The sequence below is a fragment of the Pseudomonas sp. HOU2 genome (assembly GCF_040729435.1).
GTDB lineage: Bacteria > Pseudomonadota > Gammaproteobacteria > Pseudomonadales > Pseudomonadaceae > Aquipseudomonas.
Genome location: NZ_CP160398.1, coordinates 288,196 through 345,866 on the forward strand (window position 1 = coordinate 288,196; position 57,671 = coordinate 345,866).

At 60.5% G+C, this 57,671-nt stretch carries 50 protein-coding genes and 1 pseudogene (1 of these 51 running past the window's edge); 33 read left to right on the forward strand and 18 right to left on the reverse strand.

Annotated elements, in window-relative coordinates; genetic code table 11:
* From arnA to ABV589_RS01345, 12 genes and pseudogenes are all read left to right on the forward strand, one after another.
* On the forward strand, positions 1 to 546 hold the 3' portion of the coding sequence (arnA, locus tag ABV589_RS01290; RefSeq protein WP_247267606.1) for a bifunctional UDP-4-amino-4-deoxy-L-arabinose formyltransferase/UDP-glucuronic acid oxidase ArnA. Its footprint begins 1,446 nt before the window's first position; only the last 546 of its 1,992 coding nucleotides appear in the window; the start codon falls outside the window, past its left edge; its stop codon occupies positions 544 to 546.
* Complete coding sequence (gene arnD / locus ABV589_RS01295) at positions 546 to 1,430, forward strand: 4-deoxy-4-formamido-L-arabinose-phosphoundecaprenol deformylase (RefSeq protein ID WP_367084553.1); 885 nt, start codon at positions 546 to 548, stop codon at positions 1,428 to 1,430. Before arnA ends, arnD begins: the two co-directional genes overlap by 1 nt.
* A complete protein-coding gene (gene arnT / locus ABV589_RS01300; protein ID WP_367084554.1) occupies positions 1,427 to 3,076 on the forward strand; it encodes a lipid IV(A) 4-amino-4-deoxy-L-arabinosyltransferase in 1,650 nt (549 codons plus the stop codon). Before arnD ends, arnT begins: the two co-directional genes overlap by 4 nt.
* On the forward strand, positions 3,073 to 3,417 hold the full coding sequence (gene arnE, locus ABV589_RS01305; RefSeq protein ID WP_097089729.1) for a 4-amino-4-deoxy-L-arabinose-phosphoundecaprenol flippase subunit ArnE: 345 nt from the start codon (positions 3,073 to 3,075) through the stop codon (positions 3,415 to 3,417). The genes arnT and arnE overlap by 4 nt, the downstream gene beginning before the upstream one ends.
* Positions 3,414 to 3,827, forward strand: a complete 414-nt coding sequence (gene arnF, locus ABV589_RS01310) for a 4-amino-4-deoxy-L-arabinose-phosphoundecaprenol flippase subunit ArnF (RefSeq protein ID WP_367084555.1) — start codon at positions 3,414 to 3,416, stop codon at positions 3,825 to 3,827. The genes arnE and arnF overlap by 4 nt, the downstream gene beginning before the upstream one ends.
* Positions 3,824 to 5,184: pseudogene (locus ABV589_RS01315) on the forward strand (UDP-glucose/GDP-mannose dehydrogenase family protein); the annotation flags it as partial. The gene arnF and the pseudogene ABV589_RS01315, both read left to right, overlap by 4 nt.
* Before the next feature lie 15 nt (positions 5,185 to 5,199).
* Positions 5,200 to 6,798 carry a glycosyltransferase family 39 protein gene (locus ABV589_RS01320; RefSeq protein WP_367086240.1) on the forward strand — a complete coding sequence of 533 codons (1,599 nt, stop codon included), beginning with the start codon at positions 5,200 to 5,202 and terminating at the stop codon, positions 6,796 to 6,798.
* A gap of 82 nt (positions 6,799 to 6,880) precedes the next feature.
* Positions 6,881 to 7,399 carry a GNAT family N-acetyltransferase gene (locus ABV589_RS01325; protein WP_367084556.1) on the forward strand — a complete coding sequence of 173 codons (519 nt, stop codon included), beginning with the start codon at positions 6,881 to 6,883 and terminating at the stop codon, positions 7,397 to 7,399.
* A 142-nt stretch (positions 7,400 to 7,541) separates the two neighbouring features.
* Complete coding sequence (locus tag ABV589_RS01330) at positions 7,542 to 8,720, forward strand: MFS transporter (RefSeq protein WP_367084557.1); 1,179 nt, start codon at positions 7,542 to 7,544, stop codon at positions 8,718 to 8,720.
* A gap of 154 nt (positions 8,721 to 8,874) precedes the next feature.
* Positions 8,875 to 9,564, forward strand: a complete 690-nt coding sequence (locus ABV589_RS01335; protein ID WP_367084558.1) for an HPP family protein — start codon at positions 8,875 to 8,877, stop codon at positions 9,562 to 9,564.
* A gap of 254 nt (positions 9,565 to 9,818) precedes the next feature.
* Positions 9,819 to 10,925, forward strand: a complete 1,107-nt coding sequence (locus ABV589_RS01340; protein WP_367084559.1) for an enoyl-CoA hydratase/isomerase family protein — start codon at positions 9,819 to 9,821, stop codon at positions 10,923 to 10,925.
* A gap of 3 nt (positions 10,926 to 10,928) precedes the next feature.
* A complete protein-coding gene (locus tag ABV589_RS01345; protein WP_108589780.1) occupies positions 10,929 to 12,080 on the forward strand; it encodes an acyl-CoA dehydrogenase family protein in 1,152 nt (383 codons plus the stop codon).
* A gap of 131 nt (positions 12,081 to 12,211) precedes the next feature.
* Here the strand turns inward: ABV589_RS01345 and ABV589_RS01350 are convergent, their stop codons facing one another.
* The 6 genes from ABV589_RS01350 to ABV589_RS01375 form a co-directional block, all read right to left on the reverse strand.
* A complete protein-coding gene (locus ABV589_RS01350) occupies positions 12,212 to 12,985 on the reverse strand; it encodes an enoyl-CoA hydratase (RefSeq protein WP_367084560.1) in 774 nt (257 codons plus the stop codon).
* A 15-nt stretch (positions 12,986 to 13,000) separates the two neighbouring features.
* The gene (locus ABV589_RS01355; protein WP_007918873.1) at positions 13,001 to 14,128 is read right to left on the reverse strand and encodes an acyl-CoA dehydrogenase; all 1,128 of its coding nucleotides are present in this window, start codon (positions 14,126 to 14,128) and stop codon (positions 13,001 to 13,003) included.
* 146 nt (positions 14,129 to 14,274) lie between these two features.
* On the reverse strand, positions 14,275 to 15,468 hold the full coding sequence (locus ABV589_RS01360; RefSeq protein WP_367084561.1) for an acetyl-CoA C-acyltransferase: 1,194 nt from the start codon (positions 15,466 to 15,468) through the stop codon (positions 14,275 to 14,277).
* A 12-nt stretch (positions 15,469 to 15,480) separates the two neighbouring features.
* Positions 15,481 to 16,242: an SDR family NAD(P)-dependent oxidoreductase gene (locus ABV589_RS01365; RefSeq protein WP_367084562.1), complete on the reverse strand. Its 762-nt coding sequence runs from the start codon at positions 16,240 to 16,242 to the stop codon at positions 15,481 to 15,483.
* 15 nt (positions 16,243 to 16,257) lie between these two features.
* Entirely contained in the window at positions 16,258 to 17,922 is a 1,665-nt protein-coding gene (locus tag ABV589_RS01370) for an AMP-binding protein (RefSeq protein ID WP_367084563.1), read from the reverse strand.
* 246 nt (positions 17,923 to 18,168) lie between these two features.
* On the reverse strand, positions 18,169 to 19,185 hold the full coding sequence (locus ABV589_RS01375; RefSeq protein ID WP_367084564.1) for an AraC family transcriptional regulator: 1,017 nt from the start codon (positions 19,183 to 19,185) through the stop codon (positions 18,169 to 18,171).
* A 302-nt stretch (positions 19,186 to 19,487) separates the two neighbouring features.
* On the opposite strand from ABV589_RS01375, the gene efeU reads away from it, so the two are divergent.
* From efeU to efeO (ABV589_RS01395), 4 genes are read left to right on the forward strand one after another with little or no spacing between them, the layout of a single operon-like run.
* Positions 19,488 to 20,336 (forward strand): iron uptake transporter permease EfeU, encoded by an 849-nt coding sequence (gene efeU / locus ABV589_RS01380; protein ID WP_367084565.1) that lies wholly within the window; start codon positions 19,488 to 19,490, stop codon positions 20,334 to 20,336.
* An 8-nt stretch (positions 20,337 to 20,344) separates the two neighbouring features.
* Positions 20,345 to 21,544, forward strand: a complete 1,200-nt coding sequence (gene efeO, locus ABV589_RS01385) for an iron uptake system protein EfeO (protein ID WP_367084566.1) — start codon at positions 20,345 to 20,347, stop codon at positions 21,542 to 21,544.
* 17 nt (positions 21,545 to 21,561) lie between these two features.
* Positions 21,562 to 22,860, forward strand: a complete 1,299-nt coding sequence (gene efeB / locus ABV589_RS01390; RefSeq protein WP_367084567.1) for an iron uptake transporter deferrochelatase/peroxidase subunit — start codon at positions 21,562 to 21,564, stop codon at positions 22,858 to 22,860.
* 25 nt (positions 22,861 to 22,885) lie between these two features.
* Positions 22,886 to 23,710, forward strand: coding sequence for an iron uptake system protein EfeO (gene efeO / locus ABV589_RS01395; protein WP_108589789.1), 825 nt, complete (start codon positions 22,886 to 22,888; stop codon positions 23,708 to 23,710).
* 132 nt (positions 23,711 to 23,842) lie between these two features.
* On the opposite strand, the gene pssA is transcribed toward efeO (ABV589_RS01395), so the two are convergent.
* Positions 23,843 to 25,186, reverse strand: a complete 1,344-nt coding sequence (gene pssA / locus ABV589_RS01400; protein WP_367084568.1) for a CDP-diacylglycerol--serine O-phosphatidyltransferase — start codon at positions 25,184 to 25,186, stop codon at positions 23,843 to 23,845.
* 205 nt (positions 25,187 to 25,391) lie between these two features.
* Here pssA and ABV589_RS01405 point away from each other — a divergent pair, with 205 nt between their 5' ends.
* Positions 25,392 to 25,955 (forward strand): TetR family transcriptional regulator, encoded by a 564-nt coding sequence (locus tag ABV589_RS01405; RefSeq protein ID WP_096796073.1) that lies wholly within the window; start codon positions 25,392 to 25,394, stop codon positions 25,953 to 25,955.
* A gap of 56 nt (positions 25,956 to 26,011) precedes the next feature.
* The gene (locus ABV589_RS01410; protein WP_098963977.1) at positions 26,012 to 26,491 is read left to right on the forward strand and encodes a nuclear transport factor 2 family protein; all 480 of its coding nucleotides are present in this window, start codon (positions 26,012 to 26,014) and stop codon (positions 26,489 to 26,491) included.
* 133 nt (positions 26,492 to 26,624) lie between these two features.
* Here the strand turns inward: ABV589_RS01410 and sfnG are convergent, their stop codons facing one another.
* Entirely contained in the window at positions 26,625 to 27,707 is a 1,083-nt protein-coding gene (gene sfnG / locus ABV589_RS01415) for a dimethylsulfone monooxygenase SfnG (RefSeq protein ID WP_367084569.1), read from the reverse strand.
* A 357-nt stretch (positions 27,708 to 28,064) separates the two neighbouring features.
* Between sfnG and ABV589_RS01420 the strand changes: the two genes are divergently transcribed.
* The gene (locus ABV589_RS01420; protein WP_367084570.1) at positions 28,065 to 28,844 is read left to right on the forward strand and encodes a TSUP family transporter; all 780 of its coding nucleotides are present in this window, start codon (positions 28,065 to 28,067) and stop codon (positions 28,842 to 28,844) included.
* On the opposite strand, the gene nudC is transcribed toward ABV589_RS01420, so the two are convergent.
* The 3 genes from nudC to ABV589_RS01435 all read right to left on the reverse strand — a co-directional run bounded on the left by nudC (position 28,812) and on the right by ABV589_RS01435 (position 31,450).
* The gene (gene nudC / locus ABV589_RS01425) at positions 28,812 to 29,642 is read right to left on the reverse strand and encodes an NAD(+) diphosphatase (RefSeq protein ID WP_367084571.1); all 831 of its coding nucleotides are present in this window, start codon (positions 29,640 to 29,642) and stop codon (positions 28,812 to 28,814) included. The genes ABV589_RS01420 and nudC overlap by 33 nt on opposite strands.
* A gap of 6 nt (positions 29,643 to 29,648) precedes the next feature.
* Entirely contained in the window at positions 29,649 to 30,461 is an 813-nt protein-coding gene (locus ABV589_RS01430) for a crotonase/enoyl-CoA hydratase family protein (RefSeq protein WP_367084572.1), read from the reverse strand.
* A 215-nt stretch (positions 30,462 to 30,676) separates the two neighbouring features.
* Entirely contained in the window at positions 30,677 to 31,450 is a 774-nt protein-coding gene (locus ABV589_RS01435; protein ID WP_367084573.1) for a class I SAM-dependent methyltransferase, read from the reverse strand.
* A gap of 175 nt (positions 31,451 to 31,625) precedes the next feature.
* On the opposite strand from ABV589_RS01435, the gene ABV589_RS01440 reads away from it, so the two are divergent.
* The 4 genes from ABV589_RS01440 (at position 31,626) to pncA (ending at position 34,140) form a co-directional block, all read left to right on the forward strand.
* Positions 31,626 to 32,159, forward strand: coding sequence for a tetratricopeptide repeat protein (locus tag ABV589_RS01440; protein WP_367084574.1), 534 nt, complete (start codon positions 31,626 to 31,628; stop codon positions 32,157 to 32,159).
* 90 nt (positions 32,160 to 32,249) lie between these two features.
* Positions 32,250 to 32,708, forward strand: coding sequence for a sigma-70 family RNA polymerase sigma factor (locus ABV589_RS01445; protein ID WP_260688120.1), 459 nt, complete (start codon positions 32,250 to 32,252; stop codon positions 32,706 to 32,708).
* Positions 32,705 to 33,463 (forward strand): transcriptional regulator, encoded by a 759-nt coding sequence (locus ABV589_RS01450; protein ID WP_367084575.1) that lies wholly within the window; start codon positions 32,705 to 32,707, stop codon positions 33,461 to 33,463. Before ABV589_RS01445 ends, ABV589_RS01450 begins: the two co-directional genes overlap by 4 nt.
* 50 nt (positions 33,464 to 33,513) lie before the next feature.
* Complete coding sequence (gene pncA / locus ABV589_RS01455) at positions 33,514 to 34,140, forward strand: bifunctional nicotinamidase/pyrazinamidase (RefSeq protein WP_367084576.1); 627 nt, start codon at positions 33,514 to 33,516, stop codon at positions 34,138 to 34,140.
* A gap of 156 nt (positions 34,141 to 34,296) precedes the next feature.
* Here pncA and ABV589_RS01460 read toward each other — a convergent pair whose 3' ends face one another.
* Entirely contained in the window at positions 34,297 to 35,598 is a 1,302-nt protein-coding gene (locus ABV589_RS01460) for an ATP-binding protein (RefSeq protein ID WP_367084577.1), read from the reverse strand.
* A gap of 4 nt (positions 35,599 to 35,602) precedes the next feature.
* Positions 35,603 to 36,304, reverse strand: a complete 702-nt coding sequence (locus tag ABV589_RS01465; RefSeq protein ID WP_007963407.1) for a response regulator transcription factor — start codon at positions 36,302 to 36,304, stop codon at positions 35,603 to 35,605.
* Between the two features lie 275 nt (positions 36,305 to 36,579).
* On the opposite strand from ABV589_RS01465, the gene ABV589_RS01470 reads away from it, so the two are divergent.
* From ABV589_RS01470 to ABV589_RS01490, 5 genes are all read left to right on the forward strand, one after another.
* A complete protein-coding gene (locus tag ABV589_RS01470) occupies positions 36,580 to 37,737 on the forward strand; it encodes an efflux RND transporter periplasmic adaptor subunit (protein ID WP_367084578.1) in 1,158 nt (385 codons plus the stop codon).
* 15 nt (positions 37,738 to 37,752) lie between these two features.
* Positions 37,753 to 40,851: an efflux RND transporter permease subunit gene (locus ABV589_RS01475; protein WP_367084579.1), complete on the forward strand. Its 3,099-nt coding sequence runs from the start codon at positions 37,753 to 37,755 to the stop codon at positions 40,849 to 40,851.
* A 199-nt stretch (positions 40,852 to 41,050) separates the two neighbouring features.
* The gene (locus tag ABV589_RS01480) at positions 41,051 to 41,890 is read left to right on the forward strand and encodes a hypothetical protein (RefSeq protein ID WP_367084580.1); all 840 of its coding nucleotides are present in this window, start codon (positions 41,051 to 41,053) and stop codon (positions 41,888 to 41,890) included.
* A 310-nt stretch (positions 41,891 to 42,200) separates the two neighbouring features.
* Positions 42,201 to 42,842, forward strand: coding sequence for a DUF1345 domain-containing protein (locus ABV589_RS01485; protein ID WP_102355174.1), 642 nt, complete (start codon positions 42,201 to 42,203; stop codon positions 42,840 to 42,842).
* Positions 42,843 to 43,012: 170 nt separating this feature from the next.
* Positions 43,013 to 43,519 (forward strand): hypothetical protein, encoded by a 507-nt coding sequence (locus ABV589_RS01490; RefSeq protein WP_367084581.1) that lies wholly within the window; start codon positions 43,013 to 43,015, stop codon positions 43,517 to 43,519.
* A gap of 77 nt (positions 43,520 to 43,596) precedes the next feature.
* Here the strand turns inward: ABV589_RS01490 and ABV589_RS01495 are convergent, their stop codons facing one another.
* The 3 genes from ABV589_RS01495 to ABV589_RS01505 form a co-directional block, all read right to left on the reverse strand.
* On the reverse strand, positions 43,597 to 45,888 hold the full coding sequence (locus tag ABV589_RS01495; protein ID WP_367084582.1) for an autotransporter outer membrane beta-barrel domain-containing protein: 2,292 nt from the start codon (positions 45,886 to 45,888) through the stop codon (positions 43,597 to 43,599).
* A gap of 161 nt (positions 45,889 to 46,049) precedes the next feature.
* Positions 46,050 to 48,017 (reverse strand): hypothetical protein, encoded by a 1,968-nt coding sequence (locus tag ABV589_RS01500; RefSeq protein WP_367084583.1) that lies wholly within the window; start codon positions 48,015 to 48,017, stop codon positions 46,050 to 46,052.
* A 90-nt stretch (positions 48,018 to 48,107) separates the two neighbouring features.
* The gene (locus tag ABV589_RS01505) at positions 48,108 to 48,902 is read right to left on the reverse strand and encodes a hypothetical protein (RefSeq protein WP_367084584.1); all 795 of its coding nucleotides are present in this window, start codon (positions 48,900 to 48,902) and stop codon (positions 48,108 to 48,110) included.
* A 201-nt stretch (positions 48,903 to 49,103) separates the two neighbouring features.
* Here ABV589_RS01505 and ABV589_RS01510 point away from each other — a divergent pair, with 201 nt between their 5' ends.
* From ABV589_RS01510 to ABV589_RS01530, 5 genes are all read left to right on the forward strand, one after another.
* Positions 49,104 to 50,132: a LacI family DNA-binding transcriptional regulator gene (locus tag ABV589_RS01510; RefSeq protein WP_367084585.1), complete on the forward strand. Its 1,029-nt coding sequence runs from the start codon at positions 49,104 to 49,106 to the stop codon at positions 50,130 to 50,132.
* Positions 50,133 to 50,310: 178 nt separating this feature from the next.
* Complete coding sequence (locus ABV589_RS01515) at positions 50,311 to 51,093, forward strand: TIM barrel protein (RefSeq protein WP_367084586.1); 783 nt, start codon at positions 50,311 to 50,313, stop codon at positions 51,091 to 51,093.
* Positions 51,086 to 52,144, forward strand: a complete 1,059-nt coding sequence (locus ABV589_RS01520; RefSeq protein WP_367084587.1) for a sugar kinase — start codon at positions 51,086 to 51,088, stop codon at positions 52,142 to 52,144. The genes ABV589_RS01515 and ABV589_RS01520 overlap by 8 nt, the downstream gene beginning before the upstream one ends.
* Positions 52,145 to 52,187: 43 nt before the next feature.
* Complete coding sequence (locus ABV589_RS01525) at positions 52,188 to 53,486, forward strand: MFS transporter (protein ID WP_007963386.1); 1,299 nt, start codon at positions 52,188 to 52,190, stop codon at positions 53,484 to 53,486.
* 15 nt (positions 53,487 to 53,501) lie between these two features.
* Complete coding sequence (locus ABV589_RS01530; RefSeq protein ID WP_367084588.1) at positions 53,502 to 54,479, forward strand: D-glycerate dehydrogenase; 978 nt, start codon at positions 53,502 to 53,504, stop codon at positions 54,477 to 54,479.
* A 142-nt stretch (positions 54,480 to 54,621) separates the two neighbouring features.
* Here the strand turns inward: ABV589_RS01530 and ABV589_RS01535 are convergent, their stop codons facing one another.
* A complete protein-coding gene (locus tag ABV589_RS01535) occupies positions 54,622 to 55,809 on the reverse strand; it encodes an aminotransferase class I/II-fold pyridoxal phosphate-dependent enzyme (RefSeq protein ID WP_367084589.1) in 1,188 nt (395 codons plus the stop codon).
* Between the two features lie 41 nt (positions 55,810 to 55,850).
* The gene (locus ABV589_RS01540) at positions 55,851 to 57,476 is read right to left on the reverse strand and encodes a methyl-accepting chemotaxis protein (protein WP_367084590.1); all 1,626 of its coding nucleotides are present in this window, start codon (positions 57,474 to 57,476) and stop codon (positions 55,851 to 55,853) included.
* Between the last annotated feature and the right edge of the window lie 195 nt (positions 57,477 to 57,671).

Sequence of the window (57,671 nt, forward strand, 5' to 3'; positions counted from 1 at the left end):
AAGGGCCTGAACTTCACCCTGTTCCGTCCGTTCAACTGGATGGGCCCGCGTCTGGACCGTCTGGATTCGGCGCGTATCGGCAGCTCCCGCGCCATCACCCAGTTGATCCTCAACCTGGTGGAAGGCACGCCGATCCGTCTGTTTGACGGTGGCGAGCAGAAGCGTTGCTTCACCGACATCGCTGACGGCGTCGAGGCACTGGCGCGGATCATCGATAACGACAACGACGTGTGCAACGGCCAGATCATCAACATCGGCAACCCGGACAACGAAGCCAGCATCCGTCAACTGGGCGAAGAGCTGCTGCGTCAGTTCGAAGCGCACCCGCTGCGCCACAACTTCCCGCCGTTCGCCGGTTTCCGCGACGTGGAAAGCAAGGCGTTCTACGGTGCCGGTTATCAGGACGTGGAACACCGCAAGCCAAGCATTGCCAACGCCAAGCGCCTGCTGAACTGGGAGCCGACCGTGGAAATGCGCGAGACCATCGGCAACACCCTGGACTTCTTCCTGCGTGAAGCCATGCTCGAAATCGCGGACAAGAAGTAATGCAGGCAGGTCTTCGTATCGATGTCGACACCTACCGTGGCACCCGTGAAGGTGTGCCGCGACTGTTGGAGATGCTCGACGAGGCGCAGGTCAAGGCAACGTTTTTCTTCAGTGTCGGCCCGGACAACATGGGCCGGCATCTGTGGCGCCTGATCCGCCCGCAGTTCCTCTGGAAAATGCTCCGTTCCAACGCAGCCGGCCTCTACGGCTGGGACATTTTGCTGGCCGGCACTGCCTGGCCCGGCAAACCGATTGGCCGTGATCTCGGGCACCTGATGCGTCAGGCCCGGGACGCCGGTCACGAAGTCGGCCTGCACGCCTGGGATCACCATGGCTGGCAGGCCAACGCTGGCCGTTGGAGCGACGCGCAACTGATCGAACAGATCCGGCGCGGCGTCGACACCTTGAGCGACATCCTCGGCGAAAAGATCCAGTGTTCGGCCGCCGCCGGTTGGCGTGCGGACGAGCGCGTGATCGAGGCCAAGCAGACCTTCGGCTTTCGCTATAACAGCGATTGCCGCGGGCAGAGCCTGTTCCGTCCGCTGCTGGCGGACGGTTCGCTGGGGACTCCGCAGATTCCGGTGGACCTGCCGACCTTCGACGAAGTCGTCGGCCCACACGTGGCGGCCAAGGACTTCAACGCCTTCATCCTCGACCGGTTCCAGCCGCAAGCACTCAACGTCTACACCATTCATGCCGAAGTAGAAGGGATTCTGATGGCTCAGGATTTTCGTCAGTTGCTGGCCGATGCACGCCAGCGCCACATTGACTTCAAACCCTTGGGCGACTTGTTGCCCGAGTTTTTCAACACCCTGCCCGTGGGCCGCGTACAACGCGGTGTGCTCGAAGGCCGTGAAGGCTGGCTGGGAGTGCAAGGCGCATGACCAGACGCTGGGCACTGCCACTGTTGGTCGGCCTCTGTCTGCTGGCCTATCTGTTGCCGCTGAGCACCCATGGCCTGTGGATCCCCGACGAAACCCGTTACGCACAGATCAGTCAGGACATGCTGCTCAGTGGCAACTGGGTGTCGCCGCATTTCATGGGCCTGCGGTATTTCGAGAAGCCGATTGCCGGCTACTGGATGATCGCCATCGGCCAGGAATTGTTCGGGCAGAATCTGTTCGGCGTGCGCTTCGCCTCGGCCCTCAGCACGGCGTTGAGTGTGCTGCTGGCCTACCTGGTCGCGCGCAGTTTATGGAACGATCCGCGCAAGAGTTTCGTTTGCGCCCTGCTCTACATGAGCTTTACCGTCGTCGCCGGTCAGGCCGGGTACGCCAACCTCGATCCGCAATTCACCTTCTGGGTCAACCTGAGCCTGGTGGCGCTGTGGTTTGCGCTCGACAGCAAAAGCACCGGGCAACGGCTGGGCGCCTGGGCGCTGCTGGGGCTGGCCTGCGGCATGGGTTTCATGACCAAGGGTTTTCTCGCCTGGTTGCTGCCGGTGCTGATCGCGTTGCCGTGGATGCTTTGGCAGAAACGCTGGCGTGAACTACTGGTGTTCGGTCCGGTGGCGATCGCCATCGCGATCATCGTCAGCTTGCCGTGGGCGCTGGCGGTGCACGCACAGGAACCGGATTACTGGCGCTTCTTCTTCTGGCACGAACACATCCGGCGCTTTGCCGGTGACGACGCGCAGCACGATGCACCGTGGTGGTTCTACTTGCCTCTGCTGGTGGCATTCAGTCTGCCGTGGGTTGGCCTGTTGCCGACCGCGTTCAAGCAGGCCTGGCAAACCCGGGCCCAGCCGAACATGGTCTTCCTGTTGTTGTGGCTGTGGCTGCCGCTGGGCTTTTTCAGCCTGAGCAACGGCAAGCTGCCGACCTACATCCTGCCTTGCCTGCTGCCTTTGGCACTGCTGCTGGGCAATGCGCTGGCTGATCGCCTGCGTCTGGAACAAGGTCGGGCGCTGGGAATCAACGGTCTGCTGAACCTGTTGCTGGGTGTGGTCACACTGATCGCACTGGTTTACCTGCAACTGAACAAACCGGTGTACGACCACGAACTGCACAGCCTGGTGCTGGTGTTCATCGCCCTGATCGGCTGGATCATCGCCAACCTGGCGCAAGCGTTCCTGCCGCTGCAGTGCTGGGCGGCGCCGGCGCTGGGCAGTCTGTTGCTGGCGGGAATCCTGCCGGCGGCGTTGCCCAAGTCGGTGGTGGCCAACAAGACTCCGGATCAGTTCATCCGGCACCACGTCACCGAACTGTCCGGCGCCACGCACCTGCTGAGCAATGATCTGGGTGCGGCGGCAGCGCTGGCCTGGCGCATGAAACAACCAGAGGTCGCGCTGTACAACACGGTCGGCGAACTCAAATACGGTCTGTCCTACCCGGAAGGCGCTGAACGCCGACTCACCAAGGACAACGTTCAACAATGGGTACGTGAAGCGCGCCGCAGCGGCTCGGTCGGCGTGCTGATGCGCGTCAAGGGTCAGGACGAGCTCGAAGAGCTGGACCTGCTGCCCAAGGACGGTACCCGTTACGAATCGGGCAATCTGGTGATCATGGTGCTGCCCAAGGATCCGTCATGAGCTGGTTGCTGTTACTGACGGCGTGTCTGCTGACCTGCCTGGGACAAGTTGCGCAGAAATTCGCGGTGGAGAGCTGGCGCGGCGTTGATTCGTCCTGGGCCGACAAACTGCGTTCGCCGTGGTTGTGGCTGGCGCTGTTTTCACTCGGCAGCGGGCTGCTGGTCTGGCTGCTGGTGCTGCAACGGCTTGAAGTGGGCATCGCTTACCCGATGCTCAGCCTCAACTTCGTGCTGATCACCCTGATCGCCCGCTTCGTCTTTCGCGAGCCCATCGACCGTCAGCATTGGCTGGGCGTGGCGCTGGTGATCGGCGGCGTGGTTTTGCTGGGGCAACAGTCATGAATCAGGCACGCGGTATCGGTTTTGCCCTGGCCAGCGTCGGGCTGGTCAGTGGCGCCCAACTGGGCATGCGCTGGAGCATGACGCGCCTGCCGCAACCGGAACAATGGCTGACGGCGCTGAGCGCCGGCAGTGTCGATCTGTCGGCACTGGCCGTGGTGGTGGCGGCGATTTTCGCCTACGCCCTGTCGATGCTCTGCTGGCTCGCGGCGCTGCGCGATTTGCCGCTGGGCCGGGCTTATTCGCTGCTGAGCATCAGCTATGCGCTGGTGTACCTGCTGGCGGCCAGTCTGCCGCTGTTCAACGAATCCTTCAGTTTTACGAAATCACTGGGCGTGGCACTGGTCATGCTCGGGGTCATCACTATTAACACTCGTCCGTCTCGTGCGCCCGAATTCAGGAGTGCTCCATGAAAATCACAGTATTTGGTAGCGGTTATGTCGGCCTGGTGCAGGCCGCCGTGTTGGCCGAAGTCGGTCACGACGTCGTGTGCATGGACATCGATCAGAAGAAAGTCGAGTTGTTGCGCCAGGGTCACGTCAGCATCTTCGAACCGGGCCTGTCGAGTCTGGTGCGTGAAGGCCTGGACTCCAGCCGCCTGCATTTCACCTCCGATGAAAAACTCGCCGTGCAACATGGTCGCGTCGCGTTCATCGCCGTGGGTACGCCGTCCAGCGATGACGGCTCGGCCGATCTGAAATACGTGCTGTCTGTGGGTGACGCCGTGGCGCGCCACCGTGAGCAGCCACTGATTCTGGTGGAGAAATCCACCGTACCGGTCGGCACCGGCGACACCTTGCGTGCGCACATCCAGGCCGCGCTCGACAAGGCCGGTCGTGAACTGCAGTTCGATATCGTCTCCAACCCGGAATTCCTCAAGGAAGGTTCGGCGGTGTCCGACTGCCGTCGTCCCGACCGCATCGTCATCGGCTGTGAAGGTGACGAAGTGCAAGATGTGATGCGCGACCTGTACTCGCCGTTCAACCGCAACCATGACCGCATCATGTTCATGGACCTGCGCAGCGCCGAGCTGACCAAGTACGCCGCCAACTGCATGCTGGCGACCAAGATCAGCTTCATCAACCAGATCGCCGAACTGGCCGAACACCTGGGTGCCGACATCGAGTCGGTGCGTCAGGGCATCGGCGCCGACACGCGCATCGGTTATCACTTCATCTACCCGGGCTGCGGCTATGGCGGTTCGTGCTTCCCCAAAGACATGCGCGCGCTGATCCACAGTGCCGAACAAGCCCATTGCTCCAGTGACCTGCTGCAAGCGGTCGAAGCGATCAACGAGCGGCAGAAGCACAAGCTGTTCGACCGCATCAACGCCTTCTACAAAGGTGATCTGCGCGGCAAGACCTTCGCCCTGTGGGGCCTGGCGTTCAAGCCGAACACCGACGACATGCGCGACGCGCCAAGCCGCGTGCTGCTCGACTCGCTGTTCGCCGCCGGCGCCAGCGTGCGCGCATTCGACCCAGAAGCCATGCAGGAAACCCAGCACCTGTACCCGAACGAAGAAAAACTGATGCTGATGGGCACCCCGGAATCGGTGCTGGCCGGTTCCGATGCGCTGATCATCTGCACCGAATGGCAGCAGTTCAAGGCGCCGGATTTCGACCTGATCGAGCAACGCCTGAAAGCCCCGGTAATCTTCGACGGCCGCAACCTGTACGACGCCGAGCGTCTGGCACGCAACGGCTTCAAGTACTTCCCGATCGGCCGTGGCGATTCGCGCAAACTGCCGATGCCGCTGCAGCAGTGGCCCAACACTGCGCACGTCGCTTGATCACGTTGTCGCCTGTCATCCGCCGGCAGTCCCTGATCGCAGGGCTGCTGGCGCTGTTGCTGTTCATCGCCGGGGTTTACGGACAGGCTCCCATTGGCTTTGACTCACGCTTCGTACTGTTTGCCCAGGAGATGTTGCGACACGGGCCAACCGTTTTCCCGACCACCTACGGCCAGCCGTACGCCGACTATTCGGCGCTCTCGACGCTGTTCATCTGGCTGTTGTCGCTGCCCTTCGGCGCGGTCAACACCTTGACCGCGTGGCTGCCGAGCGCCATCGCCGGCGGCGTGATCGTGACATTGATGTACCGCTTGCTGGCGGTGCATTCGCAGCGCTGGGCGCTGATCAGCATTGCGTTGCTGATGCTCACCAGCACCTTCGTCACCGAAGTACGCGCAGTGTCGCAAGACCTGATGCTCGCCGCCGTGGCGCTGTCGGTGTTTTATCTGGGTTACGCGCACGACCACTTCGGCTCGCGCCGGCGCTGGCCGCTGATCTTTGTCCTGTTGTTGCTGGGCTTCGGGATTCGCGGGCCTATCGGCCTGGTGGTACCGACCGGCATGCTCTGCAGCTACTACTTGCTGAACCGTGAGTGGAAACGCCTCTTCGTGTTCGGCGTGATCGCTTCTGTGTTACTCGCAGCGTGTGTCGGCCTGCTGCTCTGGCTGGCCAAACACAGCGGTGGCGAAGCCTTCCTGCAGGACGTGATCCGCATGCAATTCATGGGGCGCATGGACGGCAGTGAAGGCGTCAGCGGTTCGCTGTATTACTTCACCAGCTCCCTGGGCAATTACGCACTGGCGTATCCGCTGGCGATATTGGCGTTGGCGGCGACCTGGCTGAGCAAACCGCATCAGCGCGGGCCGGCCTTGCGTCTGGTGCAATATTGCGCGGCGGCGGGGCTGATCGTCATGGTTGGCCTGTCGATTCCGCAGGCGAAGAAGGCGCGTTACCTGCTGCCGATGTTGCCGATGGCGGCGATCATCGCGGCGTACCCGTTCCAGGTCCTGCACGGTCGGGTGTTCCGCGTATTGCGCGGGATGATTCAAGGCATTTGGCTGGTGACGCCGGGACTGTTGATGGTGGCCCTGCTGGTTGCCAAGCGCCGCTTTCCCGAGCAACTCGACGGCATCACTCTGATACTGATCGTACTCGGCGCTCTGCAATTGCTCGCACTGTCGCGCCTGTTGATGCCGCGCTGGCGTGCCGAAGTGCTGGCGCTGTGCTCGGTATTGGCCTTGTGGACGGTGTATGCCGCCGTATTCGAACCGGTGGAGCGACGTCTGTACGACACGCAGGCGTTCAGTCGTGCTGCCTTCGCGCAGGTGCAGCAGAACCCGGCCCCGCTGGTGCTGCACGGCATGGGCAAAGACGCCAAGGCGATCAAGTTCATGGTCAACGTCGAACAGGATCTGCAACCGCAGTTCACCGAGACGGTGCAGCAACTCGAAGCGCTCAAGGGGCCGGCGTGGTTGATGATGGACAGCAAGGACCTGCAATCGCTGCAAGGCACCTCGCTGGCGGGTCTGCAACCGGTGCTGACGGGCAGTTTCGACAAGAACGAATACGTGCTGTTGTATCTGAAGCCCTTGTAGGATCTGACGCGGGCTGCGATCTTGGGCTTCTGAAAAAGCTGAAAGATCGCAGCCTGCGGCAGCTCCTACAGGGATTTTTACCATGAGTTTTGTTGTACGCCGGGCGCAGCAGCGTGATGCCGCCGCCCTCCCCGCCATTGAGCGCTCGGCCGCCGAGCTGTTTCGCACAGATCCAACCCTCGCTTGGCTTGCCGATACCGACGTGGCCAGCGCCGCGCAACACCGCCAAGCCATCGACAATGCCTACGTCTGGGTCGCCGAAAACACCTCGGCGCAACTGGCAGGGTTTATCCGCGCGCTGGATTTCGACAACCAACTGCACATTGAAGAACTGTCGGTCAGCCTGGCGTTTCAGGGTCAAGGCGTGGGCCGTCAACTGGTGTTGACTGCGATCGAACATGCCCGCCATGAGCAATTGCGCGCGGTGACCCTGACCACGTTTCGCGACGTGCCGTGGAATGCGCCGTTTTATCAGCGGATGGGGTTTGTGGAAGTCGCACCCGGTGAGCACGAAGCGCATTTGCTCGACGCTTTGCAGAAAGAAGTCGAGCATGGTTTTGCCGCCGAACGCCGCTGCGCCATGTATCTGAAATTGCCCTGACAGAACAAATGCATTGTCGGAACGAGCCTGCTCGCGATAGCGTCTGGTCAGTCAACTGCGTTGGCGCCTGACACTCGGTATTCGCGAGCAGTCTCGCTCCCACATGGTTGCTCATCATGAAAACAAGGACATTTGCACTGCCGTGGCCACCTACTCCCGCCTGATCCGCCGACTGATGATCACTTCGCTGAGCATCGTCATCAGCCGTGCCCTGATCAGTCCGCTGCTGACCTTGTTTCTCAGCAACAAACTGGGCCTCAACCCACAGGACGTCGGTCTGCTGTTGGGCATCGCCGTGTTCAGTGCCACGCTGTTGTCGCTGTACGGCGGCTACATCATCGATCGACTCGACAAGCGCCAACTGTTGATCCTGACCATGCTCTCCAGCGGTGTCGGCCTGATGCTGCTGACGTTCGCGCAGAATCTGTACCTGGTCACGCTGGTGCTGATCATCAGTGAAACGGCGTCGGCGCTGTTCCTGATCTGTTCCAAAGCGATGCTCAGTGAAAACCTGCCGGTCGGCCAGCGGGTCAAGGCGTTTTCGCTGAACTACACGCTGACCAATATCGGCTACGCCGTCGGCCCGATGATCGGCGTGGTGATTGCCGGGGTTCAGCCTTCAGCGCCATTTATCGTCGCGGGGCTGATTGCCGCTGGCAGCGTTTTTCTGCTGCTGGGCGTCTCTCGTGAGGCCAGTCCGCTGTCGCAGGCGAGCCCGCCGCAGAGTTTCCTGAACACTCTGATCATCCTGAAAAACGACCGCACGATGATCCTGTTCACCCTCGGCTGCCTGCTCAGCACCCTGGTTCACGGGCGCTTCACCCTGTACCTGTCGCAGTATCTGCTGGTGACCCACACGCAGGAGCAGACCCTGGATACCATGGCCGCCCTGCTCGCCTGCAACGCGATCACGGTGATCCTGCTGCAATACCAGATCGGCCGCTTCCTCAAGCGTGAGCACCTGCGGTTCTGGATTGCTGGCGGCACCGCGTTGTTCATCGTCGGTCTGATCGGCTTCAGCATGGCCGACAGTCTGGTTGGCTGGTGCGTAGCGATGTTCATCTTCACCCTCGGCGAGATGATCATCTATCCGGCGGATTTCCTCTTCGTCGACACCCTCGCGCCCGAAGAGCTGCGCGGCAGTTACTACGGCGCACAGAACCTCGCGGCACTGGGCGGCGCGCTGAGTCCGGTGATGTGCGGGTTTCTGCTGATGCACACGCCGGCACCGAGCATGTTCTACGCCTTGAGCGCTCTGGCGGCGCTGGGTGGGTACTTGTGTTTCGTCAGTGGACGCCGCGTGGCGACAACTCAAAAATAATGCACTGAAGCAGCATTTATATGAATTTGTCAGCATCGACTTTGCACGGCACACTGTGCGCGTTCCTCCCCCAATAGTTGGAACGCTTCGAGGACTTTCCGAAACGGACAAGTCCTTTTTTTTGCCCCGAATTTACTGCAAGGATCCGATTCACATGCTTGCTCGCTGGTTGCCCGCCGCCATCAACACCCGCCCCACCGAATGGAGCCGCGCCGCGATCGGCATGGCGCTGGGCACCTTGTTCAGCGTCTGGGCGTGCAGTCAGGTGTTCGGCATCGAGGTCGCGTACCACCTGATCGGGCCGTTGGGGGCTTCAGCGGTGTTGCTGTTTGCCGTGTCTTCCGGCGCCCTCGCCCAGCCATGGTCGATCATCGGCGGGTACCTGTGCGCCAGCGTGGTCGCGCTACTGGTGGCCCACGTCCTCGGCCGAACCCTCGGCAGCGCCTGCCTGGCGGCGGGCATGGCACTGATTCTGATGTGCTGGCTGCGTTGCCTGCATCCACCGGCCGGCGCACTGGCGCTGACGCTGGTACTGGCCGATCCGGCCACCATCGCCATGGACTGGAAAGCCATGGAACCGGTCATGCTCGCCGCCGCGTGCATGCTGCTCAGCGCGCTGGCCTACAACAACCTGACGCGCATCCGCTACCCGAAACGCCCGGCCGAGCCGGTGCCTGTGCTTGCCCCGGTCGACAGTCAGGCAATCACTGCCGAAGACCTGAAACTGGCCTTGGCCGACATGGAAGCGTTCATCGACGTCACCCCCGAAGACCTCGAACAACTGATCCACGCCAGCGAACTGCACGCCAAACGCCGCAGCATCCGCGAAGTTTTCACCCGATAACCACCTGGATCATTGTGGCGAGGGAGTTTGCTCCCGCTCGGCTGCGCAGCAGTCGTAAACCCGCGGTGTCGGGCCGCTTTGCAGCCCGGCGGGAGCAAGCTCCCTCGCCACAAAGGCAACCCTCAACTTGCTGCAAAAACGCAAACTCCCCCTGCACATATCTCGGTTGTACACGGCAAATTTGCACTGTTACGATCCGTCAACGCTCGCGCGCGAGCTTCTCGAATAAAGACAATAAAAGCAGGGAGTTAGTGATGACTGCTCAGGCTTCATCCCCGCGGACCCCGTCCATGGATGCCACGCAAAACGAAGTGCTGGCCGAGGTTCGCAATCACATCGGTCACCTGACCCTCAACCGCCCCGCCGGTCTCAACGCCATCACCCTCGACATGGTTCGTCAGTTGCAGCAGCAACTCGATGCCTGGGCGACTGACGCCAATGTGCGCGCCGTGGTGTTGCGCGGTGCCGGTGAGAAGGCTTTCTGCGCCGGTGGCGATATCCGTTCGCTGTACGACAGTTTCAAAAGCGGCGACACGCTGCACGAAGATTTCTTTGCCGAGGAATACGCCCTCGACCTGACCATTCATCATTACCGCAAACCGGTGCTGGCGTTGATGGACGGTTTCGTCCTCGGCGGTGGCATGGGCCTGGTGCAAGGTGCGGATCTGCGGGTTGTGACCGAGAAAAGCCGCCTGGCGATGCCGGAAGTGGCGATCGGTTATTTCCCCGATGTCGGCGGCAGTTACTTCCTCTCGCGGATTCCCGGTGAGCTGGGGATCTATCTGGGCGTCAGCGGCGTGCAGATTCGTGCGGCCGATGCGTTGTACTGCGGGCTGGCCGACTGGTTTGTCGACAGCAGCAAATTGCCGAGCCTTGACGAACAACTCGATCACCTGGAATGGCGCGACACGCCGCTCAAGGATCTGCAGAACCTGCTCGCCAAAAACGGCGTGCAAACCCTCGCCGATGCACCGCTGAAGCAACTGCGCCCGGCCATCGACCATTTCTTCGCCCTGCCGGACGTACCGAGCGTTGTCGAGCAACTGCGCGCGGTCACCGTCGCCGACAGCCATGAGTGGGCAACCACCACGGCCGATCTGCTGGAAACCCGCTCGCCGCTGGCAATGGCCGTGACCCTGGAGATGCTCCGGCGCGGCCGGCAACTGAGCCTGGAACACTGCTTCGCCCTCGAACTGCATCTGGATCGTCAGTGGTTCGAGCGCGGCGACCTGATCGAGGGTGTGCGCGCCCTGCTGATCGACAAAGACAAGACACCACGCTGGAACCCGCCGACCCTCGCAGCGCTGGACGCCGGGCATGTCGCGAGTTTCTTCCACGGCTTTACTGAGAGCGGGAGCTGAGCCATGCACGATCTCGAACTGACTGAAGAACAAGTGATGATCCGCGACATGGCCCGGGACTTCGCCCGTGGCGAAATCGCGCCACATGCGCAAGCCTGGGAAAAGGCCGGCTGGATCGACGACGCACTGGTGGCGAAGATGGGCGAACTCGGTTTGCTCGGCATGGTGGTGCCCGAGGAATGGGGCGGCACCTACGTCGATTACGTGGCGTACGCGCTGGCGGTGGAAGAAATCTCTGCCGGCGACGGCGCCACCGGCGCGTTCATGAGCATCCACAACTCGGTGGGCTGTGGGCCGGTGATGAATTACGGCAGCCAGGAGCAGAAACAGACCTGGCTGGCAGATCTCGCCAGTGGCCAGACGATTGGCTGCTTCTGCCTCACCGAACCGCAAGCCGGCTCCGAAGCGCACAACCTGCGCACCCGCGCCGAACTGCGCGACGGTCAGTGGGTGATCAACGGCGCCAAGCAATTCGTCAGCAACGGCAAACGGGCGAAACTGGCGATCGTGTTTGCGGTAACCGATCCGGATCTGGGCAAGAAAGGCATTTCCGCGTTCCTCGTACCGACCGATACCCCGGGTTTCATCGTCGATCGCACCGAACACAAAATGGGCATCCGCGCCTCCGACACCTGCGCAGTGACCCTGAACAACTGCAGCATTCCCGAGGCCAACCTGCTCGGCGAGCGCGGCAAAGGCCTGGCGATTGCCCTGTCCAACCTCGAAGGCGGCCGCATCGGCATCGCCGCGCAGGCCTTGGGCATCGCCCGGGCCGCGTTTGAAGCGGCGCTGGTGTATTCCCGCGATCGCATCCAGTTCGGCAAGCCGATCAACGAACACCAGAGCATCGCCAACCTGCTGGCCGACATGCACATGCAGATCAACGCGGCGCGCCTGATGATCCTGCACGCGGCGCGCCTGCGCACGGCGGGCAAACCGTGTCTGTCGGAGGCTTCACAGGCCAAGCTGTTCGCCTCGGAGATGGCGGAAAAGGTCTGCTCCTCAGCGATTCAGATCCATGGCGGGTATGGCTATCTGGAGGACTATCCGGTCGAGAAGTACTACCGCGATGCGCGGATTACCCAGATCTATGAGGGCTCGAGCGAGATTCAGCGGATGGTGATTGCGCGGGAGCTGAAGAACTACCCGCTGTAAAAGCAAAAGATCGCAGCCTTCGGCAGCTCCTACAGGACAACGGTGTAGGAGCTGCCGAAGGCTGCGATCTTTTGATGTTGCCTCAAAAGCTTCGCGAGCAAGCTCGCGAAGACGTCAGCCAGGACGATGCATTACTTACCGGTAAACTCCGGCGCACGTTTAGCCACAAACGCCGCCATCCCTTCCTTCTGATCCTGCGTGGCAAACGCCGCGTGGAACACCCGGCGCTCAAAGCGCACACCTTCAGTCAGATTGACCTCGAACGCGCGATTGACGCTTTCCTTGACCATCATCGCAATCGGCAGCGATTTGCTGGCGATCACTGCCGCCACCTTCAGCGCCTCGTCGAGCAATTCATCGCTCGGCACGATCCGCGCAACGATGCCGCAACGCTCGGCTTCCGCCGCATCGATCATCCGCCCGCTGAGGCACATTTCCATGGCCTTGGCCTTGCCCACGGCGCGGGTCAGGCGCTGGGTGCCGCCCATGCCCGGGAGCACGCCGAGGTTGATTTCCGGTTGACCGAATTTGGCGTTGTCACCGGCCAGGATGAAGTCGCACATCAACGCCAGTTCGCAACCGCCACCAAGGGCGAAACCGTTGACCGCAGCGATGATCGGCTTGCGCCGGTTAGCCACGCGGTCGCTGTCGCTGAACAGATCATCCATGTAGATCTGCGGGTAGGTCAGCTCGGCCATTTCCTTGATGTCGGCGCCGGCAGCGAAGGCTTTTTTCGAACCGGTGATGACGATGCAACCGATGTTCGCATCCGCTTCCAGGCCGTCGAGGGCATGATTCACTTCGCTGACCAGTTGCGCGTTCAGGGCATTCAGCGCCTGTGGGCGGTTGAGGGTGATCAGGCCGACGCGGCCGTGGTTTTCCAGCAGAATCGTTTCGTAAGTCATGGGCAAGATTCCTTGTCAGAGATTGCGCGAAATAACCATGCGCTGAATGTCGCTGGTGCCTTCGTAGATCTGGCAGACGCGCACGTCGCGGTAGATGCGTTCCAGCGGGAAATCGTTGAGGTAACCGTAACCGCCCAGCGTCTGCAACGCCATCGAGCAGACCTTCTCGGCCATTTCCGAGGCGAACAGTTTGGCCATCGAGGCCTCGACCAGCGCCGGCTGACCGCTGTCACGCAGGGCCGCGGCGTAATGCACCATCTGCCGGGCGACGGCGATCTGCGTGGCCATGTCGGCGAGGCGGAAAGCCACGGCCTGGTGCTCGATGATCGGCTTGCCAAAGGTGTCGCGCTCACGTGCATAGTCGCGGGCCGCTTCGAACGCGGCGCGGGCCATGCCCACTGATTGCGAGGCGATGCCGACCCGCCCGCCTTCGAGGTTGGCCAGGGCGATCTTGTAGCCTTCGCCCTCCTCACCCAAGCGGTTGGCGACCGGCACTTTGACGTCTTCAAACAGAATCTGGCAGGTGTCGGAGGCGTGCTGACCGAGCTTGTCCTCGACCCGGGCGACTTTATATCCCGGCGAATCGGTGGGCACGATAAACGCCGTGATGCCGCGCTTGCCGGCACTCGGATCGGTCACCGCAAACACGATCACGATCCCGGCGTTCTGCCCGGAAGTGATGAACTGTTTGCAGCCGTTGAGCACGTAATGATCGCCCTCAAGACGCGCGCGGGTTTTCAGGCTGCTGGCATCGGAACCGGCCTGCGGTTCGGTCAAGGCGAAGGCGCCGAGCATGGCGCCGCTGGCCAGCGGTTTGAGGAAGCGTTCGCGCTGATCGTCGTTGCCGAACTTGAGGATCGGCACGCAGCCGACTGAGTTGTGCACGCTCATGATGGTCGAGCAGGCGCCGTCGCCGGCGGCGATTTCTTCCAGGGCCATGGCGTACGCCAGGTAACCGGTGTCACAACCGCCCCACTGCTCTGGCACCAGCATGCCGAAAAAGCCCAGTTCGGCCATTTCGCCGATGGCTTCCTTGGGGAAACGATGCTCGCGGTCCCACTCGGCGGCGAACGGTTTCAGCCGTTCCTCGGCGAACTGCCGGGCCATGTCGCGGATCTGAGTCTGGTCTTCGTTGGGAATCATGGTGAATCCTTAACTTAAATCCGGGTTACCACACATAACCCTGTGGGAGCTGGCTTGCCAGCGATGGGGCCGTGTCAGTAAACATATTGGCTGTTTGACCCACCGCATCGCGGGCAAGCCCGCTCCCACAGGGTCCGTTGCCAACGTTAATACACGCATTCCACGGCCATCGCCGTGGCTTCACCGCCGCCGATGCAGATCGCCGCGATCCCGCGCTTCAAGTTTTTCTGGCGCAGGGCCGAGAGCAGCGTCACCAGAATCCGCGCGCCCGAGGCGCCGATCGGATGGCCCAGGGCGCAGGCGCCGCCGTGCACGTTGAGTTTGTCGTGGGGGATTTCCAGGTGAGTCATCGCCGCCATCGCCACCACGGCAAACGCTTCGTTGATCTCAAACAGATCGACCTCGTTCAACGCCCAACCAGTCTTCTTCACCAGCTTCTTGATCGCGCCAATCGGCGCCACCGGGAACAGGCCCGGCGTATCGGCAAACGCCGCGTGACCGTGAATCACCGCCAGCGGTTTAAGCCCGAGTTTTTGCGCTTGCGACTGGCGCATCAGCACCAGCGCCGCCGCGCCGTCGGAGATTGAGCTGGAGTTGGCCGCCGTCACCGTGCCGCCTTCGCGGAACGCCGGTTTCAGCGAGGCGACCTTGTCCAGTTTGGCTTTCGGCGGCTGCTCGTCGTTGCTGATGAGCACCTGCTCCTTGCCGACGGTCACGCTCAGCGGCACGATCTCGGCCTTGAAGCTGCCGTCCTTGATCGCCTGCTGGGCGCGGGTGGTCGAAGCGATGGCAAAGGCATCCTGGGCTTCGCGGCTGAAGTCATTGGTTTCGGCGCAGTCCTCGGCGAAGGTGCCCATCAGGCGGCCCTTGTCGTAGGCGTCTTCGAGGCCGTCGAGGAACATCGAGTCGAGCACCCGGCCATGGCCCATGCGGTAACCGGCGCGGGCGCGGTCCAGCAGATACGGCGAGTTGGACATGCTCTCCATGCCGCCGGCGATCACCACATCGGCGCTGCCGGCCAGCAGCATGTCGTGGGCCAGAATGGTGGTTTCCATGCCCGAGCCGCACATCTTGTTGACCGTGGTGCAACGGGTGGATTTATCCAGCCCGGCACCCAGTGCTGCCTGACGCGCCGGTGCCTGACCGAGGCCAGCGGGCAATACGCAACCGAACAGCACTTCATCAACCGCGTCGCTGGCAACGCCGGCGCGTTCAACCGCAGCCTTGATCGCCGCAGCGCCGAGTTGCGGTGCGGTGAGGCTTTTCAGTTCGCCCTGAAAACCGCCCATCGGGGTGCGGACGGCGCTGACGATAACAATCGGATCGTTGGAAATGGTCATGACAAATCCTCCTTACTTGGCGGCCATGCGCAAGGCGCCGTCGAGACGGATCACCTCACCGTTGAGCATGCTGTTTTCGATGATATGCCGAACCAGTGCGGCGTACTCGGCTGGTTTCCCAAGGCGCGGCGGGAACGGTACGCCGGCGGCCAGCGAGTCGCGCACTTCCGGGGTCATGCCGGCCATCATCGGGGTTTCGAAAATGCCCGGGGCGATGGTCATCACGCGGATGCCGAAGCGCGCCAGTTCGCGGGCGGCCGGCAGGGTCAGGCTGGCAATCGCGCCCTTGGAGGCGGAATACGCGGCCTGGCCGATCTGGCCGTCGAACGCCGCCACCGACGCGGTATTGATGATCACGCCGCGCTCGCCGTCGGCATTGGCTTCGCTCTCGGCGATGGCCGCAGCCGCCAGTCGCAGCATGTTGAAGCTGCCGATCAGGTTGACGTTGATCACCTGAGCGAAGCTGGACAGTGCATGCGGGCCGTTCTTGCCGAGGATCTTCTCGCCGCGAACGATGCCGGCGCAATTGACCAGGCCATTGAGACTGCCAAAGGCTTTGAGCGTGGCCTGCACCGCCGCTTCCGCTGCGGCTTCGTTGCTGATATCGGCGACAACACTTTGCGCGCCGAGGCGCTGAGCCTGGGCAGCGACGGCTTCGGCATTCATGTCCACCAGCATCACTTTGGCGCCGACACTGACCAGCAATTCAGCGCTGGCTGCACCGAGGCCGGAGGCGCCGCCGGTGACGATAAAAACCTTGTTCTCGATCTGCATGACTGACTTCCTGATTCAAGCTGAAACGTTGTGCGCCGCGGCCTCTTGAGCCTTGGCGATTTCCTGGTTGCGCAAGATAAAGCGCTGCAATTTGCCGCTTGGGGTTTTCGGCAATTCGCTGACAAATTCAATTTCCCGCGGGTACGAATGCGCGGCCAGACGTTTGCGCACGTGCTGGCGCAGCTCCTCGGCCAACGCCGGTTCGGCGCGGTATTGCGGGTTGAGCACAACGAAGGCCTTGACCAGTTCGGTGCGCTCCAGATCGGGCTTGCCGACCACGGCGGCTTCGACCACCGCCGGGTGCTCGATCAGCGCGCTCTCGACGTCGAACGGGCCGACGCGATAACCGGAGGTGGTGATCACGTCATCACTGCGGCCGACGAAGCTGATGCTGCCGTCCGGGTTCCACTCCACGGTGTCGCCGCTGAGGTAGTAATCGCCGACGAAAGCTTTGGTCGGCACGCCTTGGTAACCGCCGAACCAGCACATCGGCGACTGGGTGCGGTCGATGGCGAGAATGCCCGGCTGGCCGACGCCGAGTTCGTTGTACTGCTCGTCGAGCACCACGATGCGATGCCCCGGCGAGGCGAAGCCGGCGGCACCAAGGTGAATCGGGTGCTGCAGACCGTGGTGGTTGCACAGGACCATGCCCAGTTCGGTCTGGCCGTAATGGTCGTGAATCACCACGCCGAGGTTATCGGCGAACCAGCGGATCACTTCCGGGTTGAGCGGCTCGCCAGCGCTGCTGACAATGCGCAGCTTGCCCTTGATCGACTTGGCGAACTCGTTGCCACCGGCAATCAGCAAGCGGTACGCGGTCGGCGAGCCGGTGAGATTGGTAATGCCGTATTTGTTGATCACCCGGCAAGTGCTTTCGAGGGTGAACGGGCCATCGTAAAAGGTGATCGGATGCCCCATCGACAGCGGGCCGGTGACGCCGAAATAGATGCCGTAGGCCCAGCCCGGATCGGCGACGTTCCAGAACGAATCTTCAGGACGCAGATCCACCGCGTCGCGGGTGTAGCTCTGGAACGCAACGATCGCCTTGAGCGGCACTGACAGCGCTTTCGACGGGCCGGTGGTGCCCGAGGTGAACATCAGCAGGAACGGGTCTTCGCCGCTCAGCAGCACCGGCTCGCAGACATTGGAATAGTTGGCCAGCTCGGCCCAGAAACTGAAATCGCCACGGACGATGCCCTGACCTTTCGCGCCGCCGACGGTGACGATGGTCGGGCAATCGCTGACTTCAGCGAGTTTCGGCCGGTTGACCGCGTCGGTGACCACCACTTTGGCGCCGGAACTGTTCAGGCGATGCTCGATGGCCTTGGGGCCGAACGCGGTGAACAGCGGCTGATACACCGCGCCGATGCGCCAGGTGGCGAATACGGTGATGAGCAATTCGATGTTGCGTGGCAGCAGACCGGCGACCTTGTCGCCCTTCTGCACGCCTTGTTCGAGAAGGAAATTGGCGAAACGCGCGGCTTGGTCTTGCAGCTCGCTGAAGGTGTACGTGGCACTGGCGCCGTCGCGGCCCTCCCAGAACAGCGCAATGCGCCCCGGCAAGGCGTGGCGGTCGCAACATTCGACGCAGGCGTTGAGCGCCTCCAGCGTGCCGCTGAGCGCAGCGTCCACGGTGTGCTGATAGTTGAACTGTTCGGTGGCAGACAAGTAATCGCGCATTGCCAGAATCCCTCTGTGTTTTTATTAGGCTGGGAACCGTAAACAACACAGGGATAGTCGCGCTGCGGCGCTAAGGCGGCAATGGTCAAAGCCATCAAAGTGGCTGACTGGTTTGGCCAAGGTTCAAAAGATGCGTTGTCCTGACTGGCCCTATCGCTGGCAAGCCAGCTCCCACAGTGTTAGCGCAAAATCTGTGGGAGCTGGCTTGCCAGCGATGGCGCCGTGCCAGACGACAGATACTCTGAATCAGACCGCTTCGTTAAGGATCAACGTACGGTAATGCCCAGGATTGGACCCCGACCACTTGCGAAATGCCTTGTAGAACGAACTCGCATCGGCGAACCCCAGCCGCGTGGCGATCTCGACGAAGCTGATCGACGGCTCCGCCAGCCAGGTGATCGCCAGTTCCTTGCGCACGCTGTCCTTGAGGCCTTGATAAGTCTGGCCTTCCTCGGACAAACGCCGGCGCAGGGTCGAGGCGGACATGCAGAGTTGTTGCGCCAAGGCTTCTGTCTCCGGCCACTGTTCGGCGGGCAACTGGCGCAGGTCCTGTTTGATCCGGCTGGCAAGACTTTCCGGGTCGCGGTACTTCACCAGAATGTTCGCCGGCGCATGGGCCAAAAAGCGTTTCAGTTCCTCGGCTGTACGCTTGATCGGCAGATCGAGACAGTCAGCGGCGAAGATCATCCGCGTACGCGGACGCTCGAAACGCAGGTTTTCCGAGAACATCACCCGGTAATCGTCGCAGAAATCCGGCTCGGCGCAGCGCAGTTCGATCGCCAGAATCGGAATCCGCCGCCCCGCCAGCCAGCAGGCCACGCCGTGGACGATCATCCAGTAGGTGAAATAGGTAAAGGCGCGGCGCGGTTCGGGATCGTCTTCGAGCAGGACGATTTCGGCAAGGCTTTGTTGGTGAACCAGTTGCGCGGGCATTTTCTCCAGCATCAGCGAGAGGAAATTCAGCCCCGTGTTCAGCCCGGCGGCCAGGCTGGGTTGCGCCATGGCGCTGCGGCAAAGGAATTCGAGGCTGCCGGACCTGAGTCGGCGCGGATCCATACCGAAAAACTCGTCATCGCCGCGCCGGGCCAGCAATCGCCAGAGTTTCGCGTATTGCGATGCGGGCACCCGCCCCTGTTCGCTGTGCAGAAGGGCCGGAGCAATCCCGACCTTGTTCAAGACTTCATCCGTGGCCACGCCCGGGGCACAACTTTGCAGCAGTGCTTCACGCACCAGTTGCACGGCGATGGTGTCTTTTTCCGACATGGAGCGAGGCAGACCTTGTTGTTTTCGGGTGAGGGGCATCTTAACGCAGGATGCGAATCCAGCACGAATCCCCTGTAGGAGCTGCCGCAGGCTCGGGCCGCGATCGGACGATCTTTTGACTTTGACTTTAAAAAACAAGATCAAAAGATCGCAGCCTTCGGCAGCTCCTACAGGGGTTATGTGTGGGGCGAAAAACATGCCGTTCAGCGAATGTTCAGGTAAATGTCAAGCATCCCCATTTGGGAATGAGTGTCATTATGTTACAACTTAGCCACCTATCTAAATCATTCGTGGTTGCCGCAATGCTCGTTCCCTTTCTGATCATGCTGCGTGAAGGCATTGAAGCCGCGCTGATCGTTGGCATCATCGCCAGCTACCTGCAACAGACCGGCCGTGGCCAATGGATGCCGGCGGTGTGGATCGGCGTGTTTCTCGCCGCTGCGCTGGCGCTGCTGGTGGGTGGTGGTCTGGAACTGGTCAGCGCCGAATTCCCACAGAAACAGCAGGAGTTGTTCGAAGGCGTTGTCGGACTGGTCGCGGTGGGCATTCTCAGTTCGATGGTGTTCTGGATGCGCAAGGTCGCGCGGTCGATCAAGCATTCGTTGCAGGCCTCGCTGGATCACGCCCTGACTTCTTCAAAGCATCAGGTGATCGCGCTGATCGCCATGGTGTTCTTCGCCGTGGCTCGCGAAGGTCTGGAAACCGTGTTCTTCCTGCTCGCCGTGTTCCAGCAGAGCGAAGGCCCGGGCGCGCCGATCGGTGCCCTGCTCGGCCTGGTGCTGGCAATCGTCGTCGGCTTCCTGATCTACAGCGGCAGCATGCGCCTGAACCTGTCGGCGTTCTTCAAGTGGACCGGGTTGTTCATTCTGGTGGTCGCCGCCGGGATCCTTGCCAATTCGGTGCAGGCCCTGCATGAAGCCGGCCTGTGGAATCACTTGCAAACCGTGCTGTTCGATTTCAGCGCGACGTTGCCGATGGACGGCCCGCTGGGTTCGGTGCTGGCCGGCATGTTCGGTTATCAGGATGCGCCGACCGTCAGCACCCTCGGTGCGTATCTGATCTATCTGGTGCTGGCGCTGGTGGTGTTTTTCTACCCCGCCGCGCCTGCTGCGCCCAAGCCAGCCAAATCGTCTTCCGTTTCCAGCCAATAAGGGCATCCATGTCAAAGCCTAATACTCCCCAGGCCTCTCCTCCCCGCGCCTTGCGCTGGGCGGTGGCCGGTTCGGTGGTCGTGATGATTGCCGCCGGTGGCCTGTTCTACTACGCCTCGAAAATGGCCGCGGCCAAGCGTCAGCACAACCATGACGAAGTGGTGGTCAACATCAACGCTCACAGCTGCGAGCCGAACGAGCTGACGGTTCCCGCCGGCCGCGCCAGTTTCCGCATCGTCAACCGCTCCGACCGGGCGGTGGAGTGGGAAATTCTCGACGGCGTGCTGGTGATCGAGGAGCGCGAAAACATCGCCCCGGGCCTGAGCCAGGTGATCAACGCCAACCTGCAACCCGGCGACTACGCGATCACGTGTGGCCTGCTGAGCAACCCTCGCGGCGTGCTGCACGTGACGCCGACGGCGGCCTCCGATGCCGCTGCGAAAGCCAAGCCATCGATGGTCGCCTTTGTCGGGCCGCTGTCGGAGTTCCGCGTGTATCTGGCGAGCCAGAGCAGCGCACTGATCAAAGCTGTGACTGCGCTCAACGACGCAGTTGCCAGCGGCGATCTGGCCCAGGCGCAAGCGTTGTACTTGCCGGCGCGCGCCGCCTATCAGCGTCTGGCCCCGGCGGCGCAACGTCTGGCGGAACTGGACAACAGCATCAATGCCCGCGCCGACTACTTCGAGAAGCGCGAACAGGATCCGGCCTTCGTCGGCTTCCACCGCATCGAGTACGCGCTGTTCCAGCAACGCAAACTCGACGATCTGACGCCCATTGCCCAGCGCCTGCTGACCGACGTCACCACGCTCAAACAGCAACTGCTGGCCCAGTCGCTGCCGCCGGAACAATTGGTGAGCATCGTGGTGCGCAACCTCAACACCCTGGCCGATGTGCGCGCCGCCAGCGGTGAAGAGGAACGCTACAGCCACGCCGACCTCAACGGTTTTGCCGGCAATCTGGAGACCGCACACAAGGTCGTCGAATTGCTGCGGCCAATGTTGAGCAAATCGGCGCCGGACCTGCTGCCGAAAATCGACAGCGCACTGAGCGATTTCGACAACGTACTGAACAGCTTCAAGGTCAAGGACGGCTACGCGAGCTACGACACGGTCAGCGGCGAACAACGCAAACAGATCGCCGACAAGGCTCAGGCCCTGGCTGACGCTCTGGATGGCATCGATCCCGCCCTCGGCCTCTCCGGCCTGTAAGCAGAAGACGAATACCGATGAAAGATTTGCAAAACCTCGATCTGCAACGTCGCCGCCTGCTGATGGGCATGGGCGCTGCCGGTGTTGCGCTGGCCGGTTCGGCCCTGAGCTGCCCGGCCATGGCGGCGGCCCCGGCGCAAGTCACCGAAGCGCCGAGCAGCGACAAAACCGAAGACCGCCACGACTTCCACGGCGTGCACCAGACCGGCATCGTCACCCCGCGTCCGGCGTCCGGCATGTTCGTGTCGTTCGACGTGCTGGCCAGCGATCGCGAAGACCTCGAGCGGCTGTTCCGTACGCTCAACGAGCGCATCGCATTTCTGATGAAGGGCGGCCCGGTGGCGCAGATCGACCCGAAACTGCCGCCGCCGGATTCCGGCATCCTCGGCCCGGTGGTGACGCCGGACAACCTGACCATCACCGTCTCGGTGGGCGAGTCGCTGTTCGATGAGCGCTTTGGTCTGGCCGAAGCCAAACCAAAACGTCTGCAACGCATGGTCGGTTTCCCCAACGATGCGCTGGAGGCCGATTGCTGCCACGGCGACCTGAGCCTGCAATTCTGCTCGAACACCGCCGACACCAACATTCACGCCCTGCGCGACATCGTCAAGAACCTGCCGGACCTGCTGCTGGTGCGCTGGAAACAGGAAGGCAGCGTGCCACCGCAAGCCCCGGCCAAACCGGGGGTGCCGGCGCAATCGGCGCGCAACTTCCTGGGTTTCCGCGACGGCTCGGCCAATCCCGATTCCAACGACGCCAAAGCGATGGACAAGCTTGTCTGGGTGCAACCGGGCAGCGATGAACCGGCCTGGGCCGCGCACGGTAGCTATCAAGCGGTGCGGATCATCCGCAATTTCGTCGAGCGCTGGGACCGTACGCCGCTGCAGGAACAGGAAAGCATTATCGGCCGGGTCAAGACCACCGGCGCACCGATGGGCGCCAACCATGAAACCGAGGTCCCGGATTACAGCAAGGACCCGGAAGGCAAGCTGACCAAACTCGACGCGCACATTCGCCTGGCTAACCCGCGCACCGCCGCGAGCCAGGCCAACCTGATCCTGCGCCGGCCGTTCAACTACTCCAACGGCGTGAACAAGAACGGCCAGCTCGACATGGGCCTGCTGTTCATCTGCTACCAGGCCGATCTGGAAAAAGGCTTTATCACCGTGCAGACCCGGCTCAACGGCGAGCCGCTTGAGGAATACCTCAAACCGGTCGGCGGCGGTTACTTCTTCACCCTGCCGGGTGTCACGGGCGACAAGGATTTCATCGGTCGCTCGCTGCTCAACGCCACACAACCCAAAACAGCTGCATAACCATAAAAACCCTCGGAGCCGCTCCATGAAAAAGTCGCCACTCGCGTTATTGCTGACCCTCGGTTTGCTCAACACCCCGCTGTCGGCGTTCGCCGCGACGGCACCGCTGGATCTGGTCGGCCCGGTGTCGGATTACAAAATCTACGTCACCGAGCAACTGGATGAACTGGGCAGCCACACCAAACAGTTCACCGATGCGGTGAAAAAAGGTGATCTGGCCACCGCGCAAAAGCTCTACGCGCCGACGCGCGTGTATTACGAGTCGATCGAGCCGATTGCCGAGCTGTTCAGTGACCTGGATGCGTCCATCGATTCGCGCGTCGACGACCACGAAAAAGGCGTGAAGGCTGAAGACTTCACCGGATTTCACCGCCTCGAATATTCGCTGTTCTCGGAGAAGACCACTGAAGGCCTGACCGCCCTGGCAGACAAGCTGGATAGCGACGTCAAAGACCTGCAGACCCGCGTCGCCGGCCTGACCTTCCCGCCGGAGAAAGTCGTCGGGGGTGCTGCTGCTTTGCTGGAAGAGGTTGCCGCGACCAAGATCTCCGGTGAAGAAGACCGTTACAGCCACACTGACCTGTACGACTTCCAGGGCAACATCGACGGCGCGAAGAAAATCGTCGACCTGTTCCGTCCGCAGATCGAAAAACAGGACAAGGCGTTCGTCGCCAAAGTCGACAAGAACTTCGCCACCGTGGACAAGATCCTCGCCAAGTACAAGACCAAGGACGGTGGTTTCGAGACGTATGACAAGGTGAAGGATAACGATCGCAAGGCGCTGGTCGGGCCGGTGAATACCTTGGCGGAAGACCTGTCGACGTTGCGTGGCAAGCTGGGTCTGAACTGAGTTCATTGAGCGTCTAAGCAGGCCCCATCGCTGGCAAGCCAGCTCCCACAATGTTCTTGGTGTACACGATATTTGTGAATGACCGAGAATACTGTGGGAGCTGGCTTGCCAGCGATGGCATTTTCAGCGGCGCTAGAGAATCCGGTAGAGCAACCGCTCGATCCGCACCCGACTCACCCGCTTCAAAAACTTCGCCACCCCCGCCGGGTACTCCGGCAAGGTCTCCAGGCTCTGGAAGCTGGCGATCCGCGTGGTGTTGCGGAAGATCTCCTCCTGCTCCTTCGCCCGTGGCTCAAGCCACTCACCTTGCGGATCATCGATCAGCAGCGCGTTTTCAAGATCGAGACGGAACGCCCGTGGATTGAGGTTGTTGCCGGTCAGCAGCGTATAGCGCTGGTCGACCCACATGCCCTTGAGGTGGTAGCTGTTGTCGCCGTCCCGCCACAGGTGCAGGTTCAACTGGCCGCTGTCGATGTTGCGCTGATGACGCTTGGCGAAGCGCCGCAGGCTGATTTCGTACAGGTATGGCAGCGCCGCAATCACCTTGAACGGCTCGCTCGGCGGAATGTAGAAATCGTTGGCGGTCTTGTCGCCGACCACGATGTCGATCTTCACCCCACGGGCCAGCGCACGGTTGACCTCGCGGATGATCGGCAGCGGCAGGTTGAAGTACGGTGTGCAGATGGTCAGCTGCTGTTGCGCACTGGCGATCAGCTCGACAATCACCCGGTTCAACGGGTTGTTCTTGCCCACGCCCAACAATGGGCTCACTGACAGACCGCTGTGCGCGGTGCTGCCGGCGCTGGTGTCGTACGCCGCATATTTGAGGCGGCTACGCAGGTCGCCGATGTCGTTGCGCAGGCTGCGGGTGGTCGGCAGGTTGGGCAGGTCGAGGCGATGCACAGCCTTGGATTCGATCAGGCCGTGCTTGACCAGATGATGCATCGAGTCGGCCAGTTCGCGGCTGTGCAGCACGTGATAGCGGTCGAAACGGTACTTGTCGAACTTGTGCAGGTAGACGTTGTTCAGACTCGCGCCGCTGTAAACCACACAATCGTCGATCACAAAGCCTTTCAAATGCAGAACGCCGAACAGTTCGCGGGTCTGCACCGGCACGCCGTAGACCGGCACTTCGCTCTGATGGGTGCGGGTCATTTCCTGGTACCACGCCGAGTTGCCTGGCTGTTTGCCGGCACCGATCAGCCCGCGCTGGGCGCGCAGCCAGTCAACCACTACGACGATCTCCAGCTCCGGGCGCTTGAGCTTGGCGGCATGCAAGGCATCGAGGATTTCCTGACCGGCCTCGTCGTGCTGCAGATAGAGCGCAACGATGTAGATGCGCCGGGTCGCCTCGGCGATTTTCTCCAACAGGCAACGACGGAACTCGGCGGCGCCGGACAGAATCGTCACGGCCTCGGGAGTCAGCGGAAAGCTGCGCAGTTTGGGCAGCAAAGAGCGTTTGAAAAGCAACGGCATAGGGCTCGCAATGGGTCGAATCCGAAGAACCCGAGAGCTTACACCATCAACCGGTTCGGGTCTTGTGAGTGTCTGTAAAGAGATCAAAAGATCGCAGCCTGCGGCAGCTCCTACAGGGATCAGAGTAGGAGCTGCCGCAGGCTGCGATCTTTTGATCTTAAAAAACAGCTTGCGAAAGGAGAACGATCGTTCTACTGTTCGCCACATGAACGAAATCACTGACACATCGACCCGCGACATCATTCTGGATGTCACCGAAAAGTTGATCTACAAAAGTGGCATCGCGGCCACCGGCATGGATCTTCTGGTGAAAACCGCCGGCGTCTCCAGAAAAAGCATCTACCGCTACTTCGCCAACAAGGAGGAGCTGACCGTCGCTGCCCTGCAACGCCGCGATGTGCGCTGGATGCACTGGTACCGCAGCGCCGTCGATCAGGCCGAAACCCCGGCCGATCGCCTGCTCAACCTGTTTACCGTGCTCAAAAGCTGGTTCGCTTCGGAAGGTTTCCGTGGCTGTGCCTTCATCAATACCAGTGGCGAGACCGGCGATCCCGAAGACCCGGTGCGCCAGGTCGCCAAAGACCACAAACAGAAGCTGCTCGACTACCTGTGCGAGCTGTGTACCGAACATGGCGTCGAAGATCCGCAACGTCTGGCCAGACAATTGCTGATCCTGATTGACGGCGCCATTACCGTAGCGCTTGTGATGGGTGATCACAGTGCCGCTGATAATGCGCAATGCATGGCGCGTAAGTTATTGGACCTGTAACGCCTTAAATAAGCCTCAACCGTTGTTTAATCGTTAATTAGATCGGGAGACTGAAAATGTCGACTGCTGCCCAAGTGCGTCCGCCTTTACCGCCGTTCAACCGTGAATCGGCTATCGAAAAAGTACGTCTGGCCGAAGATGGCTGGAACTCCCGCGATCCCGAGAAGGTGTCGCTGGCCTACACCCTCGACACAAAATGGCGCAACCGCGCCGAGTTCGCCAACAACCGAGAGGAAGCCAAGGCCTTCCTGACCCGCAAATGGGCCAAGGAACTCGATTACCGCCTGATCAAGGAACTCTGGGCCTACTCCGACACGCGGATTGCCGTGCGTTACGCCTATGAATGGCATGACGATTCGGGCAACTGGTTCCGCTCCTACGGCAACGAAAACTGGGAGTTCGATGAGCACGGCCTGATGTTCCAGCGCTATGCCTGCATCAACGACATGCCGATCAAGGAAAGCGAGCGCAAGTTCCACTGGCCGCTGGGTCGGCGTCCGGATGATCATCCGGGGCTTTCCGACCTGGGTCTCTAAGTTCACATAACTCCCCCTGTAGGAGCTGCCGAAGGCTCGGGCCGCGATCGGACGATCTTTTGACTTTGATTTTTAGAAGCAAGATCAAAAGATCGCAGCCTTCGGCAGCTCCTACAGGGGGGATTGTGGTGTTTCAGGCTACTGCGGCAGTCTTTTCAGCCTCCAGTTCCCGCACCAGCGGCAACACCCGCTTGCCGAAATACTCCACCTCCTCCTGAAAGTGCAGAAACCCTGCCAACACCAGATCCACCCCCACCGCTTTCAACGCCACGATCCGCTCGGCAATCTGCTGTGGCGTGCCGATCAGGTTGGTCTTGAAGCCGTCGTTGTATTGCACCAGATCCTCGAAGGTCGATTTCGCCCAGTTGCCCTCACCTTCCGGTGACGCCCTGCCCGCTTGCTTCGCCGCGTCACCAAAGGCGTTCACCGCGTCCGGATCGGCCTGGTCGATGATCTGCGCCAGCACCGCGTGCGCCTCTTCTTCGGTGTCGCGGGCGATGACGAAAGCGTTGACGCCGATCTTCACCGAATGCTTGTTGGCCGCCGCTTTGGCCCGGATGTCATCGACCTGAGCCTTGATTCCTTCGACGCTGTTGCCGTTGGTGAAATACCAGTCCGAGACCCGCGCCGCCATGTCCCGTGCCGCACGGGAGCTGCCGCCCTGAAAGATTTCCGGGCGCCCGAGCGGCTTCGGTTTGAGGCTGTAATGGTCGAAACGGTAGAAGTCGCCGCGAAAGCTGAAGTTGTCCTGACTCCAGATCCCGCGCAACGAACGGATGAATTCCTCGGAACGCCGATAGCGCTCGTCGTGTTCCAGCCAGTGCTCGCCGATGGCCTGGAATTCGCCCTTGAACCAGCCGCTGACGATGTTCACCGCGATCCGGCCGTTGGTGAGTTGATCGATGGTCGCCAGTTGCTTGGCCGCCAGCGCCGGTTGCCATGGGCCGGGCAGAATCGCCGCGATCACCTTGAGTTTGCTGGTGGCGGCCAGCAGCGCATGACTGAACGCCACCGACTCATGCTGGAACTCGGCGCCGTAACCGGCGGTAAAGCGGATCTGCGTCAGGGCATATTCAAATCCGGCGGCCTCGGCGAGTTGCGCCAGTTTGCGGTTGTAGTCGATGCCCCAGTCGGTGCGCTGCTCGATCTTGCTGACCACCAGACCGCCACTGACGTTCGGCACCCAGTAGGCGAATTTCACGGCTTGCTTGCTCATTGGCGTGTCCTCGGGACATTGGGAAGGTCAGTGGGACAGAGCAGCAAGCGTGCCAGGCTTCGGGCGCCCGGTTTTATTGTGCTTGAGGCTGAAGAAGCTGCATTGCTGGAGGATGATTTGTTGTCGAGGTGTTGGTTGGGCAACAGTTGAATAGTTGGTGTCTGAGCTGACCTCATCGCTGGCAAGCCAGCTCCCACAGGTTTCCGGTATGTTCGCAAAATTTGTGTTCACTAGAGATCTCTGTGGGAGCTGGCTTGCCAGCGATGGGGCTTTACGGGTCGCCGCAACACTAGGAAATGAGTAACATGTCAGCCCTTCCCCGCAGCCCCTCTGCGCCCTGCCGAATAAGCCGATTCCATGCCTTTCGAACTCAGCGTTGACCTCACTACCCTGGCCGTTCTGGCCCTTGTCGCTTTCATTGCCGGTTTCATCGACGCCATCGCCGGTGGTGGCGGGCTGTTGACCACCCCGGCGCTGCTCACCGCCGGCCTGCCACCGCATCTGGTGCTGGGCACCAACAAACTGAGTTCGACCTTCGGTTCGGCCACCGCCAGTTTCACCTTCTACCGGCGCAAACTGTTCCACCCTCGGCAGTGGATGCACGCAATCGTCGGTACGCTGGTCGGCGCGCTCACCGGTGCCATCGTCGCGCACTACCTGCCGGCGGAATGGCTGAACAAGATGCTGCCGGTGATCGTCTTCGCCTGTGGCCTGTATCTGTTGTTCGGCGGTACGCCCAAGGCGCCGCTGGACAGCGATGCGCCGATCAAGAAGAAATGGCAGTCGAGCCAGGGCTTCAGCCTCGGTTTCTACGACGGTGTGGCCGGCCCCGGCACGGGCGCGTTCTGGACGGTCAGCAGCCTGCTGCTCTACCCGATCGACCTGGTCAAGGCCAGCGGTGTGGCGCGCAGCATGAACTTCGTCAGCAACATCGCGGCGCTGTCGGTGTTCGTGTTTTCCGGGCAGGTGGACTGGATCATCGGCCTGTGCATGGGCCTGTCGGTGATGGTCGGGGCGTTCTTCGGCGCGCGCACCGCGATCAGCGGCGGCGCCAAGTTCATTCGTCCGGTGTTCATCACCGTGGTGCTGGGGCTGACCGTGCGCCTAGCCTGGCAACACTGGTTCAGCGTGACCTAAGCGGCGCGCCACGTAGACGTCGATCAGGTAACGGGCAATCGATTTGGACGCCGGCAACGGCGGCAGATCGTGCACGTTGAACCACTGGGCGTCCTCGATCTCATCCTCCTGACAGACGATCTCGCCCCCGGCATATTCGGCATGGAAGCCGAGCATCATCGAATGCGGGAACGGCCAGCACTGGCTGCCCATGTACTGGATGTTCTTCACTTCGATGCTGACCTCCTCGCGCACCTCGCGAATCAGGCAATCCTCGGCCGACTCGCCCGGCTCGGCGAACCCGGCCAGCGTGCTGTAGACCCCGGTGACAAACCGCGGTGAACGCGCCAGCAGGATTTCGTCGTCGCGGGTGATCAGCACAATCATGCTCGGCGAAATGCGCGGATAACTGCGCAGATCACACGGCTGGCAATACATCGCCCGCTCACGCGGCACTTGGGTCATCGCCTGCCCACAGTTGCCGCAGTAGCGATGTTCGCGCGCCCATGTACCGATCTGCGCGGCATAACCCAGCACTTTGTAGATCGTGTGATCGCCATCGAGCATGAACGCCCGCAGGCCTTTCCAGTTGCAGCCCGGCACTTCACTGGAACTGCGCAGCTCCAGCAGATAGACCGGCTCGCCATCGAGGTGGCCGATGCCGTGTTCGGCGAGGATCGACAGGTCCTGACGCTTGAGCCATTCCCGCGGGAACAGTGCGCCGTTGTCATCGAACAGAAAGCCTTCGGGGCTGCGCGCCACGGCCCAGCCGCCGGGTTGATCGGTGTCCAGTACTGCAGTGGTCCAGCGAGCTGTCATGGTTTCTCAATCCAGAAATTCGGGTTTCTGTTTACTCATATGGGCGGCCATGGCCACGCGCAAGTCGGTGGATTGCAACATGGCGGCGTTCCAGGTGGCAACGTATTCGAGGCCGTCGTCGATGCGATGGTCGCGCATGTAGCTGATCATTTCCTTGGTGCCGGTAACCGCGATTGGCGATTTGCCGGCGATGTCGCGAGCAATGTCCATCACGCCTTCGAGCAGCAGCTCCTTGTCGGCGTAAACGCGATTGACCAGACCGATGCTGCGCGCCTCTTCGGCGCCAAAGGTGCGCCCGGTATAAGCCAGCTCACGCAGCATGCCGTCACCGATGATCCGTGGCAACCGTTGCAAAGTGCCAACATCGGCGGCCATGCCGATGTCGATTTCCTTGATCGAGAATTGCGCGTCTTCGGCGGCGTAGCGCATGTCGCACGCGGCGATCAGGTCAATCGCACCGCCGAGGCAATAGCCTTGAATCGCCGCCAGCACCGGTTTGCGGCAGTTGTCGACGGCGTTGAACGAGGCTTGCAGGGTGAGGATCTTGCGCCGCAGCAGGCGCGCGTTACGGCCGACGTCCTTGCCCAGTTCGTTGGCGACGCCGGCGAGCATCATCAGGTCGATGCCGGAGGAAAAATGTTTACCGTTGCCGCTCAGCACCACCACCCGCACTTCATCGGTGTCATCGATCCACTGGAAAATCTCGACGATCTCGCTCCAGAACGCGGCGTTCATCGAGTTGATCTTTTCCGGGCGATTGATCTGCACATGCGCGATGTTGTCGGCCAGTTCAACGCTGAAGGCGGTGTATTGAGTCATGGCAGTGATCCTTTACCGGGCAGAAAATGAGGCCCGAACTATAACAAGGCATCACGATGGCGGTTCGGCCAAATGCGGGACTGACTGCCACAAAGAATTCTGGCGCGCCTTGCTCCCTGTAGGAGCTGCCGAAGGCTGCGATCTTTTGATCTTCAAAGTCAAAAGATGGCAGCCTTCGGCAGCTCCTACAGGGTTTTGTATATGCAGCAAAAAATCTAAACGACCTTCACCGCCACATACGCCGCCGTCTCATAAGGCACCGTCAGCACATGCCGGCCACGCAACGCCGGTTCCGAGGCAATCAACGTGCGGATCTGCTCATCGACCTTGTCCCGCTGCGCCTGCGGCAATGCCGCGATGAAACTGGTGGAGCGCACCCGATTGAAGATCACGTCTTCCGGCGAGCCGGTGTGTCCATGATGAAACTGCTGTAGCTGCAGCGCCCCGAACGCCGGATGCGGAAACGCGTCGCGCCATTGGCCGGTGTAATAACGGGGCGTATCACCTTCCAGTGCATTGACGATCGCGTCAAGTTTCGGCACCCAGCTGACTTGCGTATCGCGCAGGTTCCAGATCAGCCCGAGCTTGCCGCCGGGCTTGAGTACCCGGGCGATCTCGGTCAAGGCTTCGTGTGTGGCGAACCAATGGAACGCCTGCGCACAGACCACCGCATCCACGGAGGCGTCGGGCAACGGCAGATCGGTCGCAGTACCGCTCACCGCCAGCACCTCGGGCCAGGCGGCGGACAATTTTTCCAGCATCTGCGCCACCGGCTCCACCGCAATCACCTGCGCGTCGGTGGCCGCCAGTCGCCCGGTGAACTTGCCGGTGCCGGCGCCCAGATCGATGACCGTCTTGTGACTGTCCAGGCCCAATGTCTGGGTCAACCATTGACTGACCTGCGGCGGGTAATCGGGGCGACCTTTGACGTAGGTGTCGGCGGCAGTCTTGTAGCCGGCGGCAGCGGAGTGATGGACCTGATCTTTCATGGCAGTTCCTCGTGTGTCAGCGCCGAGTCATGGCAAAGCGCTGGATGGACGGCAGGCGTTCCTGAGCATAGCGCCGTGATTTGCGCGTACCTTGAACAGAGCCTGACAAAGCAATGAATAAAATGCCGTGCTGTGGTGTTCAAAGTGAAACATAACCCTCTGTGGAGCCTTGCCCATGACTATCCGTTCCGTTATGTTCGCCGCCCCGTTGCTGCTGGTGGCCGCGTTATCCACGTCGATGGCATTTGCCAATGGTGATGAAAGCGCACCCGTGCAGAAGCCCAACTGCCCCAAAGGCCAAGTCTGGGACAGCAAATCGCAGAAATGCGTGCTGCAGACCAGCAGCGCCGTACCGGATGCCGATCGTACCGATTACGCCTACCGATTGGCCAAGGACGGTCGCTACGAAGAGGCCCTGGCCCTGCTCGACACCTTGAAACAACCGAACACCGCCAAGGCCCTCAACTATCGCGGTTACGCCACGCGAAAACTCGGGCGTACCGATGAAGGCATCGGCTATTACCTGCAATCGGTGAAACTCGATCCGCAGTACGCGCAAGTGCGTGAATACCTCGGTGAGGCCTATGTGATCAAAGGCCGCGTCGACCTGGCGCAGCAACAGTTGCAGCAGATCAAATCGATTTGCGGCACGTCCTGCGAGGAATACCAGGATCTGGCTGAAGCCATCAACGATTCATCGAAAACCTGAGATAGATAAAGGAACGCCATCATCGTCAGCGATCAGGCATTCAGAGCAGAACTCGGACAGCATCTGGCGCGACTGTGGCGCTACGGCCTGCTGCTGTCGCGCAATCGGCACGTTGCCGAGGATCTGGTGCAAGCCACGTGTGTGCGGGCGCTGGAACGTGCCGGCCAATATGTGGCCGGCACGCGCATGGATCGCTGGTTGCTGAGCATCCTGCATTCGATCTGGCTCAACGAAGTGCGCGCGCGTCGGGTGCGTCAGGGCACAGGCCAGGTCGATGCCGACGGGCAACTGGCCTTCGACGGCGAATACGCCGCACAAACCCACGTGATGGCGGCACAGGTGATCCGCCGGGTCGATGCGTTGCCGGAAACCCAGCGCGAAACCGTTTATCTGGCCTACGTTGAAGGCCTGTCCTACCGCGAAGTCGCCGAGATCCTGCAAGTGCCGATCGGTACCGTGATGAGCCGTCTGGCCACCGCGCGGCTGAAACTGGCCGAGTACCCGCCGCTGCAAGCCGTGCCGAAAACCACTGGAGGTGACCACCCATGAACAAGCCCTCCGACGAACAACTGGTGGCCTACCTCGACGACGAACTGGATCCCGCGTATCGCGCTCAACTCGACAGCGCGATTGTCGACGACCCGTTGCTCAGCCTGCGCGTGCAATGGTTCGAACGCAGCAGCCTGCCGTACAAAGAGGCCTATGACGAACTGGCGCAACAGGCGCCGCTGGAGCGTTTGCAGGCGCGCCTCGATGCCATCCCTGCCCCTCAGCGGCCAGGCCTGAGCCGACGCTGGTTCATTGGTGCGGCCGCCGCGAGTCTGCTGGCGGGCGGCGTGTTGGCCGATCGCCTGTTTCTCGCCTGGCAGTCACAGCAAGCGCATAACTGGCGCGCCCTGGTCGGCGACTACATGGCGCTGTATGTACCGCAAACGCTCGATCATTTGCCCAGCGACGAGGCCAGCCAACGCGCGCAATTGCGTGCGGTGGATGCGCGGCTCGGCCTGAACCTGTCACCGGCGCTACTGAAGTTGCCGGGCGCTGAACTCAAACGTGCACAAATGCTCGAGTACGACGGCGTACCGATTGCGCAACTGACCTATCTCGATGCGAAACACGGGCCGCTGGCCTTGTGCGTGACTCGCTCCAACAGTGGCAGCCAGCCTTTGGCGCACGAACGGCGGCATGAGATGAACGTGGTGTATTGGACCGAAGGTGAGCATGCGTGGATGTTGATCGGGCACAATCCGGCCCCGGCGCTGGAAGACCTCGCCAGACACTTGATCGAACGGTTGAGCGCATGAGTGCCGCTGCCACTATGCTGAGCGCGTGATTATCCAAGGAGGAAGCATCGATGCAGATTTCACCCCGCAGCGCCCTGCTGGTCATCGACGTGCAGAATGACTTCACCCCGGGTGGCCAGTTGGCCGTCCCCGAAGGCGATCTGATCGTGCCGCTGATCAATCGCCTCGGCGCTCTGTTCAAGCAAGTGATCATTGCCCAGGACTGGCACCCGAGCGGCCACGCGTCGTTTGCCTCGAGTCATCCCGGGCGCAAGCCTTACGATGTGATCCAGTTGCCCTACGGCGAGCAGGTACTCTGGCCGGATCACTGCGTGCAAGGCACCGTCGGCGCCGAGTTTCACTCCGAGCTGAAGCTGCCCCACGCGCAACTGATCATCCGCAAGGGCTGCAACCCGGACACCGACAGCTATTCGGCGTTTCTCGAAGCGGACCGACGCACCACCACGGGCCTAGCCGGCTACCTGAAGGAACGTGATATCGACACGGTGTACATGGTCGGTCTGGCGCTGGATTTTTGCGTGATGTTCTCGGCGCTGGATGCGCGGGCGGCGGGGTTCAATGCGTTTGTGCTGCTGGATGCCTGTCGCGCCATTGATATGGAGGGTTCACTGGCGGCGGCGATGGAGCGAATGCAGACGGCCGGGGTTGGCTTGATCCAGTCAAACCAACTGATCTGACACCGCAACCGCATCCCTGTGGCGAGGGAGCTTGCTCCCGCCCGGCGGCGAAGCCGTCGCAAAACCGGCAAATGACGCCTGGCTGCGGATTGCCTAGGGCCGCTTCGCAGCCCAGCGGGAGCAAGCTCCCTCGCCACAGGTTTTCCTTCACTTTATTCAGGCAGCGGTGGGCAACCACAATCTGAATCGCGCCCCGCCCAGCGGCGAACTTTCCACCGTCAGCGTCCCGCCCTGCGCCTCCAGCGCCCGGCGGCTGATCGCCAGGCCCAGGCCAAAGCCACCGGTGGCGCGGTCGCGGCTGCGATCAAGGCGATAAAACGGCTCGAAAATCCGCTCACGCTCGTCATCCGGGATGCCAATCCCATCATCGTCGACCCAGATCCCGCAGCCATCAGGGCTGACCTGCACGCCAATCTGAATACGTTTCTCGCAATAGCGCATGGCATTGCGCAGCAGGTTCTGGATCGCCCGGGCGGTCAGGCGGGGATCCAGCGAAAAGCGTTCGAGCTGACCATGCAACAACACATCAATAACGATGTCCGGTGACTCCAGCTCTTCATCGACACTGCCCAGAATGCTGTCGATGAACTCATCCAGCGAAACCTCAACCTGTTCGGGCAATTGCGCCGGATTCTGCAGGCGACTGTAAGACAGCAGTTCCAGCACCAACTCATCCAGTTCGCGAATGTGCGCAACCAGCCCTTGCAGGCGCTCGCGACTGGTCGCCGGTAAATCATCGGACAGCGCCAGGGCCAGGCCGAAGTCCAGACGGGTCAGCGGTGTACGCAATTCGTGGGACACCGCGTTGAGCAGGTCGCGCTGCTGATTGAGCAGATTTTCGATGTCGCCGGCCATGGTGTCGAACACGTTGGCCAGGCTGCCGATGTTGGAACTGGCGGGTATCTGCGTGCGCTCGTTCAGGTGGCCCTTGCCGAAGCGTTCGGCAGCGCCCTTGAGGCGTTCCAGATCGCGCCAGTGCGGGCGAATCCACAGCAGCAGGCAGGCGAGCATGCTCGCGCCGATCAGCACGTTGATGCTCCAGTACAACAGATTGACGTCCAGCGGATCCGGCGGCACCACCATTTGCACGGCGACATCATCGTTCAGCGGCGTGACCGCCAAGGTGCGCCAGCCCCAATCGCCGATACGCACCACGTTTTCCCCGGCGCGCAAACGCACTTGCTCGGGGGCGGTGAACCCGGCGTCGTCGATACGTGCCAGAGCGATGTGCAGCGGCTGGAAGTCTTTGTCCATCGACTGCGCCAGCGCTGACCACTGGTCTTGCGGCACCGCGTGAAACTGCCGGGTGATCAGCGATTGCAGGCCGCGCGAATAGTCGAGGTTGTAGGTGATGAAGCGCTCGCGGAACGCCATGACCACCAGATCCGGCACCAGATAGATCGCCGCGCTGTAGGAGATGATCGTCACCAGATACAGGCGAAACAGGATTCTGAACATCAGCTCAGCATTCCCACTCGGAACGGCTGAACAAGTAACCCTTGCCCCACACGGTCTTGATCTTGCGCGCCTCGCCGGCGTGGTCGTCGAACTTGCGCCGCAGCTTGGAAATCGCCACGTCCACCGAACGATCGGTGCCGTTGAACTCAATGCCGCGCAAGCGCTGGAGGATCTGATCGCGGCTCAGCACCTCCCCGGCGTGTCGGGCCAGGACCACCAGCAAATTGTATTCGCCGCTGGACAGCTCCACCGGTTGATCGCGCCAGGAAACGGTGCGCTCGGAGAGGTCGATGCACAGATTGCCCATGACGATCCGGTCATTGACCGTCATCGGCTCACCAAGGCTGCTGCGGCGCAGCAAAGTACGCACTCGTGCCAGCAGAACCCGTGGTTCGCAGGGCTTGGTGACGTAATCGTCTGCGCCCATTTCCAGGCCCAGTACCTGATCGTGACTGTCATCGCGGGCGGTCAGCATCAGGATCGGCAGCGTTGCCGAATCGGCCCGCAGCAAGCGGCAGACCTGCAGGCCGTCGAGGCCCGGCAGCATCAGGTCAAGGATCACCAGGTCCGGCGGATTGATCCGTGCCCGTTCGCGCACGTGGTCGCCACGGCCGATCACACTGACGGAATAACCGTTGCGCTCCAGGTAGCTGGAAATCAATTCGGCGAGGGCGGTGTCGTCTTCGACCAGGAGGATGTTGGGCATGGGGTGTTCCAGGAAGGTGCTGTGGCGACTGTTTGGGCCTCATCGCGAGCAGGCTCACTCCTACAAGGTTCGTGTCTGACACAGTTCCAATGTAGGCCTTCGCCTGCTCGCGATGACGGTTTATCTGTCGCAATAAATTTCAAGGCGTAAAGGATATACGCCCACACCCGTCCCTGAGTAAAACCCTTACACAATTTCACACAGCGCCTACAAAGCTTCACCGCTACCCTCGGCGTCTGGCCTTAGGATGCGGGCTTCAATATTGGGGGTAGTACATGTCGAAAAATCTGCTGGCCGGGCTCGGCCTCATCGCCGTTGCGCTGTTGCTGAGCGCCTGTGATTCGTCCTCGAAGGCCGAAGAAGAAGCGCCGCCGGCCACTGTGCGCATCGAGACCATCGAGGCCCGCCCCCTGTCGATCAGCAGCGAACTGAGCGGGCGGATCGCCGCGCCACGCATCGCCGAAGTACGTGCCCGAGTGGCCGGCGTGGTGCTGCAACGCACGTTCCGTGAAGGCAGCGACGTGAAAAAGGGCGACGTGCTGTTCCGCATCGACCCGGCACCGTTCAAGGCTGACCTGGACAGCGCCGAAGCCGCGCTGCGCAAAGCCGAGGCCAACGCCTTCCAGGCGAAGTTGCAGGAGCAACGCTACGCGCAGTTGATCGACGACAAGGCGATCAGCGCCCAGGATTACGACAATGCCCGCGCCAATGCCCGGCAAACCGCCGCCGACGTGGCAGCCAATAAAGCTGCGGTAGAACGGGCGAAGCTGAACCTCGGCTACGCCACCGTCACCGCGCCGATTTCCGGGAGGGTCGGCCGTGCATTGGTCACTGAAGGTGCGCTGGTCGGACAGAACGAAACCACGCCATTGGCACTGATTCAGCAGCTCAACCCGATCTACGCCGATCTCACCCAGTCGACCCGTGAACTCAATGAATTGCGCCGCGCCTTCCGTTCCGGGCAGTTGCAGGAAGTCGGTCAGGATCAGGTCAAGGCCACACTGATTCAGGATGACGGCAGCCTCTACCCGTTACCGGGCAAGTTGCTGTTCAGCGACATCAGCGTCGATCCGGGCACCGGCCAGATCATTCTGCGCAGCGAGTTCCCCAATCCTGACCTCGACCTGCTGCCGGGCAGCTTCATCCGCGTACGCCTGCAACAAGCCACCGTGCAGAACGGCATCACCGTACCGCAACGTGCGGTGCAGCGTGACAGCGCCGGTATCGCTCAGGTGCTGACCGTCGACCAGCAGATGCGCGTGGCGCAGCAACCGGTGCAACTGGGCGCAGTGCAAAACGATCGCTGGATCGTCACCGGCGGCCTCAAGCCCGGCGACCGCATTGTCACCGAAGGCCTGCAGCACGCCCGTCCGGGCGAAACAGTGCAGATCGACGACACCCCTCTTCCACTTGCCCAGACCTCTGGTCAGTAAGCAGGACGCTTTCCTATGCCGCAGTTCTTTATCGATCGCCCGGTGTTCGCCTGGGTTGTCGCCCTGTTCATCCTGTTGGCCGGTGCGCTGGCCATCCCGCAATTGCCGGTGGCGCAGTACCCCGACGTCGCCCCGCCGCAGATCGAAATCTACGCCGTGTACCCCGGCGCATCGGCACAGACCGTCGATGAAAGCGTGGTCAGCCTGATCGAGGAAGAGCTCAACGGCGCCGATCACCTGCTGTACTTCGAATCGCAGAGCAGCCTCGGCAGCGCGACGATCAAAGCCACCTTCCAGCCGGGCACCAACCCGGAGCTGGCGCAGGTCGATGTGCAGAACCGCCTCAAAGTGGTCGAATCGCGCCTGCCGCAAGCGGTGAACCAGCAAGGTTTGCAGGTGGAGAAAGTCTCTGCCGGCTTTCTGCTGCTGATCACCCTGACCTCCAGCGACGGCAAGCTTGATGACGTAGCGCTCAGTGATTATCTGGCGCGCAACGTGATGAACGAGATCAAGCGCATCGATGGCGTCGGCAAGGCGCAGCTGTACGGCGCCGAACGCGCGATGCGGATCTGGATCGATCCGCAGAAGCTGATCGGTTTCAACCTGACCCCGGCCGACGTCAACACCGCCATCGTCGCGCAGAACGCGCAGGTTTCGGCGGGCAGTATTGGCGATTTGCCCAATCCGTCCTCGCAGGAAATCACCGCGACCATTTTGGTCAAGGGTCAGTTGTCGACTCCGGAAGAATTCGCCGACATCGTGCTCAAGGCCAACCCCGACGGCTCCACCGTGCGCATCGGCGATGTGGCGCGGGTCGAAGTCGGCAGTCAGGAATACCAGTTCGGCACGCGCCTGAACGGCAAGCCGTCCACCGCCGTCGGCGTGCAATTGGCGCCGGGAGCCAATGCGCTGGCGACCGCCACCTTGATCCGGGCGAAGATGGACGAACTGTCGCGCTACTTCCCGACCGGCGTCGAATACAAGATACCGTACGACACCTCGCCGTTCGTCAAAGTCTCGATCACCAAAGTGGTTTACACCTTGGGCGAGGCGATGCTGCTGGTGTTTGCGGTGATGTTCCTGTTCCTGCAGAACATCCGCTACACGCTGATCCCGACGCTGGTGGTGCCGGTGGCGCTGATGGGCACGTTCGCCACCATGCTGGCGCTGGGTTTCTCGATCAACGTGCTGACCATGTTCGGCATGGTGCTGGCCATCGGCATTCTGGTGGACGACGCCATCGTCGTGGTGGAGAACGTCGAGCGCATCATGGCCACTGAAGGCTTGTCGCCGAAAGAGGCGACGCGCAAGGCCATGAAGCAGATCACCGGGGCGATCATCGGCATCACTCTGGTGCTGGTGGCGGTGTTTATTCCGATGGCGTTCATGCAGGGTTCGGTGGGCGTGATTTACCGGCAGTTCTCGCTGTCGATGGCGACTTCGATCCTGTTCTCGGCGTTCCTTGCCCTGACTCTGACGCCTGCACTGTGCGCCACGCTGCTCAAGCCGATTGCCAAGGGTGAGCACCATGAGAAAAGCGGCTTCTTCGGCTGGTTCAACCGCCGCTTCGAGCAACTGACCGATCGCTATCAAGGCTGGGTCGGCTACGCGCTGAAGCGCAGCGGGCGATATCTGTTGATCTACGGCGTGCTGCTGATCGGTATGGGGCTGTGCTTTGCGCGTCTGCCCTCCTCGTTCCTGCCGGTCGAGGATCAGGGTTACACCATCACCGACATTCAACTGCCACCCGGGGCCACCAAGAACCGTACGGTGCAGGTCGCCGAGCAACTTGAAGCGCATAACGCTGGCGAGCCCGGTATCAGTGACAGTGTGGTGATTCTCGGCTTCAGCTTCTCTGGTAGCGGGCAGAACGCGGCGCTGGCCTTTTCCACGTTGAAAGACTGGTCGCAGCGCAGCAGCGATGACGCGGCAAGCTCGATTGCCGACCGCGCCAACATCGCCCTGAGCCAGATCAAGGACGCGATGGCGTTCTCGGTACTGCCACCGCCCGTAGACGGCCTCGGTACGTCCAGCGGCTTCGAATTCCGTCTGCAGGATCGCGGCGGTCTCGGTCACGCGACATTGATGCAGGCGCGCACTGAACTGCTCGCCGCCGCCGAGAAAAGCCCGGTACTGATGAATGTGCGCGAAAGCGCGCTGGCCGAAGCGCCGCAGGTGCAACTGGAAGTAGACCGCAAGCAGGCCAATGCGCTGGGCGTGTCGTTCGCTGACATCGGCAACGTGTTGTCCACCGCCGTGGGTTCCTCCTACATCAACGACTTCCCCAATCAGGGGCGCATGCAGCGGGTGGTGGTACAGGCCGAAGGCGATCAGCGCAGTCAGGTCGATGACCTGCTGAAAATGCACGTGCGCAATAACGCCGGGCACATGGTGCCGCTGTCGGCGTTCGTTCAGGCCAAATGGACGCAAGGCCCGGCGCAACTGACCCGTTATAACGGTTATCCGGCGATTGCGATTTCCGGCGAACCGTCGCCAGGCCACAGCACCGGTGAGGCCATGGCGGAGATTGAACGGCTGGTCGCTCAAGGGCCGAAAGGTCTGGGTCAGGAGTGGACCGGGCTGTCGTTGCAGGAACGTTTGTCCGGCAGCCAGGCGCCGATCCTGCTCGGCCTGTCGTTGCTGATCGTGTTCCTGTGCCTGGCGGCACTTTACGAGAGCTGGTCGATTCCGACTTCGGTGCTGCTGGTGGTGCCGCTGGGCGTGCTCGGCGCAGTGCTGGCGGTGACCTTGCGCGGGATGCCCAACGACGTGTTCTTCAAGGTCGGGCTGATTACCATCATTGGTCTGTCGGCGAAGAACGCGATCCTGATCATCGAATTCGCCAAGAGCCTGTATGACGAGGGCCACGACCTGATCGATGCGACGTTGCAGGCAGCGCGCCTGCGTCTGCGCCCGATCGTCATGACTTCGCTGGCGTTCATCCTGGGCGTGGTGCCGCTGGCCATCGCCACCGGCGCCAGTTCGGCGAGCCAGCAGGCGATCGGTACCGGCGTGATCGGCGGGATGATCACTGCAACGCTGGCGGTGATCTTCGTGCCGTTGTTTTTCGTGGTGGTGATGAAGCTCGTGCAACGCTTTACCAAACACCACTGATCCCTGTGGGAGCGGGCTTGCCCGCTCCCACAGTGTCATTCGAAGGGTCAACTCAGTGTTCACCTCCCCCTCGCCTTTCCCGCTGAAAGACAACACCTGTCAACTCTGACAGTTATGCAGAATATCCCGCACCCTTACCCTGAAACGCCACTGACTGATCAGTGAAGCAACAGCGGCTTCAGGGCCAAGGACAGCAATCATGAACGATCAAACCAACGAGCAGCATATGAGTGCAGTTATTGAAGGCACCCATCCCCATACATTCAAAGCGAACAGAGACTGGGCAATCTCCCAGTTCGAAAATCGGTTCTGGATCCGCGCCGTTCACGATGAAAACGAGGACGGGCAAGATCAGCAAAATGACAAACCACAGCACCTCATAACGCTGAGGGTTCCCGACACTATTTCGAATGACGGCGAGGAGAACGTCCTGCAGATCGGCGGGAATACCGAGGCCATTTACGCCCGTTTCTCCAGTTGGGGAGGTCCTGTTCACCCGGCGCGTTCCGGCAAGATCAAAATTCACTACGACTGGAAAACCGCTCGTATGTACGGCGAGTATCACTTCAAAATCAGCTCCCTTGGAGAGCAGCTGGACATTATCAAAGGCATTTTTGATCTGACCGGCATTACTGACTCGGTACAAAACAAGCAATACGTAGCGACAGGCACCTTCACCGCCAATGGCGGACTTGGCGAGTTCAAAGCCGATAAGTTGAGCATCACGAAACATCAGCCGTCGCCGATTATCCCGCCCTATCTTGAAGTGAGAGCTGCGCAGGGTTCCGATATTCAGATTCGCTACACCATTTTCATCATGGGCGACTTGACAGCTGGGGAGTTTGATCTGTCGAAAAAAGATGAGGTGTACATCGTTCACAACTCGTCCAAAGGTGAGCTTTACATCTCAACGTCCGGAAAGCTGAATTTTACCGCCGACCCCACCGAGAAACTGATCACCGGCACGTTTGATGCGCAGTTCCGCGATAGCTTGGAAAATGAGGTAAACGCAAAGGGTGAATTCAATATCGAGGTCTGACAACCACCGCCCCGTGGGAGCAAGCCCGCTTGTGTCTGAGTAAGGGAATAAACTCTGGGGTGAGAGGGGTGGATGGCAAGCTGTGAGTCCGCGGTGCTTGAAGCACGAGTGGGAGCAAAGCTGCCATCCACCTTTCTACTCTGGCCCCTAAGCCCGAACAGTTGGACGAGCGCCACTCGAATCACAAGCCTGTCACACAGTGGTGCCGTTGTTCGTTGTGGTGGTGATGAAGCGCTCCAAAACGTCAGCTCCTACAAAAGCACTGCTGCGTGCGCTAAGGTTCCGGGATTGATCATCACTGTGAGTCCTCATGCGCTTTCTCGCCCGCACCCACCCTCGCCTGTCCGCCGCCGCTCTGGTGGGCCTTGCCACCGGCCTGCTGGTCCCTGCCGATTCGATCATCAGCAAAATACTGATTGGCTGGAATGCCGGCGTCTGGACCTACCTGATCCTGATGTTCTGGTTGACCGTTCGGGCGAAGGCGCCGGACGTCAAACGTATCGCCGTCATCGAAGACGAAAACGCCGGGCTGGTATTGTTCGTGGTGTGTATCGCGGCGTTGGCCAGCCTGGCCGCCATCACCCTGGAGCTGGCCGGCACCAAAGATCTGGATACCCATCGCAAACTTCTGCATTACGCGTTCACCGCCCTCACCGTCGTAGGTTCGTGGCTGGTGATCGGGGTGATTTTCAGCGTGCACTACGCCCGGCTGTTTTACACCTGGGACGGCAAGGAGCCGGCACTGCGCTTTGCCGAGGGCCTGACAACACCCAATTACTGGGACTTCCTGTATTTCTCGTTCACCATCGGGGTCGCGGTACAGACGGCCGATGTCGGCGTCGCCACTCGCGACATTCGCAAGATCGTACTGGCACAGTCATTGATCGGGTTTGTGTTCAACACGGCGATTCTGGGCTTCTCGATCAATATTGCGGCAGGGTTGTTTGGTTGAAGGTCATTCACAAACACAAGAATCGACGCCAATAAAAAATCACATAAAAACGGCGATGTATACCTGTAAAGTCTGACAGTTTACAGCTTCGTCTGGCTGGCATCTCATAGGCTATCCCGCCTGTATTGAACGGCGAGATACCCTTTGTCATGACAGCGGAGGCTGGATCTATGAACGCATTAGCAAAAGTGCCATACCAATCAGTGATGGAAGGCTCATGTACAGGAACAATCAATGTAACAGAGCCTTACAAGGCCAGCATGGTAATACTGTCTGAGGCGACCTACCCCCCGCCTCATGGTGAGGCACATGTCATGCAGGCCACACAGCGGGGGGCGGCCCCGGATTATAAAACCAAGGAAGTCACGGTTTCTTTTACCAAGGGTCTCGCGAACGACAGATATGCATTGCTTCCTGGCTCTCCTAGCGTCCAGGTAATTTTTGTCGATAGTTCTACACCGGGTACACCAATCTCCTATACCAACAACAATGGAATAGCTGAACTCGCATTCGACGCTGATAAATCCATTTTCAGTGGCATTATTAACGCCACACTCGAAAATCGGGATGAGGACACAATTAGAACCGTCAATCTGTACGTCAAATTTGAAACCCTGCCAACACCACCTATGCGGCGAATTCCGCGTCCACCGTCATCCCGCAGGGGCCCATGCTGATTGATCGACGCCAGGCCGGTTAGCCATCTAAAAGAAAAGGAGGCCGAAGCCTCCTTTTCTAATTTCCAGTATGCCGATCAGAACGTGTATCGCAAGCCCAGGGTCAATCCGGCGGGTTGACGGAAGTTCTTGCCGTCGCTGTATTCATAGTCGGCATGCATTTGCAGGTTTTTCGATACCGATGCCGCGACACCGGCTCCGACCATTCCCCGTGCCCCGGAAAGATCGTTCTTGAACACGTTGTCATTGACCTTCACTTCGTTGTTTTTGGCGAACTCATAGCCGCCACCCACCCGCAGATAAGGTTGCACTTCAACGTCATTGTTCAGTTTGAAGTTGCGACCCGCCGTCACACCCGCTTCACCGAGGAGTGAACGTGCGCGGCCACCGTCTGCCTGCAAATCGTTGTCCAGCGAAAAGTCTTTGCCCTGAATGACCACGGCCGACCACTTGGTGAAGGGCTCGACGAAATAACCGTCGTCAAGCTTGATGTGCCGACCGAATTCCACCGATCCACCGACCCCCGTGTTGTCATAGTCGCCTTTGGCCCGGGCGCCGTCGCTCAGGCTGACCTTCGCTTCGTTGCGAAACCGGTTCACTTTCAACACGGCATCGGCGTAATAACCGCTGTTTGCATCCAGCCAGGTGGCGTAAGTGCCCAGGTAGTAACTGTCGACATTACCCGACGTGCCCGCATTCAGATCGAGGTCGGACTTGCTGTGGCCGCCCATCACACCAACCAGCCACTGACCGTCCCCTACCGGCAGGGTGGTGTCAGCCCCCAGGGTGAACCCCACCTGACTCTGCCGGTAGCCGACACCGGATCCGTCAGCGATCTGATATTGATTGCCATAGGTCCGCCCCCAGGCGCCGCCCTGCCCGCCATTGAAACGCAACTCACCCATCCGGCTGCGCAACGAGGTCAGCTCGCCATACCAGGTCGGCAGAGGCGTATTGAACAGTGCCAGTACCGAGCGTGCGCCCGGGCTGACAATGCGAGAGGTCGGGTCAAGAATCCAGTCGTTGCCACTCTTGGCCAAGGCGTAGGAATACGCGCCTTGATCGACGACATTGCCCTGCAGCGAAAATTGTGCGGAGCCACCGTTGGTCTTGACCACCGTCACTGGCTGACCCGCAGGCGGTTCCGTACCGCTGCTGGCAATGAGCAATTCGTGCGAACCGCTGGCCGTGCCGGTGACGTTGAGCAAATCGGTCTGGCCGGTCGCCAGATCGGTACCCATGATGAAATGGCCGTTGCCGGACAGATTGGTCACATCCAGTTGATAGAACGCGTTGTCTGCCCCGAACTTGACCGAGCCACCATTGAGCACAAGATTTCCGACCTGGCTGTTATCCACCAGCACCCATTGTGAGTTGTCGTTGATCGTGGCGTTGGCCACGTTTCCAAGCCGGCCAGTCAGCACCGAATTGTTCTGCAAGGTCAGCCCGAACGTGCTGCCCGCCTCCGTCACGATATCGCCATTGAGTGTACTGCTGTTGACGGTCATTGAAACATCGGAACCGCCCCTGACCTCAACCAAGGTGTTATTGCCCGCCAGAAGTCTGGAGTTGGAAAGTGTCAATGTCGCGGTGGTCCGCTCGACATTAGCGAAATCCACCAGAATGGCGGAACCGTTTTTACCCTGAACAGTGGTGTTGTCCAGATTCAACGTGGCGGGTGCTACGCCTGTTACATCCAGCGCGATGAAGACACCGTTCTGAGCGCCCGTGAGGGTACTGTTTCTGGCAACGGCATCAGCACTCTGCAGCCACAGGCCATAACCCGAAGGGCCGGTTCCCTCAAGGGTCGAGTCGGCGACATTGATCAGGCTGTGGGAGGTGGCCAGGGCGCCAGCGGTCACGCCGGTGATGATGCTGTTATTGGTGATATTGGCTGTCGAGCCCGCCTGCGTGCCGAACACGCGCGCCGCCGACAGACCGATTCTGTCCGCATTGATCGTGCTGTTGTCGACGTTGCCCAGACTTGAGACAAGCTGCAAACCCGCTCGGACACCCACGCTCGACAGGTTGGCGCCGCTCAGATTCACCGTCGAGTTGTTGGTGGCACTGATACCCTGAGTTCGGCTACCAGCGTTGACATTCACCGTCGAGCGGTTGGCGGTGATTGCCAGGGTCTCGGCATTGTTGACGTTCAGCGTGGCATTTTGAGTGAGATCCCAGCGTTCGATGGCATCTCCTGTATTGACGTTCGCGGTGCCCCCTACTACGGGTGCTGCACTGGCAAAGGAAGAAATCACAAGAAATGGCAAGCACAGTCCTTTCAATGAAAAGCCACGGAACGAACGTAAATACATACTGGTCACCTGCTCCGAAAAATAAACGATCGAATACGACGAGATGCCCGGCATCTCGTTTCTGAAGGGGTGCAAGGCTATAGAGCAATTACTTTGTTATCTGTAGGACTTATCCTTTTCTCATGAGCGATAACTCTATGCACACGAAGATTAAAACGCAGATGTGAACATGAGGGCGTGAAACAAATACACGCCCCCATTGATTCACACGTCAATCAAGGACTGACTTCTTCACAAAATTTACCTTCGTTATTGACCAGGAATACGGCGTGAATGGCAGGTGTCGATTCCGGTAGAACGCTGGAGATTGCGTAGGTCAGTTTGCCCCAGCCTGCTGATACAGGTTTCAGATGAGTTGCGTATACGCCGATTTCGAACACCATATCTTTAACCGGATCCGGAACCGGTTGGTCAACAACTTGCACGCGGGTTCCCGGAATAGGAACGGTAGCGTTTTCATCCGAGAACCCTTCCCAAGTCAAAGTCACTGTGCGCCCGACAACCATTGAAGGACTTTGCGGCACAGTCACTTTGAGATTGCGTCGAGTAGTACCATCCCCATTCGGCGGGAAGTTCAATGTCTGGCAGGAAATCCGGTTCCTTACCAGATCACTTACCACCGGGGCCGGCAAGTCGATTTTTGTGATGTCTACAACAACATCCTGTTCTTTCGAAAATACCGGGTTGTTCCCGCCAATCCGGGAAAGTTTCCACTTGATCTTGATAGTTGCGTTTTGTTTCAACTCGATAACACTCCATGGCACCGGAACAGGCCCCAGTTCCGTTCCCTCATCGCCAGGCTGCAACAGGATATCCGGCGTTAACGCTACATCGTCATAAAACACGGTGACTGACAGCGCGGTTTCGGCAGGAGGAGCGGCATAGAGTTTTACGAAGATTTCCGCATCCTTGCCATAGTCGTTATCGTCGAGGATGTTATCGACGCCTTGAGAAGAAACCAGTCGTGGCAAATCAAAGTTCGGGTTGACGTCGCTCGGCTCATCGGGATTGTCGGGGCCATCCTGGAAGATATCGACTTCGATATCGGTGTCTTCCGTGGCAATCGGCGCGCCAGCTCCCCGGAACATTTCGTAACGGACATTAGTTGGGACAGGCACGTCAGTGACACCGTATTCTGCTTTGATGATTGCGTAATCCACCGGAAAGACCAGCGTCGTATTGGTGCCCACAGGCTGCTCGGAACCTGCTTGCGTTTTGCCCCAATATACCCGGATGGAGTCGGAAGGCGCGCTGGGCTGGGGAACGGGCACTTCGACAGTGACCCCAAGCATGCAATCCGCCACATCAATCAGGGTATCGCCATCCGTGCCATCCGCCAGCGGAACATCAGGTTTCTTCGGCACAGGGGGAGCAAGGTGCCGGACCACTCGCGTGTTTTGTTTTGACCTGTGACTGATATTGCCTACCCGATCCTTGACTATGAATCTCAGCTCATTCACCCCATCCTTCAGAGCATTGAGAATACTGAGAGGAATGTTGATTAGCCCGCTCGCCGGAACAGTCACATCTTTCAGAACGGGTGTGGCATAGGCCGGATCGTTCGTGATGCCAAAGTAGATATCACAAACGTCTGTCGCTTCGGCATTGAACGTTGCGAGCGTGATTCTGACGTCGATACCGCCAGGGTGGGCGCCCAGGTAGGCATCATCGATCTCCTGACTGGGTGGCAAATCTGCGGGAAAAATGATCGCGGGTGGCGACAGGTCCGAGGCTGGTGACTTGATCTGGTAAGGCTTGGTCTTGTCGATGCGGTATTGGGTGATATCGGCGTCAGTCGGGTTAGCACCTCCGGCATAGATGATGTATTCAAGGTCATATTCGGTGGGCGTTTCCGGTGTTGGCAACTCTACAAGTCGGGCCAGTGGTATCGCGAGCGGCAGGGGCCAGGTGCGATTGGCAATTGGACCCAGAGGATGATCGAGTAAAAGCGTGATAGGGGTTGTACCACCATTGACGTATAGATTGACGTCCAGCGTATCGTTCGCGAATTCGTCAGGCGGCTGAGGAATCGTATACGGCAGGTTTGCATTCAACTTCGAAATCGGAATACGCCCATCTCCAGGAATTCTGTCGGCAATAGTGGCACCGGGCAAATTCGATGGGCCGTTACCTTGCAACCGAACCTGTTTGTTGAAGGCAGTATTTCTTACTCTGGTGTTCATGACGTGATCTCCGTTTCTCATGCATAAAGGCACCTTATCCGGCGAGACGCGAAAGTCGGTGCTAGGGTTTGACGCTTTGTACCAATACTTTCAAGGACCGCACGGCAAGTTTTCACCGGGAATTATCCGGTCAATCTTGACCACTCCACTGTTTGAGGACCCGATCAATCTGAAACCACGATAAATTGAATAACCGGCCTTGCCCGATGCATCCTTTTTCATAGGTTCTATATGCGGCACAAATGGCTCTACCGTGATAGAGAAACCGACAGCAATTTCCTGCGCACTCAACAGTGTTTTGTCGATTCGTTTGTAAGTACCCGGGATGACAGTTCCACTGCCATTCAGAGTTGAATAACCGGACCATTCCACTGCACAGACATCACCAATCTGACAAAAAGCTGGCAGTGGCGGTACCTTGACCTCAATCCCGTTCCAGACTGGAGGGTTGGAACTGCAATTGAGATACCCCCATATATTGGCTGCGGGGAAATCCGGCGCGGGCAGATTGACCGGAACGGGAGTGTGATCGATGGTTAAAGTTCGAGAAGCAGAGTAAGCGGGATTACCTACAAAGTTTTGTGTCTCATAAGACAACTCCACGATGCCATCATTGATCAGAAACTGTGGACCGATGGGAATAATGATCTCGGGCGCTGTAATAGGCGATGTATAAGTCGTTGTAGAAATAAACTCGACAACACCGTTTCGTGTCAGCCGAACAATCAGAGTATCTTGCTCTCCGGGTGGGGACTGTTGCGGCCATACAGGAATAATGACCTCAATACCATTCTGCAGGAGATCAGGCGGAATGTTCCCGGCAGGATCGCTTTCCGGGATACCACGAACCTGCGGAGCGTCATAGACGAGAATATTGTCAGGCATGTCATTCCCCGTTGATTTCCAGAGTGGTACTGGAATCAATTAGGCGCCAATTCTCGGCATCGACCAACTGTCAGATCTGACAGGTAAAACGACCGTCTGTCAGATTTCTTCTGATCACTCGCCACATATCCCTGTTGACGTAGCGCGGCTGATGAGGTTTCCTGAAACCGGTTTCACAGTATAAAAACAAGGCCCGCCTACATGAACGACTTCTCCGCCGCCCAGCGCAGCCGCGTGACCATGCTTGATGTCGCCGAACGCGCCGGCGTCTCCAAGGCCAGCGTCTCGCGCTTTATCGGCGACGACCGCGCCCTGCTCTCCGAAGCTATTGCCCTGCGTATCGAGCAAGCGATCAGTGAGCTGGGTTATCGCCCGAACCAGATGGCCCGTGGCCTGAAACGCGGGCGCACCCGCCTGATCGGCATGCTGGTGGCCGATATCCGCAACCCTTATTCTATTGCCGTGATGCACGGGGTGGAAACCGCCTGCCGTGCGCACGGTTACAGCCTGGTGGTATGCAACACCGACCGCGACGATGAGCAGGAGCGCCAGCATTTGGCGCTGTTGCGCTCGTACAACATCGAAGGGCTGATCGTGAACACCCTCGGCCATCACCGTGAAGAACTCCACGAACTGCACCGCGAGATGCCGTTGGTACTGGTGGACCGCAAGGTGGAAGGCCTGGACAGCGACATGGTCGGGCTGAACAACCCGCAAGCCATCGAGATGGCGCTGGAGCATCTTCAGCATCGTGGCTATCGCGATGTGCTGCTGGTAACCGAACCGTATGACGGCACCAGTTCGCGGATCGAGCGGGTCAGCAGTTTTCAGGCGCAAATTGCCCGGCGCTCCGGGTTGACCGGCGTCGTACTGGAAACCGACGACGCACTCGCCACTCATCTGCAAACCTTTTTAACCACACCAGCGACCGGACCTAAAGCCCTGTTCTGCGCCAACGGCGTGGCGGCGCTGGCCTGCACCCTGGCCTTGCGCGAAATCGGTTGCCGGTTGTTCGAGGATGTCGGGCTGATTGCCCTGGATGATCTGGATTGGTACCCGTTGGTGGGCAGCGGGATTACCGCCCTCGCCCAGCCGACGGCCGAGATTGGCGCGCGGGCGTTTGAGTGTTTGCTCAAGCGCTTGCGAGGGGATGTCGAGGTAGCGCGCAGGGTGGATTTTGCGCCGGTGTTGGTTGAGCGGGGTTCTACCAGAAGGATTGGTGGTGTTTGAGCTGACGCCTTCGCTGGCAAGCCAGCTCCCACAGGGTTTTGTGGTGTCAATGCAATCTATCCAGCCCCCCAGAAAATTGTGGGAGCTGGCTTGCCAGCGATGAGGCCCGAAAGGCCATCACAGAACCACCTGATATTTTTTTGAACAAAAATGAAACCGGTTTCAGAGGTAGATAACAATGAATAAACCTGCCGTTTCCATCAGCCTGTCCAGCTACGGCGCCGAGCTCGTGCGCCAGCGCGGCCAAGACTTCTTCATCGATGTGCTGGCCGCTGCTGGCGCTGATCGCATCGAGTGGCGCGAAGAGTTGCTGACCCGCGAAGTGCCCGAGCAACTGCACGCCGCCGCCCAGGCGCAGGGCCTGCAAAGCATTTATTCGTCGCCGAGCGAACTGTGGCTCGCCGGGCAGGCACGGCCCAATCCGGAGCTGATCAACGCCCTGCAACACGCAGAGGCATTCGGCTCGAAATGGCTGAAAGTCTCGCTCGGTTACTTCACCGACAACTGTGATTTGCAGGCGCTGAAACAGCTGCTCGGCGCCAGCCCGGTGCAGTTGCTGGTGGAAAACGACCAGACCTTGCAGGGCGGCCGCATCGAGCCGTTCCAGCGTTTTTTCGCGGCGGTGGAGCAGCATGATTTGCCAATCAAGATGACCTTCGACATCGGCAACTGGCAGTGGCAGGACCAGTCCGCCGCCAACGCCGCACGCCTGCTCGGACGCCACGTCGGCTACGTGCATTGCAAAGCGGTAGCGCGCCGCGCCGACGGCAAACTGGTCGCCGTACCACCGGCCGTCAGCGACCTGCATTTGTGGGAACAACTGCTGCGGCACATGGCCCACGGCGTTATGCGTGCCGCCGAATACCCGTTGCAGGGCGATGATCTGGTGGCACTGACCACCGAACATGTCGCCGCCCTCGCCCGCCTCGGCCAATCGCGTCTGGAGCCTGCCCATGTCTGAGATCGATATTCTGTCGTTCGGCGAAACCATGGCGATGCTGGTCGCCGAACAGACCGGTGATCTGGCTGCCGTCGAGCACTTTCACAAACGCATTGCCGGCGCCGACAGCAACGTGGCGATCGGCCTGTCGCGCCTGGGTTTCAATGTGGCGTGGCTGAGCCGGGTCGGCGCCGATTCCCTCGGACGCTTCGTGGTCCAGACCTTGATCGAGGAAGGTCTGGATTGCAGTCACGTCGCAGTCGACAGCGCGCATCCGACCGGTTTCCAGTTCAAGTCGCGTAACGACGATGGCAGCGATCCGCAAGTCGAGTATTTCCGCCGTGGCTCGGCGGCCAGTCATCTGTCACCGCTGTCGATCAGTGACAGCCTGCTGAGCGCCCGCCACCTGCACGCCACCGGGATTCCACCGGCACTGTCGGCGAGCGCCCGGGAAATGTCTTGCGAGCTGATGACGCGCATGCGCCATGCCGGGCGCAGCGTGTCGTTCGACCCCAATCTGCGCCCAAGCCTGTGGGCCTCTGAGCAAGAGATGATCCGCGAGATCAACCGCCTCGCCGCCCTCGCCCACTGGGTGCTGCCGGGTTTGAGCGAGGGTCGGTTGCTGACCGGATTCGAAGACCCGGCGGATATCGCGGCGTTTTATCTCGATCAGGGTGCCGAAGCCGTGGCGATCAAACTCGGGCCGCAAGGTGCCTATTACCGCACGCAACTGGATCAGGGTTTTGTCGCCGGGGTACCGGTGGCCAACGTGGTCGACACCGTGGGTGCGGGGGACGGATTTGCCGTCGGCATGATCAGTGCCCTGCTGGAGCATCAGAGTTTTGCCGAGGCGGTGCAACGCGCCAACTGGATTGGCAGTCGGGCGGTGCAGAGTCGCGGGGATATGGAGGGGTTGCCGACCCGGTGCGAGCTCTCCAGCGAATTCGAGGCCGCCATCGCTGGCAAGCCAGCTCCCACAGGGTTCGGCGGTGGGAATGCAATAGTCGACTTACCCGAGATACATGTGGGAGCTGGCTTGCCAGCGATGAGGCCCGCTCAGACAACCGATTAATTGAACCTGCTGCGACAAAAACAACAAGCTCAGGAGCAACACCATGAAAACTGCAACCCTCGCCGCCCGCCGCTGGTGGTACATCATGCCGATCGTGTTCATCACCTACAGCCTGGCGTATCTGGATCGCGCCAACTACGGCTTCGCCGCCGCCTCCGGCATGGCTGCCGACCTGATGATCACCCCGGGCCTGTCTTCATTGCTCGGGGCGCTGTTCTTCCTCGGCTACTTTTTCTTCCAGGTGCCGGGAGCGATCTACGCGCAAAAGCACAGCGTGAAAAAGCTGATTTTCTTCAGCCTGATTTTCTGGGGCGGCCTCGCCACCCTGACCGGGGTGGTGTCCAACGCCTACTGGCTGATCGTCATCCGCTTCATGCTCGGCGTGGTCGAAGCCGCGGTGATGCCGGCGATGCTGGTTTACCTGTGCCACTGGTTCACCCGTGCCGAACGCTCGCGGGCCAACACTTTTCTGATCCTCGGCAACCCGGTGACCATGCTGTGGATGTCGGTGGTTTCCGGCTATCTGGTGCAGCACTTCAGTTGGCGCTGGATGTTCATCATCGAAGGCTTGCCGGCGGTGATTTGGGCGTTTATCTGGTGGAAACTGGCCGATGATCGTCCGGCTCAGGCCAAGTGGCTGAGCGACCAGGAAAAGCACGATCTGGAAAGCGCCCTCGCCGCCGAACAGGTCGGGATCAAAGCGGTGAAAAACTACGCCGAAGCGTTCCGTTCGCCGAAGGTGATCATTCTGGCGCTGCAGTTTTTCTGCTGGAGCATCGGCGTCTACGGCTTCGTGCTGTGGCTGCCGTCGATCCTCAAGGCCGGCGCGCAAATGGACATGATCGAAGCCGGCTGGCTGTCGGCGCTGCCGTATCTGGCGGCGGTGATCGGCATGCTCGCAGTGTCGTGGGGTTCGGACAAACTGCAAAAACGCAAACGCTTCGTCTGGCCGCCACTGCTGATCGCCTCCATTGCGTTCTACGGCTCCTACGCCCTGGGCGCCGAGCATTTCTGGTGGTCGTACACGCTGCTGGTGATCGCTGGCGCCTGCATGTACGCACCGTACGGGCCGTTCTTCGCCATCGTTCCGGAAATCCTCCCGGCTAACGTTGCCGGTGGGGCCATGGCGCTGATCAACAGCATGGGTGCGCTGGGTTCGTTCGGCGGCTCGTATCTGGTCGGTTATCTGAACAGCTCCACCGGTTCGCCCGGCGCTTCGTACCTGCTGATGAGCGGCGCGTTGCTGCTGTCGGTGGTGCTGACGATTTTTCTCAAGCCCGGCGCCAGTGACCGCGTCGTGGCCAAAGCCGTTGCCACGCGTCCTGTGCCAGCGCATTCCTGAAAGGATTTTTCGTCCATGAAAAAGCAAGTCGTGCTGTACAAGAAACTCTCGCCGGCGCTGATGACGCGTCTGCAGCAACAGTGTGACGTGACACTGATCGAAAGCCTCGACGCCGACGGCTTGATGAAACTGCGCGACGCCCTGCCCGGCGCCCACGGTTTGCTCGGCGCCAGCCTGAAACTCGACGCTGCGTTGCTCGACCTCGCGCCGCAACTGCAAGCGATTGCCAGCGTTTCGGTGGGTGTCGACAACTACGACATCGACTATCTGACGCGGCGCAAGATCCTCCTGAGCAACACTCCGGACGTGCTCACCGAAACCACCGCCGACACCGGTTTCGCCTTGATCCTCGCCACCGCCCGGCGCGTGGTGGAGCTGGCGAACATGGTGCGCAGCGGCCAGTGGCATCGCAACATCGGCCCGGCGCATTTCGGCACCGATGTGCATGGCAAGACCCTGGGCATCATCGGCATGGGCCGCATTGGCGAAGCGTTGGCGCAGCGCGGGCATTTCGGTTTTGGCATGCCGGTGCTGTATCACAGCCAGTCGCGCAAACCGGCAGTCGAGGCGCGTTTCGACGCGCAGTACCGCAGCCTTGAGGCGCTGCTGCAAGAGGCGGACTTCATCTGCCTGACCTTGCCGCTGACTGCGCAGACCGAAGGTTTGATCGGCGCCGAGCAGTTTGCGCTGATGCGCCCCGAGAGCATTTTCATCAACATCTCGCGGGGCAAAGTGGTGGATGAAGCGGCGCTGATCGACGCGTTGCGCCATCAGCGGATTCGCGCAGCGGGGCTGGATGTGTTCGAGCGTGAGCCGCTGAATCATGATTCGCCGTTGTTGCAGCTGAATAATGTGGTGGCAACCCCGCACATGGGCTCGGCGACGCATGAGACGCGCGAGGCGATGGCACGGTGTGCGGTGGACAATCTGCTGGCGGCTTTGGCTGGGGAGAAGCCGGTGAATCTGGTGAATCCGGCGGCTTGGCAGGGCTGATATCTTCAGTGCCTGTTCTGAACAAATCGCTGGCAAGCCAGCTCCCACAGGTTATTCAGTGTTCATTACATTTCAGAACGACACAAAACCCTGTGGGAGCTGGCTTGCCAGCGATGAGGCCGGGACAGGCCCCACAAAACTGTCAGGCACTACGCGCCTGAAGAAGCTGCACCGCACACAACGCAATCCGCGCACAGGCATCCGCCAGCTGCACCCGATCCAGCACCAGCCCGATGCGAATATGCCCCGCCGCACTTGGCCCGAACGCCTCCCCCGCCAGCACCGACACGCCGTACCCTTCCAGCAGCCGCTCGGCAAACGCCTGCGCGCCATACCCGGTCTGGCGTACATCGACCATCACGAACATCCCGCCATCCGGGCGAATCGGCTGCAGCCCCGGGCAGCCGCGCAAGCGTTCGCACACCAGATCCCGGCGCAACCGATATTCCTCGCGCATCTGCGTCACCTCCGGCAGATCGCTTGCCAACGCGACTTCCGCTGCTTTCTGCACGAAGTCCGGCAGGCCGAAGAGCATGCTCAACGACAGGTTCACCAGATGCTCGGCCAAGGCTTTCGGCCCGATCGACCAGCCGATACGCCAGCCGGTCATGGCGTGGGATTTCGACAGGCTGTTGATGGTCGCCGTGCGTTCGGCCATGCCCGGTAGACTCGCCGGGCTGATATGTTCGCCCTCGTACAGCAGATCGCTGTAGACCTCGTCACTGATCAGCCACAAATCGTGGCGCACGCACAGCGCCGCCAGTTCCTGCCAGATCAGCAGGGACAGGCTTGCGCCAGAGGGATTGTTGGGACTGTTTAGCAGCATCGCGCGGGTCTTTGGCGTGATCCGCGCGGCAACATCGGCGGGATCAACGCGAAAACCGTTCTCCGGCCTGACCGGCACCGGCACCACCGTCGCACCGCAGGCGCCGAACACGCCCTCGTAGGTGACGTACATCGGCTCGGCGACGATCACTTCGTCACCCGGATCCAGCAGGCATTGCGCCACCGAATACACCGCGCATTGCGCGCCGGGCAGCACGATCACGTGCTCGGCATCCACCACCTGACCGCTGCGCCGCTGGTGGCGGGCAGCGATCAATTTACGCAGCGCCAAGCGGCCACGCACCTCCGAATAATGCGTATCGCCAGCCAGCAGGCTATCGATGGCGCCGTGGATGATCGGCAGCGGCGTGTCGAAATCCGGATCGCCCACGCTCAGCAGCAGGATATCGACACCCTCGGCGCGCATCTCCAGCGCTCGGTCATGAATCTGCCAGGCCGCTGCTCCCTCCCCGGCGATGCGTTGGGTCAAGGCTGAATAGCGCATGCACGTCTCCTGATTGCGCGGTCTCCAGCCTTCACCCTAGGTCAAATCACAAACCGCGCCACCATGGCATTCAAATCCACTGCCAGACGCGACAGTTCATGGGTGGCGGCGCTGGTCTGGTTGGCCCCGGCAGCCGATTGGGTGGCCAGGTCGCGAATATTGACCAGGTTGCGATCAACTTCACGGGAGACCTGCGCCTGTTCTTCCGAGGCGCTGGCGATCACCAGGTTGCGCTCGTTGATCTGATGGATCGACTGGGTGATCTGTTCCAGCGCCACACCGGCGGCGCGGGCCATTTCCAGGGTGGTCTGGGTGCGCTGGTTGCTTTGCTGCATCGACGAAACCGCTTCACCCGTGCCGTTCTGGATGCCGGCGACCATTTTTTCGATTTCCTGGGTCGATTGCGCGGTGCGATGGGCCAAGGCGCGCACCTCGTCCGCTACTACGGCGAAACCGCGTCCGGCCTCACCGGCACGCGCCGCTTCGATCGCCGCGTTGAGCGCCAGCAGGTTGGTCTGTTCGGCGATGGCGCGAATCACGTCGAGCACCTTGCCAATGTCGCGGCCCTGCGCGGCGAGGCCTTCGATCATTTGCGCGGTGTTCTGCACGTCGTGGGTCATGGTCTGGATCGCGTCGACGGTTTTCACCACCTGGTCGCGACCTTCGCGAGCGGCCTGGGTCGACTGGTTCGAGGCTTCGGAGGTCGACACCGCGTTGCGTGCGACTTCTTCCACAGCGGCGGTCATCTCGTTGACGGCGGTGGCAGCCTGCTCGATTTCATCGTTCTGCTGCTGCAGACCACGGGAAGCCTCTTCGGTGACCGCGCTAAGCTCTTCGGCAGCAGCGCCAAGTTGCGTGGCGGAGCCGGCGATCTGTTCGATGGTTTTGCGCAGGTTGGTCTGCATCAGGGCCAGCGCTTCGAGCAGGCGGGCCGGTTCGTCCTTGCCGTCGACTTCAATGGTTTTGCTCAGGTTGCCGCCGGCAATGGTTTGCGCCGCCAGCACTGCACGGTTCAGCGGGGTAACGATGCTGCGGGTCAGCAGCAGGGCCAACAGCACCGTCGCCAAAGCGGCAACCACCGCGACAATGACGATGCCGGTGATGGCGCTGTCGTAGTGCTCGCCCGCTTGAGCGGACGCGTCTTTCGCACCGGCGGCGTTGATCGCAATCAGTTTGTTGAGCTGCTCGCCCATCTGATCGGTGCCGTCCTTGATTCGCGTATTGATCAGGGTGCGCATCTCCTCGACCTTGTCCTGACGCGACAGCTCCATCATCTGGTTTTGCGCTTGCAGATAGTTCTCCAGCGTCGCGGCGAACGCTTTGTATTGCGCCAGCTCTTCGCTACCGGCGGGCAACGCGGCATAACTGGCCTGAGCACTGCGCACCTTGTCCACCAGCACGCCGATGCGCGTTTGCGCTTCTTGCAGACCTGCCGGGTCGCGGTTGACCAGAATCCGGAACGACAGGATCCGCAGGCGCAAAACGTTTTCCGTCACCACGCCAAGGTAGGTCACGCTGGGCAGTTGATTGGTCTCCATGTCGATGGAGGTCTGGCGAATGGTCGTCATGCGGTTGACGGCGAACACGCCAAGAACGATCACCAGCAAGGCAATAAAGGCAAAACCGAGGAAGGCACGGGGCGCGATATTCAGGTTACGCAAGGACATGGTTGGACTCTCGGGTAGAGGTAACTGCGAGCGTCCTTGCCGTCATCACTGGACCTTGGGGCGGTTTCAGTGTGGCGTCACTGTTCGAGGGAATCTGTGTGCGCCTGATCTCTGTATCGGCTGGGCTTTAGGAAGATTTGGTGTAAAGCGAAAATATTTTTCAAGGTGTTTCAGCACTGAAACACCGTTGAAGCT

Coding starts and splice junctions, on each gene's coding strand:
- arnD (WP_367084553.1), top strand. CDS start 546: ATGCAGGCAGGTCTTCGTATCGATGTCGACACCTACCGTGGCACCCGT.
- arnT (WP_367084554.1), top strand. CDS start 1,427: ATGACCAGACGCTGGGCACTGCCACTGTTGGTCGGCCTCTGTCTGCTG.
- arnE (WP_097089729.1), top strand. CDS start 3,073: ATGAGCTGGTTGCTGTTACTGACGGCGTGTCTGCTGACCTGCCTGGGA.
- arnF (WP_367084555.1), top strand. CDS start 3,414: ATGAATCAGGCACGCGGTATCGGTTTTGCCCTGGCCAGCGTCGGGCTG.
- ABV589_RS01325 (WP_367084556.1), top strand. CDS start 6,881: ATGAGTTTTGTTGTACGCCGGGCGCAGCAGCGTGATGCCGCCGCCCTC.
- ABV589_RS01335 (WP_367084558.1), top strand. CDS start 8,875: ATGCTTGCTCGCTGGTTGCCCGCCGCCATCAACACCCGCCCCACCGAA.
- ABV589_RS01340 (WP_367084559.1), top strand. CDS start 9,819: ATGACTGCTCAGGCTTCATCCCCGCGGACCCCGTCCATGGATGCCACG.
- ABV589_RS01345 (WP_108589780.1), top strand. CDS start 10,929: ATGCACGATCTCGAACTGACTGAAGAACAAGTGATGATCCGCGACATG.
- ABV589_RS01350 (WP_367084560.1), bottom strand. CDS start 12,985: ATGACTTACGAAACGATTCTGCTGGAAAACCACGGCCGCGTCGGCCTG.
- ABV589_RS01355 (WP_007918873.1), bottom strand. CDS start 14,128: ATGATTCCCAACGAAGACCAGACTCAGATCCGCGACATGGCCCGGCAG.
- ABV589_RS01360 (WP_367084561.1), bottom strand. CDS start 15,468: ATGACCATTTCCAACGATCCGATTGTTATCGTCAGCGCCGTCCGCACC.
- ABV589_RS01365 (WP_367084562.1), bottom strand. CDS start 16,242: ATGCAGATCGAGAACAAGGTTTTTATCGTCACCGGCGGCGCCTCCGGC.
- ABV589_RS01370 (WP_367084563.1), bottom strand. CDS start 17,922: ATGCGCGATTACTTGTCTGCCACCGAACAGTTCAACTATCAGCACACC.
- ABV589_RS01375 (WP_367084564.1), bottom strand. CDS start 19,185: ATGTCGGAAAAAGACACCATCGCCGTGCAACTGGTGCGTGAAGCACTG.
- efeU (WP_367084565.1), top strand. CDS start 19,488: ATGCTCGTTCCCTTTCTGATCATGCTGCGTGAAGGCATTGAAGCCGCG.
- efeO (WP_367084566.1), top strand. CDS start 20,345: ATGTCAAAGCCTAATACTCCCCAGGCCTCTCCTCCCCGCGCCTTGCGC.
- efeB (WP_367084567.1), top strand. CDS start 21,562: ATGAAAGATTTGCAAAACCTCGATCTGCAACGTCGCCGCCTGCTGATG.
- efeO (WP_108589789.1), top strand. CDS start 22,886: ATGAAAAAGTCGCCACTCGCGTTATTGCTGACCCTCGGTTTGCTCAAC.
- pssA (WP_367084568.1), bottom strand. CDS start 25,186: ATGCCGTTGCTTTTCAAACGCTCTTTGCTGCCCAAACTGCGCAGCTTT.
- ABV589_RS01405 (WP_096796073.1), top strand. CDS start 25,392: ATGAACGAAATCACTGACACATCGACCCGCGACATCATTCTGGATGTC.
- ABV589_RS01410 (WP_098963977.1), top strand. CDS start 26,012: ATGTCGACTGCTGCCCAAGTGCGTCCGCCTTTACCGCCGTTCAACCGT.
- sfnG (WP_367084569.1), bottom strand. CDS start 27,707: ATGAGCAAGCAAGCCGTGAAATTCGCCTACTGGGTGCCGAACGTCAGT.
- ABV589_RS01420 (WP_367084570.1), top strand. CDS start 28,065: ATGCCTTTCGAACTCAGCGTTGACCTCACTACCCTGGCCGTTCTGGCC.
- nudC (WP_367084571.1), bottom strand. CDS start 29,642: ATGACAGCTCGCTGGACCACTGCAGTACTGGACACCGATCAACCCGGC.
- ABV589_RS01430 (WP_367084572.1), bottom strand. CDS start 30,461: ATGACTCAATACACCGCCTTCAGCGTTGAACTGGCCGACAACATCGCG.
- ABV589_RS01435 (WP_367084573.1), bottom strand. CDS start 31,450: ATGAAAGATCAGGTCCATCACTCCGCTGCCGCCGGCTACAAGACTGCC.
- ABV589_RS01440 (WP_367084574.1), top strand. CDS start 31,626: ATGACTATCCGTTCCGTTATGTTCGCCGCCCCGTTGCTGCTGGTGGCC.
- ABV589_RS01450 (WP_367084575.1), top strand. CDS start 32,705: ATGAACAAGCCCTCCGACGAACAACTGGTGGCCTACCTCGACGACGAA.
- pncA (WP_367084576.1), top strand. CDS start 33,514: ATGCAGATTTCACCCCGCAGCGCCCTGCTGGTCATCGACGTGCAGAAT.
- ABV589_RS01460 (WP_367084577.1), bottom strand. CDS start 35,598: ATGTTCAGAATCCTGTTTCGCCTGTATCTGGTGACGATCATCTCCTAC.
- ABV589_RS01465 (WP_007963407.1), bottom strand. CDS start 36,304: ATGCCCAACATCCTCCTGGTCGAAGACGACACCGCCCTCGCCGAATTG.
- ABV589_RS01470 (WP_367084578.1), top strand. CDS start 36,580: ATGTCGAAAAATCTGCTGGCCGGGCTCGGCCTCATCGCCGTTGCGCTG.
- ABV589_RS01475 (WP_367084579.1), top strand. CDS start 37,753: ATGCCGCAGTTCTTTATCGATCGCCCGGTGTTCGCCTGGGTTGTCGCC.
- ABV589_RS01480 (WP_367084580.1), top strand. CDS start 41,051: ATGAACGATCAAACCAACGAGCAGCATATGAGTGCAGTTATTGAAGGC.
- ABV589_RS01485 (WP_102355174.1), top strand. CDS start 42,201: ATGCGCTTTCTCGCCCGCACCCACCCTCGCCTGTCCGCCGCCGCTCTG.
- ABV589_RS01490 (WP_367084581.1), top strand. CDS start 43,013: ATGAACGCATTAGCAAAAGTGCCATACCAATCAGTGATGGAAGGCTCA.
- ABV589_RS01495 (WP_367084582.1), bottom strand. CDS start 45,888: ATGCCGGGCATCTCGTCGTATTCGATCGTTTATTTTTCGGAGCAGGTG.
- ABV589_RS01500 (WP_367084583.1), bottom strand. CDS start 48,017: ATGAACACCAGAGTAAGAAATACTGCCTTCAACAAACAGGTTCGGTTG.
- ABV589_RS01505 (WP_367084584.1), bottom strand. CDS start 48,902: ATGCCTGACAATATTCTCGTCTATGACGCTCCGCAGGTTCGTGGTATC.
- ABV589_RS01510 (WP_367084585.1), top strand. CDS start 49,104: ATGAACGACTTCTCCGCCGCCCAGCGCAGCCGCGTGACCATGCTTGAT.
- ABV589_RS01515 (WP_367084586.1), top strand. CDS start 50,311: ATGAATAAACCTGCCGTTTCCATCAGCCTGTCCAGCTACGGCGCCGAG.
- ABV589_RS01520 (WP_367084587.1), top strand. CDS start 51,086: ATGTCTGAGATCGATATTCTGTCGTTCGGCGAAACCATGGCGATGCTG.
- ABV589_RS01525 (WP_007963386.1), top strand. CDS start 52,188: ATGAAAACTGCAACCCTCGCCGCCCGCCGCTGGTGGTACATCATGCCG.
- ABV589_RS01530 (WP_367084588.1), top strand. CDS start 53,502: ATGAAAAAGCAAGTCGTGCTGTACAAGAAACTCTCGCCGGCGCTGATG.
- ABV589_RS01535 (WP_367084589.1), bottom strand. CDS start 55,809: ATGCGCTATTCAGCCTTGACCCAACGCATCGCCGGGGAGGGAGCAGCG.
- ABV589_RS01540 (WP_367084590.1), bottom strand. CDS start 57,476: ATGTCCTTGCGTAACCTGAATATCGCGCCCCGTGCCTTCCTCGGTTTT.